Origin of the sequence: Methylorubrum populi, assembly GCF_002355515.1 — a bacterium.
GTDB classification, from domain to species: Bacteria; Pseudomonadota; Alphaproteobacteria; order Rhizobiales; family Beijerinckiaceae; genus Methylobacterium; species Methylobacterium populi_A.
In genome coordinates this window covers 1,737,926-1,793,306 of the sequence record NZ_AP014809.1, presented here as the reverse complement: position 1 = coordinate 1,793,306, position 55,381 = coordinate 1,737,926, and the positions used below count along the sequence as shown (strand labels likewise).

Annotated in this window: 53 protein-coding genes (2 of these 53 cut by a window edge); 16 read left to right on the top strand and 37 right to left on the bottom strand. The window is 71.3% G+C overall.

Annotated elements, in window-relative coordinates; all coding sequences use genetic code 11:
* From MPPM_RS08250 to MPPM_RS08230, 5 genes are all read left to right on the top strand, one after another.
* Nucleotides 1-621, top strand: partial view of an ABC transporter permease gene (locus tag MPPM_RS08250; protein WP_096484637.1) — the 3' portion only. The gene continues 321 nt to the left of window position 1, outside the view; the window shows 621 of its 942 coding nt (coding positions 322-942); its start codon lies off the left edge, out of view; the stop codon is at nucleotides 619-621.
* Between the two features lie 151 nt (nucleotides 622-772).
* Nucleotides 773-1,927: a BMP family ABC transporter substrate-binding protein gene (locus tag MPPM_RS08245; RefSeq protein ID WP_173807894.1), complete on the top strand. Its 1,155-nt coding sequence runs from the start codon at nucleotides 773-775 to the stop codon at nucleotides 1,925-1,927.
* Between the two features lie 143 nt (nucleotides 1,928-2,070).
* Nucleotides 2,071-3,219 carry an ABC transporter permease gene (locus MPPM_RS08240; RefSeq protein ID WP_096484635.1) on the top strand — a complete coding sequence of 383 codons (1,149 nt, stop codon included), beginning with the start codon at nucleotides 2,071-2,073 and terminating at the stop codon, nucleotides 3,217-3,219.
* A gap of 22 nt (nucleotides 3,220-3,241) precedes the next feature.
* Complete coding sequence (locus tag MPPM_RS08235) at nucleotides 3,242-4,162, top strand: ABC transporter permease (RefSeq protein WP_096484634.1); 921 nt, start codon at nucleotides 3,242-3,244, stop codon at nucleotides 4,160-4,162.
* 9 nt (nucleotides 4,163-4,171) lie between these two features.
* Nucleotides 4,172-5,200, top strand: a complete 1,029-nt coding sequence (locus MPPM_RS08230) for a formamidase (RefSeq protein ID WP_096484633.1) — start codon at nucleotides 4,172-4,174, stop codon at nucleotides 5,198-5,200.
* Between the two features lie 74 nt (nucleotides 5,201-5,274).
* On the opposite strand, the gene MPPM_RS28855 is transcribed toward MPPM_RS08230, so the two are convergent.
* Both MPPM_RS28855 and MPPM_RS08220 read right to left on the bottom strand, forming a co-directional pair.
* Nucleotides 5,275-5,607, bottom strand: coding sequence for a BrnA antitoxin family protein (locus MPPM_RS28855; protein ID WP_280176350.1), 333 nt, complete (start codon nucleotides 5,605-5,607; stop codon nucleotides 5,275-5,277).
* Entirely contained in the window at nucleotides 5,567-5,878 is a 312-nt protein-coding gene (locus tag MPPM_RS08220) for a BrnT family toxin (RefSeq protein WP_096484631.1), read from the bottom strand. The genes MPPM_RS28855 and MPPM_RS08220 overlap by 41 nt, the downstream gene beginning before the upstream one ends.
* A 51-nt stretch (nucleotides 5,879-5,929) precedes the next feature.
* Between MPPM_RS08220 and biuH the strand changes: the two genes are divergently transcribed.
* Nucleotides 5,930-6,649, top strand: a complete 720-nt coding sequence (biuH, locus tag MPPM_RS08215) for a biuret amidohydrolase (RefSeq protein ID WP_096484630.1) — start codon at nucleotides 5,930-5,932, stop codon at nucleotides 6,647-6,649.
* A gap of 6 nt (nucleotides 6,650-6,655) precedes the next feature.
* Nucleotides 6,656-8,197 (top strand): ABC transporter ATP-binding protein, encoded by a 1,542-nt coding sequence (locus MPPM_RS08210; RefSeq protein WP_096484629.1) that lies wholly within the window; start codon nucleotides 6,656-6,658, stop codon nucleotides 8,195-8,197.
* A gap of 819 nt (nucleotides 8,198-9,016) precedes the next feature.
* Here the strand turns inward: MPPM_RS08210 and MPPM_RS28850 are convergent.
* A complete protein-coding gene (locus MPPM_RS28850) occupies nucleotides 9,017-9,478 on the bottom strand; it encodes a nuclear transport factor 2 family protein (RefSeq protein WP_096484627.1) in 462 nt (153 codons plus the stop codon).
* Between the two features lie 407 nt (nucleotides 9,479-9,885).
* Here MPPM_RS28850 and MPPM_RS08190 point away from each other — a divergent pair, with 407 nt between their 5' ends.
* The gene (locus MPPM_RS08190) at nucleotides 9,886-10,959 is read left to right on the top strand and encodes a BMP family ABC transporter substrate-binding protein (RefSeq protein WP_096484626.1); all 1,074 of its coding nucleotides are present in this window, start codon (nucleotides 9,886-9,888) and stop codon (nucleotides 10,957-10,959) included.
* 77 nt (nucleotides 10,960-11,036) lie between these two features.
* Here MPPM_RS08190 and MPPM_RS08185 read toward each other — a convergent pair whose 3' ends face one another.
* The 12 genes from MPPM_RS08185 to MPPM_RS08125 all read right to left on the bottom strand — a co-directional run bounded on the left by MPPM_RS08185 (nucleotide 11,037) and on the right by MPPM_RS08125 (nucleotide 23,534).
* Complete coding sequence (locus MPPM_RS08185) at nucleotides 11,037-11,303, bottom strand: hypothetical protein (RefSeq protein ID WP_096484625.1); 267 nt, start codon at nucleotides 11,301-11,303, stop codon at nucleotides 11,037-11,039.
* Nucleotides 11,304-11,711: 408 nt separating this feature from the next.
* Entirely contained in the window at nucleotides 11,712-13,358 is a 1,647-nt protein-coding gene (locus MPPM_RS08175; protein ID WP_096484623.1) for a CocE/NonD family hydrolase, read from the bottom strand.
* Complete coding sequence (locus MPPM_RS08170; RefSeq protein ID WP_096484622.1) at nucleotides 13,348-14,166, bottom strand: creatininase family protein; 819 nt, start codon at nucleotides 14,164-14,166, stop codon at nucleotides 13,348-13,350. The genes MPPM_RS08175 and MPPM_RS08170 overlap by 11 nt, the downstream gene beginning before the upstream one ends.
* Nucleotides 14,166-15,737, bottom strand: a complete 1,572-nt coding sequence (locus MPPM_RS08165; protein WP_096484621.1) for a class I adenylate-forming enzyme family protein — start codon at nucleotides 15,735-15,737, stop codon at nucleotides 14,166-14,168. The genes MPPM_RS08170 and MPPM_RS08165 overlap by 1 nt, the downstream gene beginning before the upstream one ends.
* Nucleotides 15,738-15,787: 50 nt before the next feature.
* Nucleotides 15,788-16,375 carry an NAD(P)H-dependent oxidoreductase gene (locus MPPM_RS08160; RefSeq protein WP_096484620.1) on the bottom strand — a complete coding sequence of 196 codons (588 nt, stop codon included), beginning with the start codon at nucleotides 16,373-16,375 and terminating at the stop codon, nucleotides 15,788-15,790.
* Entirely contained in the window at nucleotides 16,372-17,757 is a 1,386-nt protein-coding gene (locus MPPM_RS08155) for an FAD-binding oxidoreductase (protein ID WP_096484619.1), read from the bottom strand. The genes MPPM_RS08160 and MPPM_RS08155 overlap by 4 nt, the downstream gene beginning before the upstream one ends.
* Before the next feature lies 1 nt (nucleotide 17,758).
* Nucleotides 17,759-18,730: an isopenicillin N synthase family dioxygenase gene (locus tag MPPM_RS08150; protein ID WP_096484618.1), complete on the bottom strand. Its 972-nt coding sequence runs from the start codon at nucleotides 18,728-18,730 to the stop codon at nucleotides 17,759-17,761.
* 12 nt (nucleotides 18,731-18,742) lie between these two features.
* Nucleotides 18,743-19,711 carry an ABC transporter substrate-binding protein gene (locus MPPM_RS08145; RefSeq protein WP_096484617.1) on the bottom strand — a complete coding sequence of 323 codons (969 nt, stop codon included), beginning with the start codon at nucleotides 19,709-19,711 and terminating at the stop codon, nucleotides 18,743-18,745.
* On the bottom strand, nucleotides 19,711-20,784 hold the full coding sequence (locus MPPM_RS08140) for an aromatic ring-hydroxylating dioxygenase subunit alpha (protein ID WP_096484616.1): 1,074 nt from the start codon (nucleotides 20,782-20,784) through the stop codon (nucleotides 19,711-19,713). Before MPPM_RS08140 ends, MPPM_RS08145 begins: the two co-directional genes overlap by 1 nt.
* A gap of 67 nt (nucleotides 20,785-20,851) precedes the next feature.
* On the bottom strand, nucleotides 20,852-21,646 hold the full coding sequence (locus tag MPPM_RS08135) for an ABC transporter permease (RefSeq protein WP_096484615.1): 795 nt from the start codon (nucleotides 21,644-21,646) through the stop codon (nucleotides 20,852-20,854).
* Nucleotides 21,643-22,542: an ABC transporter ATP-binding protein gene (locus MPPM_RS08130; protein ID WP_096484614.1), complete on the bottom strand. Its 900-nt coding sequence runs from the start codon at nucleotides 22,540-22,542 to the stop codon at nucleotides 21,643-21,645. The genes MPPM_RS08135 and MPPM_RS08130 overlap by 4 nt, the downstream gene beginning before the upstream one ends.
* A gap of 5 nt (nucleotides 22,543-22,547) precedes the next feature.
* Nucleotides 22,548-23,534, bottom strand: a complete 987-nt coding sequence (locus MPPM_RS08125; RefSeq protein ID WP_096484613.1) for an ABC transporter substrate-binding protein — start codon at nucleotides 23,532-23,534, stop codon at nucleotides 22,548-22,550.
* A 326-nt stretch (nucleotides 23,535-23,860) separates the two neighbouring features.
* On the opposite strand from MPPM_RS08125, the gene MPPM_RS08120 reads away from it, so the two are divergent.
* The 6 genes from MPPM_RS08120 to MPPM_RS27930 all read left to right on the top strand — a co-directional run bounded on the left by MPPM_RS08120 (nucleotide 23,861) and on the right by MPPM_RS27930 (nucleotide 28,975).
* A complete protein-coding gene (locus MPPM_RS08120; protein WP_017484999.1) occupies nucleotides 23,861-24,766 on the top strand; it encodes a LysR family transcriptional regulator in 906 nt (301 codons plus the stop codon).
* A gap of 85 nt (nucleotides 24,767-24,851) precedes the next feature.
* Nucleotides 24,852-26,225: a cytosine deaminase gene (locus tag MPPM_RS08115; RefSeq protein WP_096484612.1), complete on the top strand. Its 1,374-nt coding sequence runs from the start codon at nucleotides 24,852-24,854 to the stop codon at nucleotides 26,223-26,225.
* Between the two features lie 294 nt (nucleotides 26,226-26,519).
* A complete protein-coding gene (locus tag MPPM_RS08110) occupies nucleotides 26,520-26,768 on the top strand; it encodes a hypothetical protein (RefSeq protein ID WP_026105603.1) in 249 nt (82 codons plus the stop codon).
* 281 nt (nucleotides 26,769-27,049) lie between these two features.
* Nucleotides 27,050-27,289 (top strand): hypothetical protein, encoded by a 240-nt coding sequence (locus MPPM_RS08105; RefSeq protein ID WP_096487779.1) that lies wholly within the window; start codon nucleotides 27,050-27,052, stop codon nucleotides 27,287-27,289.
* 171 nt (nucleotides 27,290-27,460) lie between these two features.
* Complete coding sequence (locus tag MPPM_RS08100; RefSeq protein ID WP_096484611.1) at nucleotides 27,461-28,384, top strand: LysR family transcriptional regulator; 924 nt, start codon at nucleotides 27,461-27,463, stop codon at nucleotides 28,382-28,384.
* 135 nt (nucleotides 28,385-28,519) lie between these two features.
* Nucleotides 28,520-28,975, top strand: a complete 456-nt coding sequence (locus MPPM_RS27930; RefSeq protein WP_157914145.1) for a hypothetical protein — start codon at nucleotides 28,520-28,522, stop codon at nucleotides 28,973-28,975.
* A gap of 111 nt (nucleotides 28,976-29,086) precedes the next feature.
* Here MPPM_RS27930 and guaD read toward each other — a convergent pair whose 3' ends face one another.
* From guaD to MPPM_RS08015, 16 genes are all read right to left on the bottom strand, one after another.
* Entirely contained in the window at nucleotides 29,087-30,460 is a 1,374-nt protein-coding gene (gene guaD / locus MPPM_RS08090; protein ID WP_096484609.1) for a guanine deaminase, read from the bottom strand.
* The gene (locus MPPM_RS08085) at nucleotides 30,457-33,222 is read right to left on the bottom strand and encodes a molybdopterin-dependent oxidoreductase (protein ID WP_096484608.1); all 2,766 of its coding nucleotides are present in this window, start codon (nucleotides 33,220-33,222) and stop codon (nucleotides 30,457-30,459) included. Before MPPM_RS08085 ends, guaD begins: the two co-directional genes overlap by 4 nt.
* Nucleotides 33,219-34,034, bottom strand: a complete 816-nt coding sequence (locus MPPM_RS08080; RefSeq protein ID WP_096484607.1) for an FAD binding domain-containing protein — start codon at nucleotides 34,032-34,034, stop codon at nucleotides 33,219-33,221. Before MPPM_RS08080 ends, MPPM_RS08085 begins: the two co-directional genes overlap by 4 nt.
* 140 nt (nucleotides 34,035-34,174) lie before the next feature.
* On the bottom strand, nucleotides 34,175-35,164 hold the full coding sequence (locus MPPM_RS08075; RefSeq protein WP_244573514.1) for an ABC transporter substrate-binding protein: 990 nt from the start codon (nucleotides 35,162-35,164) through the stop codon (nucleotides 34,175-34,177).
* 102 nt (nucleotides 35,165-35,266) lie between these two features.
* Nucleotides 35,267-36,232, bottom strand: coding sequence for an ABC transporter permease (locus MPPM_RS08070; RefSeq protein ID WP_096484605.1), 966 nt, complete (start codon nucleotides 36,230-36,232; stop codon nucleotides 35,267-35,269).
* Nucleotides 36,229-37,146 (bottom strand): ABC transporter permease, encoded by a 918-nt coding sequence (locus MPPM_RS08065; protein ID WP_096484604.1) that lies wholly within the window; start codon nucleotides 37,144-37,146, stop codon nucleotides 36,229-36,231. The genes MPPM_RS08070 and MPPM_RS08065 overlap by 4 nt, the downstream gene beginning before the upstream one ends.
* Entirely contained in the window at nucleotides 37,136-37,990 is an 855-nt protein-coding gene (locus MPPM_RS08060; RefSeq protein ID WP_083920693.1) for an ABC transporter ATP-binding protein, read from the bottom strand. Before MPPM_RS08060 ends, MPPM_RS08065 begins: the two co-directional genes overlap by 11 nt.
* 237 nt (nucleotides 37,991-38,227) lie before the next feature.
* A complete protein-coding gene (rutF, locus tag MPPM_RS08055) occupies nucleotides 38,228-38,821 on the bottom strand; it encodes an NADH-dependent FMN reductase RutF (protein ID WP_096487778.1) in 594 nt (197 codons plus the stop codon).
* A gap of 46 nt (nucleotides 38,822-38,867) precedes the next feature.
* Nucleotides 38,868-39,650 carry a pyrimidine utilization protein D gene (rutD, locus tag MPPM_RS08050; RefSeq protein WP_096484603.1) on the bottom strand — a complete coding sequence of 261 codons (783 nt, stop codon included), beginning with the start codon at nucleotides 39,648-39,650 and terminating at the stop codon, nucleotides 38,868-38,870.
* A 4-nt stretch (nucleotides 39,651-39,654) separates the two neighbouring features.
* Nucleotides 39,655-40,047, bottom strand: a complete 393-nt coding sequence (gene rutC, locus MPPM_RS08045) for a pyrimidine utilization protein C (RefSeq protein WP_096484602.1) — start codon at nucleotides 40,045-40,047, stop codon at nucleotides 39,655-39,657.
* Between the two features lie 14 nt (nucleotides 40,048-40,061).
* Complete coding sequence (gene rutB, locus MPPM_RS08040; RefSeq protein ID WP_096484601.1) at nucleotides 40,062-40,808, bottom strand: pyrimidine utilization protein B; 747 nt, start codon at nucleotides 40,806-40,808, stop codon at nucleotides 40,062-40,064.
* A complete protein-coding gene (gene rutA, locus MPPM_RS08035) occupies nucleotides 40,808-41,902 on the bottom strand; it encodes a pyrimidine utilization protein A (RefSeq protein ID WP_096487777.1) in 1,095 nt (364 codons plus the stop codon). The genes rutB and rutA overlap by 1 nt, the downstream gene beginning before the upstream one ends.
* A 251-nt stretch (nucleotides 41,903-42,153) precedes the next feature.
* Entirely contained in the window at nucleotides 42,154-42,795 is a 642-nt protein-coding gene (rutR, locus tag MPPM_RS08030; RefSeq protein WP_096484600.1) for an HTH-type transcriptional regulator RutR, read from the bottom strand.
* 117 nt (nucleotides 42,796-42,912) lie between these two features.
* Nucleotides 42,913-43,410 carry an ureidoglycolate lyase gene (locus tag MPPM_RS08025; RefSeq protein WP_096484599.1) on the bottom strand — a complete coding sequence of 166 codons (498 nt, stop codon included), beginning with the start codon at nucleotides 43,408-43,410 and terminating at the stop codon, nucleotides 42,913-42,915.
* Complete coding sequence (locus MPPM_RS08020; protein ID WP_096484598.1) at nucleotides 43,407-44,246, bottom strand: bifunctional allantoicase/(S)-ureidoglycine aminohydrolase; 840 nt, start codon at nucleotides 44,244-44,246, stop codon at nucleotides 43,407-43,409. Before MPPM_RS08020 ends, MPPM_RS08025 begins: the two co-directional genes overlap by 4 nt.
* Before the next feature lie 38 nt (nucleotides 44,247-44,284).
* Entirely contained in the window at nucleotides 44,285-45,514 is a 1,230-nt protein-coding gene (locus MPPM_RS08015) for a urate hydroxylase PuuD (RefSeq protein ID WP_096484597.1), read from the bottom strand.
* Between the two features lie 135 nt (nucleotides 45,515-45,649).
* On the opposite strand from MPPM_RS08015, the gene MPPM_RS08010 reads away from it, so the two are divergent.
* On the top strand, nucleotides 45,650-46,582 hold the full coding sequence (locus tag MPPM_RS08010) for a LysR family transcriptional regulator (RefSeq protein WP_096484596.1): 933 nt from the start codon (nucleotides 45,650-45,652) through the stop codon (nucleotides 46,580-46,582).
* Nucleotides 46,583-46,610: 28 nt separating this feature from the next.
* On the opposite strand, the gene puuE is transcribed toward MPPM_RS08010, so the two are convergent.
* Complete coding sequence (gene puuE / locus MPPM_RS08005; protein ID WP_096484595.1) at nucleotides 46,611-48,023, bottom strand: allantoinase PuuE; 1,413 nt, start codon at nucleotides 48,021-48,023, stop codon at nucleotides 46,611-46,613.
* 248 nt (nucleotides 48,024-48,271) lie between these two features.
* On the opposite strand from puuE, the gene uraH reads away from it, so the two are divergent.
* On the top strand, nucleotides 48,272-48,670 hold the full coding sequence (gene uraH, locus MPPM_RS08000; RefSeq protein WP_017484975.1) for a hydroxyisourate hydrolase: 399 nt from the start codon (nucleotides 48,272-48,274) through the stop codon (nucleotides 48,668-48,670).
* Here the strand turns inward: uraH and MPPM_RS07995 are convergent.
* From MPPM_RS07995 to MPPM_RS07975, 5 genes are all read right to left on the bottom strand, one after another.
* Nucleotides 48,655-49,176 (bottom strand): (2Fe-2S)-binding protein, encoded by a 522-nt coding sequence (locus MPPM_RS07995; RefSeq protein ID WP_096484594.1) that lies wholly within the window; start codon nucleotides 49,174-49,176, stop codon nucleotides 48,655-48,657. The two genes, uraH and MPPM_RS07995, sit on opposite strands and share 16 nt — an antisense overlap.
* On the bottom strand, nucleotides 49,173-52,394 hold the full coding sequence (locus tag MPPM_RS07990) for a molybdopterin cofactor-binding domain-containing protein (RefSeq protein WP_096484593.1): 3,222 nt from the start codon (nucleotides 52,392-52,394) through the stop codon (nucleotides 49,173-49,175). The genes MPPM_RS07995 and MPPM_RS07990 overlap by 4 nt, the downstream gene beginning before the upstream one ends.
* Nucleotides 52,395-52,467: 73 nt before the next feature.
* Complete coding sequence (locus MPPM_RS07985; protein WP_026105594.1) at nucleotides 52,468-53,328, bottom strand: aromatic ring-hydroxylating oxygenase subunit alpha; 861 nt, start codon at nucleotides 53,326-53,328, stop codon at nucleotides 52,468-52,470.
* On the bottom strand, nucleotides 53,325-54,722 hold the full coding sequence (locus MPPM_RS07980) for an amidohydrolase family protein (RefSeq protein WP_244573513.1): 1,398 nt from the start codon (nucleotides 54,720-54,722) through the stop codon (nucleotides 53,325-53,327). The genes MPPM_RS07985 and MPPM_RS07980 overlap by 4 nt, the downstream gene beginning before the upstream one ends.
* A 7-nt stretch (nucleotides 54,723-54,729) precedes the next feature.
* A protein-coding gene (locus MPPM_RS07975; RefSeq protein WP_096484592.1) for a GMC family oxidoreductase crosses the window boundary here: on the bottom strand, nucleotides 54,730-55,381 show its 3' end. The gene runs 905 nt beyond the window's last position; the window shows 652 of its 1,557 coding nt (coding positions 906-1,557); its start codon lies beyond the right edge, outside the window; it ends in the stop codon at nucleotides 54,730-54,732.

The window sequence follows — 55,381 nt, the reverse complement described above, 5'->3', positions numbered from 1 at the left end:
GGGCTCTCCGGCCTCGTCGGCGCCGGCTATGTCGGGATGAAGCGCGATCCGGCGCCCCATCTCCACCTGCCCGGCCTCACCGACCTGCCCGGGATCGGCCGGCTGCTGTTCGGACACGACGCCTTCGTCTACGCGGCCCTGCTCCTCGTCGTGGGCGTGTGGTGGTTCCTGTGGCGCACCCGCGCCGGATTGATCCTGCGCGCCGTCGGCGACGATCACACCGCGACCCATGCCCTCGGGCTCAAGGTGCGCAAGGTCCGCTTCCTCGCCGTGCTGTTCGGCGGCGCCTGCGCGGGACTGGCCGGCGCCTACCTGTCGCTGGCCTACACGCCGTTCTGGGCGCCGGCGATGACCGCCGGACGGGGCTGGATCGCCCTGGCGCTCGTGGTCTTCGCCTCCTGGCAACCGCTGCGGGTGGCCGCGGGCGCGCTGCTCTTCGGCGGGGCGACCGTGCTCCAGCTTCACGCCCAGGCCGCGGGTCTCGGCCTGCCGGGCCAGCTGCTCTCGGCCCTCCCCTACCTCGCCACCATCCTGGCGCTCGTCCTGCTGTCGCTCGGCCGGCGGCGGGGCGGATCGCTGGCACCGGCGGCCCTCGGCCGCGTCTTCGCCCCGAGTCGTTGAGGATGGGGGCCTTCCGGGAGGGTTGGCGCGAAAGCATGCATCGGCAGATGGCATTTTAGGCGCCTTGTCGGCCGGGATCTGATTTTCCCTGCCGGATGGGGGCAGTTCCGGTGCCGAAACTTTGATCTTTTCTCGACCTGAAACAGGATCAATGCTGACAAAACTTGTGCCGCCGGCCCGGAAAGACGGATCACGCCTCGTGTCAGACCATTCTTTCTCCCGCAGACATCTGCTCGGCGGTGCGGCCGCCCTCTCCCTCGGGGTGCTGCCCTTCGGCCGCGCCCGGGCCGCCGGTCCGCTCACAGTCGGTTTCATCTATGTCGGGCCGAAGGATGATTACGGCTACAACCAAGCCCACGCTCAGGGCGCGGCCGCCCTCAAGGCGATCCCCGGCGTCCAGGTGGTCGAGGAGGAGAACGTCCGCGAGACCACCGACGTCCAGAAGACCATGGAGAGCATGATCAACCTGGACGGGGCGACCCTCGTCTTCCCGACCTCCTTCGGATACTTCGACCCGCACGTCCTCATCGAGGCGAAGAAGAACCCGAAGGTGCAGTTCCGCCATTGCGGCGGGCTCTGGACCGAGGCGAACCCGAAGAATGCCGGCTCCTATTTCGGCTACATCGCCCAGGGGCAGTACCTGAACGGCATCGTCGCCGCCCATGCCTCGAAGGCGAAGCGGCTCGGTTTCGTCGCGGCCAAGCCGATCCCGCAGGTTCTCAACAACATCAACGGGTTCCTGCTCGGTGCGCGCAGCGTCGATCCGTCGATCACCGTGCAGGTGATCTTCACCGGGGAGTGGTCGCTCGCCGTCAAGGAAGCGGAGGCGACCAACGCGCTGATCAACGGTGGCGCCGACGTGATCACCTGCCACGTCGACAGCCCCAAGGTCGTGGTGGAGACGGCGGCGCGCCGCGGCGCCTTCGTCTGCGGCTACCACGCCGACCAGTCGGCGCTCGCCAAGGACCAGTACCTGACCGGCGCGGAGTGGAACTGGGCCTCGATCTACAAGGGCTTCGTCGCCGACATGCAGGCGGGCAAGGCTCCGCCGAACTTCCTGCGCGGCGGGCTGCCGGACGGCTTCGTGAAGATGAGCCCCTACGGTCCCGCGGTCTCCGAGGAAGCCCGCAGGCAGGCCGATGCCGTCAAGGCCGAGATGATGAAGGGCGGCTTCGCCATCATCAAGGGCCCGCTCAAGGACAACAAGGGCAACGTGATCGCCGGTGCCGGCACGGCGCTGGCCGAGAACGCGAGCGAACTGGAGAAGACCAACTACCTCGTCGAGGGCGTGAAGGGCTCGGCCTGATACGGCAGCCCGAAGGCCGCCCAAGCAGGCTTGGCATGGCTTGTGCGGCCTCTCGGAGGAGGACCCGACCCAACGGACCCGATCCCTTGGACCCAATCCCTTGGACCCGACCCGCTGGACCCGCGCCCCTTGGACCCGCACCCATGGCCGCTGACACCACCGCCCCCGGCCTGCCGCTGGTCGAGAGCGATCCGGACCGCCCCCCGGCCTCGCTCCAGATCCGGGCGTGGCTCGCGCGCCGCACTGAGAGCGTCGCGATCCCGCTCGGGGCCGTGGCCGCGGGCTTCCTGATCTTCTCCCTCTTCCTGGTGGCCCTGGGGAAAAGCCCGCTCGCCTTTCTCGATCTCGTCTGGCGCGGCGGCTTCGGCTCGCCTTTCGCGCTTCAGAACAGCCTGCAGCGCGCCGCACCTCTCCTGTTCGCCGCGCTCTGCGTCGCGCTGCCGGCCCGCCTCGGCCTCGTGGTGATCGGCGGCGAAGGCGCGATCGTCCTGGGCGGCGTGGCCGCGGCGTCCGCGGCGCAGCCGCTCCAGGGCCTATCCCCGCTCCTCGCCGTGCCGCTGATGGCGCTCGCCGCCGTCGCGGCCGGGGCCGCCTGGATCGGCGCCGTCGGAGCGCTGCGCGCCTATCGCGGAGTCAACGAGACCATCGCCAGCCTGTTGATGTCCTACATCGCGCTCGCGCTCTCGAACCATCTGATCGAGGGCTGGCTTCGCGATCCGGCGAGCCTCAACAAGCCCTCCACCGCGCCGATCGGCGAGGCGTTCATGGTCGGCGCCCTGCCGGGCCTCGATGTCCATTGGGGCCTCGGCATCGGCGTGCTCGCCTGCCTCGCCGCCTACGCGCTGACCGAGCGGACGACGATCGGCTTCGCCGCCTGCATCGCCGGCGGCAACCTGCGGGCGGCGCAGATTCAGGGCCTGCCGGTCGGGCGCCTCGTCGTGAGCTTCACCGCGCTGGGCGGCGCCTGCGCCGCGCTCGCCGGCTTCTTCGAGGTCGCGGCGGTGCACGGCAACGCCAACGCCTCGCTCAATGCGGGCTTCGGCTATACCGGCATCCTCGTCGCCTTCCTCGCCCGCCACAATCCCCTGGCGATCCTGCCGGTCGCCTTCCTGCTCGGCGGCATCGAGGCCTCGAGCGGCCTGATCCAGAGGCGGATGCAATTGCCCGACGCGACGGTGCTCGTGCTCGAAGGGCTGCTCTTCCTCGTCGTTCTCGTCAGCGAGACGCTCTACGGGCGCTTCAAGCCCTTCAGCCCGCATCTCTGGGCCGAGAAGCGCGGGGTGGCCCCGTGAGAGCCGGTATCGAGGACGGGCGATGAGCGATGATCTCGGCCTGGGGACCGTGCTGCTCGCCGTGATCGGCGGGGCGATCCGCGTCTCGACGCCGTTCCTGTTCGTGAGCCTGGGCGAGACCATCACCGAGCGCTCGGGGCGGATCAATCTCGGGTTGGAGGGCACCCTCGTCTTCGGTGCGATGTCGGCCTACGCCACCGCCGTGATGACGGGCAGTCCCTGGGCGGGCGTGGCAGTCGCCGGGCTCGCCGGCGGCGCCTTCGGCGGGCTGCACGGCTTCATCTGCCGCTTCCCCCGGGTCAACGACGTGGCGATCGGCATCGCGCTGATGCTGTTCGGTTCGGGGCTGGCCTTCTTCCTCGGCAAGCCCTTCATCCAGCCCTCGGCCCCGCCGCTGCCGGCGATCCCCTTCGGCTTCTGGTCGGACCTGCCGCAGGTCCAGGCGGCGCTGCGGGTCAACGTGCTGTTCCTGGCCGGCGCCGCGCTGGCGCTGTTCCTGTGGTGGGCGTTCCGCAACACCAAGGCGGGCCTGATCGTGCGCGTGGTCGGCGACAGCGCGGAGGCGGCGCGCGCCATGGGCTACGACGTCGATCGCGTGCGGCTCCTCGCGACCGCCGTCGGCGGCGTGCTCGCCGGGATCGGCGGCGCCTATCTCTCGCTCTACTATCCCGGCTCGTGGAACGAGGGCATCTCGTCCGGACAGGGTCTGATGGCGGTGGCGCTGGTCATCTTTGCCCGCTGGAATCCGCTCGCCTGCTTCGGGGCGGCTCTGCTGTTCGGCGGCGCCGGGGCGCTCGGACCGGCCCTACAATCCGTCGGCATCTCCCAGGGCTACTACCTGTTCTACGCCGCGCCCTACGTCCTCACCCTGGCGCTCCTGATCGCCACCTCCTCGCCGGATCGGGCGCTGACCGGCGCGCCGGGCGAATTGTCCCTCAAGTAAGGAAGCCTCATGAACGGACTCGGTGGACTGAACAAATCCCCGAACGGCGTCGTCATCGGCCTCGTCCAGCTGCAACTGCCGACCATCGCCACGCGGGCCGATGTCACGGCCCAGGCCGAGCGCATCGTCGCGATGGTCGCCAAGGCGCGCGCCAACCTCGCGACGATGGATCTGGTCGTCTTCCCGGAATACGCGCTGCACGGCCTGTCGATGGACACCCGCCCGGAGATCCTGTGCACCCTCGACGGACCCGAGGTCGCGGCCTTCAAACAGGCCTGCCGCGACAACCGGATCTGGGGCTGCTTCTCGATCATGGAGGCCAACCCGAACGGCAACCCGTTCAATTCCGGCCTCATCATCGACGACCAGGGCGAACTGAAGCTCTATTACCGCAAGATGCATCCCTGGGTGCCGGTGGAGCCCTGGGAGCCCGGGGATCTCGGCATCCCGGTGATCGAGGGGCCGAAGGGGGCCAAGCTCGGCCTCATCATCTGCCACGACGGCATGTTCCCGGAGATGGCGCGCGAATGCGCCTACAAGGGCGCCGAGATCATGATCCGCACGGCCGGCTACACCGCGCCGATCCGCGAATCCTGGCGCTTCACCAATCAGTCGAACGCCTTCTGCAACCTGATGGTGACCGCCAACGTCTGCATGTGCGGGTCCGACGGCACCTTCGACTCGATGGGCGAGGGGATGATCGTCAACTTCGACGGCACGGTTCTCGCCCACGGCACCACCGGCCGCGTCGACGAGATCATCACCGCCGAGGTGCGGCCGGATCTCGTGCGCGAGGCGCGGGCGCATTGGGGCGTCGAGAACAACATCTACCAGCTCGGCCACCGCGGCTACACGGCGGTGAAGGGCGGCGCGGGCGACTGCCCCTACACCTACATGCACGACCTCGCCGCGGGCCGTTACCGCCTGCCGTGGGAGGACACGGTGAAGGTGACCGACGGCACCTCGTGCCGCTTCCCGGCGCCGACTCGCGTCTATGGCGAGGGCGAGCAACCGGCGGCGCGGGAGGCGGCGGAGTGAGGTGGGCCTCGAAGCACTCTGCGCCGAAGTGGATGCCGGTTCGGCGTCGGAGAGTGCGTCGAGACAGGAGTTTATTAGACCCGCTTCTTCAGCGCCGCGAGCATCTCGCGGCGCAGGATCGCGTTGATGCGCGTCTGGTATCCGCGGCCTTGGCCACGCAGCCAGGCCAGAACGTCAGAATCGATGCGGACCGTCGTCGAGGTCTTGTTCGGCCGGTAGTATCGTCCGCGCACGGCGTTGGCCCAGAATTCCTCCGTGAGGGGCGGGATATCGCTGCGATCGATCGCCGCGTCGGGCATGGCCGCGAGCGCTCCGAGTTCGGTCTTCTGCGCCTCGGTCAGGGACGGAAGCTTCGCCAGATCGACATCAAACCGAACGAGATTCCCGCTCGTAGCGTCGTCGCTCACTGCGGTCGGCACGTCGGGCCGAGATGATGCGGACGATCTCGATTTCCCTGCCATCCTCGTTCCTCTCGCAATGGGTGTGGACGACCAGCAGCACCGCGAAGTCACCCATGGAGCCGATGGCCTTCCAGCGCAGCTCTCCGCCCTCGACCCGGTCGGGCGCCGACAGGAGAAACGGATCGGCGAAGATGCGGAGAGCGGATTCGAAGCTGACGCCGTGCTTGCGCAGGTTCGAAGCGGCCTTGGCCGGATCCCATTCGAATCGGGTCGTCACGACAAAGTTGTTACGACAAATCCGTTCTGCAAGCCATCAGGAGAAGGCCGCATGAGCGTCATCCCCTTCCCCTCCGCCGGATCTCCCGAGGGCGGACGCTTCGTCGCCGCCGAGCCCTATCCCTGGCCCTATGACGGCTCGCTCGGTCCCGAGACCACGGCGCTCGTCATCATCGACATGCAGACCGACTTCTGCGGCAAGGGCGGCTACGTCGATGCGATGGGCTACGACCTCGCCCTGACCCGCGCGCCGATCGAGCCGATCGCGCAACTCCTCGCCGCCGCGCGGGCGGCCGGCTACCACGTGATCCACACCCGCGAGGGTCACCGGCCCGACCTCGCCGACCTTCCCGCCAACAAGCGCTGGCGCTCGCGCCGGATCGGGGCGGGGATCGGCGATCCCGGGCCCTGCGGACGCGTGCTGGTGCGCGGCGAGCCGGGCTGGGAGATCATCCCGGAACTGGCGCCGCTTCCGGACGAGCCGGTGATCGACAAGCCGGGCAAGGGCTCGTTCTGCGCCACCGATCTCGAACTCATCCTGACGACGCGGGGCATCCGCAACCTGATCCTGACCGGTATCACCACGGATGTCTGCGTCCACACCACGATGCGCGAGGCCAACGACCGCGGCTTCGAATGCGTGATCGTCTCCGACGGCACCGCCGCCACCGACCGTGGCAACCACGAGGCGGCGCTGAAGATGGTGACGATGCAGGGCGGCGTGTTCGGCGCGGTCGCCTCGTCCGAGGCGATCCTCGCGGCGATGGGCTAGGTCGTGATGTCGGCCCCCGCTCCCTCCGGCGCCCTCGCCGTCGAGACCGTCGGCATGACGAAGCGCTTCGGCGGCTTCACCGCCCTCGACGATGTCTCGATGAAGATCGAGGCCGGCGGCTTCCACGCCCTGCTCGGCGAGAACGGGGCGGGCAAGTCGACCTTCGTCAAATGCGTGATGGGCTTCTACCCGCCGAGCGCCGGCTCGGTCCTGATCAACGGGCGCGAGGCGGAGATCACCGGGCCGAAGGGCGCGCAGGCGCGCGGCCTCGGCATGGTCTACCAGCATTTCACCCTGGTGCCCTCGCTGACCGGCGCCGAGAACCTCGTCATCGGCCGGGCCGACGCGCCCGCGATCCTCGATTGGACGGCCGAGCGCGCGGCGCTCGCCGACTTCATGGCGCGGATGCCGTTCCGGCTGAACCTCGACCGGCCGGTGGCGGAACTCGCGGCGGGCGAGAAGCAGAAGCTCGAGATCGTCAAGCAGCTCTACCTCAAGGCCCGCTTCCTGATCCTCGACGAGCCCACCTCGGTGCTGACGCCGACGGAGGCCGAGGAGGTGCTGGGCCTGTTGCGGGGCATGGCGGATGCGGGCGCGCTCACGGTGCTGATGATCAGCCACAAGTTCCGCGAGGTCGAGGCCTTCGCCCGCAGCCTCAGCGTCCTGCGCCGCGGCCGGCTTGTCGGCGGCGGCGCGGTCGGCGCGCTGTCGCGGGACGACATGGCGGCGATGATGGTGGGCGAGCGCACCACGCGCACGATCGCCGCGCGGATCGGCGAGCCCGACCGGGCGCGCGAGATCCTGCGGGTGGAGGGCCTGACCGCCACCGACGTCTCCGGCCTGCGGCGGATCGATGTCGCGGATCTGCGCGTGCGCGCCCACGAGATCGTCGGCATCGCCGGCGTCTCCGGCAACGGGCAGAAGGAGTTGGCCGACGTGCTCGGCGGCCAGATCCGCGCGACGGGCGGGCGCGTCGCGATCCAGGGCGAGCCCTACGGCGGCACCCGAGCGGAGAGCCGCCGGCACCGGGTGCGCTTCATCCCGGAGGAACCCCTGCGCAACGCCTGCGCGCCGCGGATGTCGGTGGCCGAGAACCTCGCCTTCCGCGCCTTCGACCGGCGCGGCGACGATCCCGACGGTCCGCCGACCCTCTGGCTCGACCGGCGCGCCATGACCCGGCGGGCGAAGGACCTGATCGCCCGCTTCAAGGTGAAGACCGCCTCCTCGGAGGCGCCGATCGCCACGCTCTCGGGCGGCAACGTGCAGCGCGCTGTGCTGGCGCGCGAACTCACCGACCCGGTCGATCTCCTGATCGTCGTCAATCCCTGTTTCGGCCTCGATTTCGCGGCGGTCGCCGAGATCCGTTCCCGCATCGTGGCGGCGCGCAACGCCGGCGCCGCCGTCCTGCTGATCAGCGAGGATCTCGACGAGATCCTGGAACTGTCGGACAGGATCTGCGTGATGTCGGACGGGCGCCTCGTCTACGAGACGCCGGCCGCGGCGGCGGAGGCCGGAGTGATCGGCCGCCACATGGCCGGGCATCACTAGGTTAGGGGGCTTATCCTGACATCCAGGGTTCAGGAGTTTCCGGTCGCGGGCAAACTCGCTCAACGGCTCTGCGAGATCGATTGATGCGTATTTTCGACATCTTCGGCCGTAAGCGCCGCAAGGAAGAGCGTCGCCGCCGTGAGGCAGCGGCCGGCAAGCCGTGCTCGTCGGCTGGCGGCGATGGCGGCTACAACCCGGCGCTCTACGACTCCTCCGCCGTGAACGACAGCGGACCCTCCCACTCGCCCCATTCTTGCGGCTCAGCTCCGTTGCCTTACGCGGGCGGCAGTTTGTTCTGCTCTGGCGGGGACAGTGGTGGCGGAGGCGGCGGGGACTGACCCTGCTCCTGAACCCTGGAGGACCCTGCCCCAAACCTAGACGGGAGGCCGATCCGCATCATCGCAAGATCCTAGAGCGCATTCCGATGAAGTGGTCACCGGTTCGTCGAGAGAAGGCGCGCCAAAACAATGAGCGAGAGACGCCGGCCTGATGCAATCAGGTCGGATACGGCTCTAGGTCATGGTCCGTCTCGCCACCCTCTCCCCATGTCTTGGCACCTTGGACACCCGCACAGAGTGCCCAGCGCCGAAGCAGGCAGATCCCGGACTGCTGATACCTGAGTGACCTGACCGACCGGCTTTGGACGGGCGGATCGAGAGATCAGTGTGTCCGATGCCCCTCATTCTGCTGGGAACCGGCCGGCCGCCGCTGTGCGCCAGTCGGCGGTCCGAAGCGCATGAAATCGAGTGAGGCCGCGGACATCCAGTTTGGAACGGAGCGTGGCGCTCGCACCGGCGTTCCGGGGCGAGGCGAGCAGACTCAGTTCCAGGTGTGCAGCACGGTGCGCCAGCGATCGCCTTGGCGCTCCAGGACGTTGACCCAATTGCCGCCGTAGCTCTGCGTGTCGCCGCCGTCGGTCGGTCCGTTCAACTGCCACCGGCCAGTGAGGATCAGGGTGTCACCCTTTGTGGTGGCATCCTGCACCGTGATCTTGTGATCCTTGAAGCCCTTCGCCCTTAGGTCTGCGAAGAAGCTGGCGATCGCCTGCGCTCCCCGAATCGGCGTGCCGCCGTTCGGATCGTAGCTGCCGGCCCGCTGCCAGATGCGCACGAACACCTCCTGCAGTGCATCACCCCGATCCTGCACGATACGCAGGATGATCCCGAGAAGTTTCGGGGCGGTCGCGGTATAGAGCGCGCGCAAAGCCGTGCGGTCGCCCTCGGCGACAGACCTAATCAGCCGCGCGAGATCTGCGTCGTCAGACGCCTTCACGATCGGCACAGCTCCCCCCTTTCCCCGAACGATCCCGCTGATCCTACGGACTCGGGCGTCTCAACCGGCCAAGCCTTTCCCCATGCGGCATAGCTTGGCCTGAAGGGTTACGTGTGGGGTGTCCCTCGATCTCTGCGGCAGCACAGCGGTTCGTAGCACGCGATCATCGGTTCGACGAACGCTCGATCTACGCTGCGATGCAATGCGTCGCGATCGCTCGTCAGAAAGCCCGCTCACCACCCGTCGCAGCCCTTTGCAGGCTCAAGCTGATCAGGGTCGTATCCTGAAGCCGGCTCAGCGCTCCCTGCTCCCGCGGCCCGACCTGGCCCTGGTCTTGCTCTGAAAGTCTCCAGGGCGTCCATGCGCGGCGCCGGCAAGTCGCGGCGGGCAACGTCGCCGAAAAGGGGCAGACAGTCATGATGGGCAGCATCGTCACGCGCGTGGCCGGAGCACTTCTGTGCGCGGCCGTCGCGGCGAGCCCGGCACGGGCGGTGGACAAGCTCAAGGTCGGCTTCGTCTATGTCGGTCCGGTCGCCGATTACGGCTATTCCTACCAGCACGACCTCAGCCGCAAGGCGCTGGCCGAGGCGCTGCCCGACAAGGTCGAGACGACCTTCCTCGAGAACGTGCCCGAGGCCGACAGCGAGCGCTCGATCGAGAAGCTCGCCCGCTCGGGGGCGGGCCTGATCTTCACCACCTCCTTCGGCTTCATGGAGCCGACCCTGAAGGCCGCCAAGAAGTTCCCCAAGGTGAAGTTCGCCCACGCCACCGGCTACAAGCGGGCCGACAACGTCTCGACCTACTCGGCCCGCTTCTACGAGGGGCGCTACATCTGCGGGAAGATCGCCGGCAAGCTGTCGAAGTCGGGCACCGTCGGCTACATCGCCTCTTTCCCGATCCCGGAAGTCGTGAGCGGCATCAACGCCTTCATGCTCGGCGCGCAGTCGGTCAACCCGGACATCAAGGTCAAGATCGTCTGGGTGAACACGTGGTTCGACCCCGGCAAGGAGGCGGAGGCGGCCAAGGCGCTCCTGGCGCAAGGGGCCGACATCCTGACCCAGCACACCGATTCCGCCGCGCCGCTGCAGGAGGCGGAGAAGGCCGGCAAGCTCGCCTTCGGCCAGTCCTCCGACCAGTACCGCTTCGCCCCCAAGGCGCAGCTGACCTCGATCGTCGACGACTGGAACGGCTACGTGATCCAGGAGGCCAAGGCCGTCCTCGACGGCACGTGGAAGAGCGGGGACAGCTGGGGCGGCATCAAGGACGGCATGGTCGTGCTGGCGCCCTTCACCAACATGCCCGACGACGTGAAGGCGCTGGCCGAGGAGACCAAGAAGGGGATCGTCGAGGGCCGGATCCACCCGTTCCAGGGGCCGGTGCTCAAGCAGGACGGCTCGGTCGCGGTGAAGGAGGGGGAGCACGCCCCCGACCCGATGATCCTCGGCATGAACTGGTACGTGAAGGGGATCGACGATCGGCTGACGCAGTAGAGGCGGACGCCGGGTCCCGGGAAAAAGGAGGCGCCGCCGGAGCGATCCGGCGGCGCCTCTTCTCGTTGCGAGGCCGGTCAGGGACGCGGCGGCGGGAGACGGCGCTCCTCGGCCGGGGGCGGGGCGGTCTCCACCGGCACGCCGGTGCCGGGCGGTGCCGGGATGGCCTCGCCCGAGCGGATCGCCTCCCGCTCGTTCAGGATGGCGGCGGCTCCTTCCGTGCCGCCCGGCGCGGTCGCGCCCGGGCTGCCGGCCGGAGCGCCGGTCGATCCTTGGGCGAAGGCGCCGGCGTGCAGACCGGTGAGGATAGACAGGGCGAGTGTGGCGGTCGTGAAGGTACGCATGGGACGGGCTTTCCGGTTGCGGAGGGATTGCGAGGTGTCGTCGGTCGCTAGGGACCCCGGGAAGCGGCTCACCGATGTCGCTTCCGGTGGGAGCGGGCGGCTTTTCCGCGCCGTCCGCCCGGGGCGGTGATGCGCGATTGACCGGCCGGCGGCGTTACCGTGCCCTGCGCACGGGCGCCCGGCGCCGTGACGACGCCGCTGCCGAGACAGAAGGCGGCGGCGAACCAAGCGAGGAGAGGGAGGCTGAGGCCGAGACCGGCCCGTGTCACGCGCATTCTGGAGGCTCCCGCGGGGCCGTGATGGCCACGTTTGCGCCGTCGGCGGCAGCAAAGGCCGTGCCGTCGGCGAAGCCGGAGCCGCATCCGCTCGACGAACCGGCATCGTCGGCACGCACTCCGATCGGCCGTCTCACGCGAGGACCGGCAGAAGCAGCCGCGACGGCCGCTCGGCCCCGTGGCGGAGGGCGAGCAGGATCACCTGCGCCTGCATCGCCGCGGCCGCCTCCGGGCGGCTTCCGGTCCCCGGATTGACGGCGAAGGCCGGCCAGGCGGCGGCCTGGAGCGACAGCCGCAGGCGCTGTCCGGGCCGCAGCGTGCAGCACACGCCGCGCATGGCGATGCGCCGGGGACCGGGCGCGCCGGCATCGGCGACCCGCAGATGGCCGGCGGTCAGGGTGAGGGCGCGTCCGTCCGGCTCCACGAGGGAGAGCGTGGCGTGGAGGTCGTAGCTCGCCGCCGCGGTCTCGACGTAGACCTCGGCCGCCACGCGGCCGGCGAGGTGCAGGGGCGCGGCGATCACCGGGCCGTCATAGACCGCGACGTCGCTGCGGTCGTCGAGGGCGGCACGGTCCTGGTAGCCCGGCGGCGTCCCCCAGGGCCCGCCGACGATCGGCGCGGGGCGCCACGGATCATGCACGAGGCGGTCCTCGCCGGCCGCCCCCGGCGCCGCCGCGAGTCGTCCGCCTGCCGCGGTGGCAGCAAGCCCGTCGGAGGCGAGATAGAGCGCCGTCGGTTCGGGCTCGGGCCAGGCGGAGAAGCTGGCCCAGCCGCGGCTGCCCACATCGAACAGCCGGACCGGCGGACCCGGATCCTCGCGCCCGAGCAGCACGTGATCGAGGAAGGCGACGGTCGCAGCATCGACCGGCGTGACGGCTTCCGGTCCGAGATCGAGGCTGCCGACGCGGCGCCCCCAGGGGGCGTGCGTCCAAGGACCGATCAGGAGGCGCTGTGGCGCCGGCCCGGCGCGGAAGGCTTGGTAGGCCCGAAGCGTGCCGTCGAGCAGAAAATCCTGCCAGCCGCCGACATGCAGGCCGGGCACGGCGAGGTCGCTCCCCGCGAGGAGGCGGGCCGGCGCGATCGCGTCCCAATAGGCGGGATCGTCGCCGAGCCAGTCGATGTAGTGATGGTCGGCGGCGTGTCGCGCGAGCACTTCGGGCTGGGCCGCGACCGGTCCGCTCCAGGGCGCGCCGCGGGCCGCCCCGCCGAGCGCCGCGAAGGCGGCCGCGTCGCCCCGGAGCCGGGCGCGTTCGGCGCCCATCTGGCAGGCCCAGCCGATATTGCCGGCGAGCCCGAAGGCACCGCCGGTGAAGGCCCAGTCGTCGCGGATGTCCCATCCGCCCATCGCCGGCACGATCGCATCGGGCCGCTTCGTGCCCGCGCGGCGCGCACCCGCGAGCGCCAGGAACTGCGTCACCGCCTGATAGCTGAAGCCGTAGGTCGCGACGCGGCCGTCCGATCCCGGTAGATCCGCGGCCCAGGCCAGGGTCGCCGCGCCGTCCGCGGCCTCGTGCTCGAACAGGCGAAAATCGCCGCCGCTGCCGCCGCGCCCGCGCACGTCCTGAACCACGACGAGGTAGCCGCGGGCGGCGTACCAAGCCGGATGGGCCAGGGTCAGGGTCGAGGCGATGGCGCGGCCGTAGGGCTGGCGCATCAGCAGGACGGGATGGCGACCGGGTTCGGCGGGGCGCCAGAGGTCGGCCACGAGCTCGATCCCATCGGGAAGCGTTAGCGTCGCGGTCTCGGGCTCGGCGACCCGCCGCAGGGCGTCAGCGGGCATCGAAGGCCGTCCCGGGGCTCAGCCGTTCGAGCGGGAAGTTCGCGATCTCGCGCACCAGCCGCACCACCCCCGCGGCGGCGCGCTCCACCAGTTCGGCCCCGCGCCGGGCATCCGCCGCCGCGGCGTTGCCGCTGACGCCGGCGGGGTGAAGGTCCTGCGCCATCCAGCCGAAGCCGACCCGGCCCTCGGGCGTCAGCAACCCGCCGGCCCGCTCCATCTCGACCGAGAGCGGCACGAAGTCGTCCGCCCGCTCCATCCGCACGAGGTCGGGGTGGAGCGCCAGCATCGCGCTGGTCTCGATCGCCCCGCCATGGATGCCGTGGCGGCGCTCGGCCTCCGAGAAGAGATCGTCCATCGGCATCACCCCGCCCCAACCGCAGCCGACCGCGAGCATGCCGAGCCGCACCCGCAATTCGCGGGTCACGATCTCCATCACCTGCGGCTGCCCGCCATGGCTGTTGAGGATGAGGAGGCGGCGGCCCCCGGCGCGGTGCACGCCCTCGGCGGTCTCGATCCAGAGCCGCGCCAGGGTTTCGTGGGAGAGGCTGAGCGTGCCGGGGAAGGCATGATGCTCGTTCGACTTGCCGATCGGCAGCATCGGCAGGACCAGCGCCGGCAGGTCGTCGGGCATCAGGGCCACGGCACGGGCGAGGATGCCGGCATTGATCGCGGCATCGACCCGCACCGGCAGGTGCGGCCCGTGCTGCTCGACCGCCGCCACGGGCAGGACCGCGACGAGTTGCGTCCAGTCGAGGCGCGAAAAGTCTTCCGTGGTCAGGTCCCACCACCAGCGTGAGGCGGGGCGCATCACACCGCCACCACGCTCTTCGCGGCACTTTCGGCGGCACTTCCGGCGGCGGTCCGGGCGAGGTCGGAGCGGGCGAGATCCGCCTTGGCGATCTTGCCGGTCGGGGTCATCGGCATGTCCGGCACGACCACGAGCACGAGGGGGTCGAGGTCGTAGGCGACCCGGCCGGTGATCGCGGCCTTCAGCGCCGCCGCGTCGAGCGCGGCGCCGGGCTGGCCTTGCGCGAAGGCGACCGGCCGCTGACCGAGGGCCGGATCGGCGACGCCGACCAGCGCCGCCTGGGCCACGCCGGGCTGCGCCGCCAGCGCCTCCTCGACGTCGCGCGGGTACCACAGGCGCCCGGACACCTCGACGAGCTCCGCCCGGCGGCTGCGCAGGGTCACGCAGCCCTCCGCGTCGAGAAGCCCGAGATCGCCGGTGCGCAGGTAGCCGCCGCGGGTCGCGGCTTCCGTCTTGTCCGGCTTGCCCCAGTAGCCGGCCATGAAGCCGCCGGTGAGCGCGATCTCGCCGATCTCGCCCGGCGGCAGCACCCGGTCGTCGGGACCGAGGATGAACACCTCCTTGTCGGGCAACGGCGGCCCGACGCGCCCGAGCCGCGCATCGTCCGGCTCCGGTTCCGGGTAGCCGAGGCCGACGAAGCCGCCGAGTTCGCTCTGGCCGTAGCTCTCGACCAGCGGCAGGCCGAGTTCGTCGCGCCACGCCGCCTTGAGCGTCGGCGGCACCGGACCGCCGCCGGAGAGGCCGAGGCGCAGGGCCGGCGGCGGGGCGCCGCGGCGGCGGGATTCCTGCAGCACGTCGTCGAGGATCGGCGGGTTGGCCACGAGGCTCGTCGCCCTGCGGGCACTGAGCGCGTCGTAGCCGCCCTCCCGGGTCCAGAAGCGCATCACGTTGATCGCCGCGCCGACGGCGAGCGGCGGCAGCAGGTTGGCGACGAGCTGGTAGGAGCTGGAGAGCGCGGAGGGGCCGAAGGAGACGTCGCCCGGTCGCAGCCGCAGGCGCTCGCCGATGCAGCGGGCGGCGCGGACGGTGGGCTCGTGGCGCAGGCAGGCGCCCTTCGGCTTGCCCGTCGTGCCAGAGGTGTAGGACAGGTGGGCGATGGCGGTCTCGTCGCCGGGATCGGGCGGGGCGGGCAAGGCTGCCGCCAGCATCTCCGGCAGGGAGAGGGCGCCGTCCTGCGCCCCATCCATGCACAGGCGGGCGCGGACCGTTCCGACCGCCGCGCAGGCCGCGGCCACCTGCGCCTCCATGTCGTGGGTGTAGACCACTGCGCTCGGCGTGTGGTCGGCGAAATAATCGGTCAGTTCGTCGGCAAACTTCACGTTCACTAGCGCGGCAATGGCGCCGATCCGCCATGCTCCCAGCATCGCCACGATGTAGTCGAGCCCGTTATGGGCGAAGATCGTGACACGATCCCCCTTTCCCACGCCGAGATCGTGCAAGGCGCCGGCCATGCGGTCCATGGCATCGACTGCCCCGGCATAGGTCAGGCCGCGATCGCGATCGACCCAGTGGAAGGCGGGCCGCCCGGGATGGCGCTCGGCGCCGAGGGTGAGGAGACGATGCATCAGCATGGCGGGGCTCCGGTCGTGGCGTTGTTCTCGGGATGCGGGGATCGACGGCCTCAGAGCCGCTCCATCCGCCCGCGCACCCGCTCGATGAAGGCGCGGCGGCGTGCCTCGGAGGCGACGTTCAGGTGGTAGAGCGCGAGGTACTCGGCGCGGGCCCGGCGCGCGGCGAACCAGCGGAGGTAGCGCGTCACCATCCGCCGGGGCGGATCCTGCATCGCCAGCGCCATCCAGCGCGGACGGCCGTAGGTGACGACGCCGACGATCCGCTCCAGCGTGTCGAGGGTCGGCCGGACGTGCCGCGGGTCCGAGAGGTCGAAGGCGACGCCCGGCATCATCAGCCGGTCGATGAAGCCCTTGAGCATGGCGGGCGGGCCGAAGCACCAGGTCGGGAACTGCACCACCAGCACCTGCGCCGCGCGCAGCCGGGCGACGTAATCCTCGAGTCCGCGCTGGTTCACCGTGACGTCGTGATAGTGACGCCGCCCCTCCGCTGTGAGGACCGGGTTGAAGCCCTCGGCGTAGAGGTCGAGCAGGTCGACCGTGTGCCCGGCCCGAGTCAGGCCGTCGAGGGCGGCCGTGCGGATCGCTCCGTGAAAGCTCTCCGGCAGCGGGTGGCAGTAAAGGTAAAGAATGCGTTTCACGTGAAACACGCCGCTCGGGTTACGGCGGCGGGGGTGAAGGTCCGCATCTTGCCCGGGTTCATCAGGCCCATCGGGTCGGTGAGCCGCTTGAAGCCGAGCTGATCGGTCTCCGCCCGTTTGTGCCGGGTGCCGTCCTCCAGGGTGTAGACGTGGGGGTTGGCGATCGAGACGCCGCGCGCCTCGTGGGCCTCGATGATGTGGTTCAGCCGGTCCGCGTCGGTGAACTTCAACAGCGGAATGCCGGCATAGGTGAGCCGGCCGGCGAACTCGATGAGTTCGAGATGCGGCACGATCTCGTCGGGAAACAGAGCCGCCATCTCGGCGACGCTCTGCATCAGGCCATCGGCGGAGTGGAGGCTCTGGAGGTAGGTCCAGCTCCGGTCAGTCTTGAGCACCTGCAGCGTGGTGTGGTTCCAGCTGTACTCGTAGAGCGGCGTGTGGCCGGGCGAATCGTCGAGCGGCGTCTCCAGGGTGATGGTGCCGCCCTCCCGCGCCACCCGTGCCCGGAAGGCCGGCAGGCTCGCCTCCGCCACCATCGCGATCAGGATCGCCTGCCCCGGCGGACAAGACCCGCGCAGCGCGGTGAACCATTGCGGCAGCGGCCAGGCGATCGGCGTGACGAGCTTCTTGGTGATCGCCGGATCGCGGCCGACCGCCAGCCCGACCTCGGCCGCCGTCAGGAAATCGTCGAAGGCGACGATGACATCGATCCAGGGATGGACGGGAGCCAGCGGCATCTCCAGCGCCGTGACGATGCCGGTGGTGCCGTAGGCGTGGGCCACGCCGTTGACCGCGTCACCGGTGAGTTCCAGCACCCGCGGCTCCGGCTCCAGAGTCACCACCCGGGCGGCGCGGATATTGCCGCGCTCGCGCAGCTGTCCGTAATTCACGGAGCCGATCCCGCCCGAGCCGCCCGCGACGAAGCCGCCGATGCTCGCCGTGCGCTTGGTCGAGGGATGCATGCGGATCTCCTCGCCGCCCTCGGCGAGGAGCGTATCGAGGCGGTTCATGCGCAGGCCGGGGCCGGTCCGCACCGCGCCGTCGCGCTGCCACTCGACCCGGTCGAGGCCGGACACGTCGAGCACCACGCCGCCGTGCAGCGGCACCGCCTGGCCGTAATTGCCGGTGCCGCCGCCGCGCACGGTGAGCGGCACCCCGTGCCGCGCGCAGGCCGAGGCGACGGCGATCACTTCGGCCTCGCTCGCGGCCTCGGCGACGAGATCGCCGGACAGGCCCTTCAGCGCGGCGTCGAGGACGGGGGAGTACCAGAAGAAGTCGCGCGAGCGCTTGCGCACCCGTGCCGGCTCCTCGATCAGGGCGACGCGGCCGGAGAGATCCGCCTTGAGGGAGGCCAGCGCGTCGGGGGAGGGGCGGCCCACCATCTCAGGCCCGCGCCGTCAGGTCCATCGAAGCGCGCAGCTTCGACAGGATGTACTCGCCCGCCTTGACCGGTTCGTAGCGCGGCGGGTTGGCCGCATCGCAGCAGCTCGGCAGGCAGGCGACCTCGGAGAGTTCGTTCGGCGCGGTGAAGGCGACCATGGACAGCCGCGCGGACGAGCCGGTCAGCCCGCGGTCGGGGTTCGAGACCCGGTGCAGGGTCGAGCGCCAGCGCTCGTTGGTCCAGCGGGCCAGGAGATCGCCGACATTGATGACGAAGGAATCCGGCACGACACCGGCCTCGAACCAGTTGCCGTCGCGGTCGGCGACCTGGAGGCCGCCCGGCGCCGCGTCCTGACGCAGGATCGTCAGGCCGCCGTAATCGTGGTGCGCGCCGTAGCGGAGCTGCCCCGGCATCGGCGGCTCGGCCTGATCGGGATAGTGGACGAAGCGCAAGGTCAGCGCCGGATCGGCGAACCAGGGCGCGAAGTAGTCCTGCGGCAGGTCGAGGGCGAGCGCTGATAGCTCCGTGAGCTGCCCGGTGAGCCGCAGGATCGCATCGCGCCACGCCTCGACGAGGCCGCGCAGCTCCGGCGGCTCGGCGGGCCAGATGTTCGGCCGCGCCGATTGGGCCGCGCGGTGGGGCGCGCTGAAGACCAGCGCCTCGCACAGGTCGGGCGGCGTCTCGCCCTGGAGGGTCCGCGCCACGCTCTCGATGCCGACCGGCAGGTAGCCCCGGCCCTTGGTCTTCTCCGGCGCGGCGTCCCGGCTCTTCACCGCGAAGGGCTGCGCGAAGTAGCGCTTCATCACGTCGTAGACGTCGTTGGCCAGACGCTCGGGGATGCCGTGGCCGACGACGACCGCGAAGCCCGTCGTCTCGAAGGCGTGGCCGAAGGCGCGCCCGACACCCGCCCGCGCGGCGGCGGCGCCGTGGATGAAGGGCGCGATGTCAACGATCGGGAGATCCGCCTGCCGCATGGATGCGCTCCGTCAGGGTTGGGCGAGAAAGTCCAGGGTGTAGGCCTGGCGCACGTCGAGCGAGGCCGGGTAGAGGCCGGCCTGGGTCATGACCTCGAAGAACGAGCGCCAGCGCGCATCCGTCATGGCACCGAGGCCGAACCGGGCCGCGTCGCCGCCATCGACGAGGCCGCGCCGCTTCATCTGATCCATCTTGAAGCGGAACAGTTCTTCGCCGCCGGTCGGCACCAGGGCGAGCACCGCCCGCATCGCCGGCTCGTAACCGCCGGCCATGCAGGCCTCCCAGCCCTTCCGGCTCGCCTCGACGAAGGCCCGGACGACCTTCGGCTTGGCGGCGATGAAGGCGTCGGTGGCGAAGATCGAGGTGGCGTAGTTGTCGTAGCCGTAATCGGCGAGCAGGATCGAGACCGGCGGCTCGGGCAGCGCCTTGCCGAGCAGGGCCGCGTCCTCGGTGATGTAGCCCTGCTGCACCGCTTGGCTGTCGGCGAGGAAGGGGGCCGCGGAATAGGCGAATGGCCTGAGCTGGTCGTCGGTGAAGCCGTAGCGCGCCCTCAAGAACTGCCAGAACTCGTTGCGCGAGAAGCCGCCGACCATGATCGGCCGGCCCTTCAGGTCCTCCAGCCGGGCGACACCCTGGCCGGCATGGGCCACCAGCGTCTGCGGGTCCTTCTGGAAGAAGGCCGCCACGGTGCGCGCCTTGATACCCTTGGCGACGAGGTTGAGCGTGGTGAAGCTCGAGCCCATGCCCATGTCGAGTTCGCCCGAGGCGACGAGGAGCGGCATGTTGACGTTGGGGTTGCCGGGCCTCAGCTCCACGTCGAGCCCGGCTCGCTCGTAGAGGCCCGCCGCCTTGGCCTGGAAGAACCCGCAATGCTCGGCCTCCGGCACCCAGTTGAGGCCGAAGGAAACCTTGTCGAGGGCGAATGCCGGCGAGGCCGTGAGGGCGGCCAGCGCCACGAGGAGGGCGGCGAGCCGGACCATCACGCGACCCTCTCGTGCGGCATCAGCGTCGGCGCCACCGGCACCGAGACCGCCGGCACCGCCTCCGAGACCTCCTCCTCGCCGTGCGCGTGCAGGGCGGCCAGCAGGCGGCGGCGCATGATCATGCCGGGGCGGTCGGAGGGCATGTGGCTCTCGACCTTGCGGCTCATGTCGACGGTCGCGTCCGGTTCGGTCGATTCGAGGATGTCGCGGTCCTCCTCGACGATCACCGCGTCCCAGGCGATCAGCGCCTCCGTCGAGCAATCCTCCTCGCGGTCGTTGCGGTAGAGGATCTGCGCGAGCCGGATCGTGCCGTCATCGATCGGGGTCGCCGAGTTGAAGATGATGTGCCGCAGCCCCGACGGATATTCGATGTCGAGCCGGCGGCAGAACGGCATGAACCACTTGTTGCGCATGTGGCGCCGGGTGGTCGGCTCGGTGGTGCCGGTGATGCGGTGGGCCATCGGCGGGTTGGCGATGGTGATGATCGTCTCCGCCTCGAACCCGTAGTCGGTCTCGGTGATCTCGTACTTTTCCGGGATCGGCTGGCTGATCTGCCCGAACGTGTTCTGATGCACGAAGGCGAAGTGCGCGTTGTCGAAGGAATTTTCCATCAGCCGCAGGGGCGAGGTCTTCCACACGTCGTGGAACTGCTGGATGCGCCGGTAGCCGGGCATCGTGTCCTCGGGAATCTCGGGGATCGGCGCGTAGGGCTCCTCCAGGCAGACCCAGGCGTAGCCGTACCTCGCGGTGCAGTGGTAGCTCTTCACCGCGAGCCGCGGCACGACCTGCTCCGGGCTGAATTGCGGGATGCGGGCGAGGGCGCCGTGCCGGTCATAGGCCCAGCCGTGATAGCCGCACACGATCAGGCCGTCCTCGCACCAGCCCTTGGAGAGCTGAGCGGTGCGGTGGCAGCAGCGGTCCATCATCGCCGCGGGCTCGCCCGCGCCGTCGAGGAACAGCACGATCCGCTCGCCCATCAGGGTGAAGGGCTTGGGACCATCGGCAAGGTCGGACAGGCGCAGCGTCGCGTACCAGTAGTGGCGCCACAGCTTCTGTCGGGTCGTCAGCATGGAAACTCTCCGTGGTGATGCCCGGCGTGAAGCCCTCCGGCATGGTTTCAAGGGATGCGGGGGTGGGTCAGACGCGCTCCGGATCGCCCCAGGAGCCGAGCGCGAGGCGGCTCAGGCCGCTCATGGCGAGGAACAGCAGGATGCCGGCGGCGGTGATCAGCGAGAGGGCGGCGAACATCCGCGGGATGTCGAGCTGGAAGCCGGCCTGGAGGATCTCGTAGGCCAGCCCCGCGCTGCGCCCCCCGGTGCCGGCGACGAACTCCGCCACCACCGCGCCGATCAGGGCCAGCCCCGAGGAGATGCGCAGGCCCGCGAAGAAGTAGCCCAGCGCGCTCGGGATGCGCAGGCGCAGGAGCGTCTGCATCCGGCTCGCGCGGTAGACCCGCATCAGGTTGGCGAGCCCCGGATCGACGCTGCGCAGGCCCACCGTGGTGTTCGAGATCATGGGGAAGATCGCGATGATGGTGGCGCAGATGACGAGTGCGACCTGCGTGTCGCGCACGAGAATGATGATGAGCGGGGCCACCGCCACCACGGGCGTCACCTGCAGCATCACCGCGTAGGGGAAGAAGCCGCGCTCGATGAAACGGCTCTGCACGAACAGGAAGGCGACGAGCGTGCCGAGCACGGTCGAGAGCGCAAAGGCGATCAGCGTCACCCGCATCGTGCTCCACAGCGCCCGCAGCAGGTCGGGCCCGTTCTGGACGAGCGAGGCGGCGATCACGGAAGGCGCCGGAAACAGGTATTCGGGAATGGCGAAGCCGCGGCAGGCGGCCTCCCACAGGCTCAGCACGACGATCCCGACGAGAAGCGGCGGCAGCGCCGCCTGGACCCGGGGGTCCCGGATCAGCGGCCGCTTCATGCCCCGGCCTCCGCGCTGGCGGGATCGCTCGCCAGCGACGCCTCGGTCAGCAGCGCCGAGAGGCGCTGGCAAAATTCGGCGAAGCGCGGAGAGCGCCGGAACGCGTCGCCGCGGGGATGCGGCTCGTCGATCGTCAGTTCGGCGAAGATGCGCCCCGGACGCGCCGCCATCACGACGATGCGGGTGGAGAGGAACACCGCCTCGTAGATCGAGTGGGTGACGAACAGCACGGTGAGCGAGCGCCGCCACCACAGATCCACGAGGTCGGCGTCGAGCTTGTTGCGGGTGAACTCGTCGAGCGCGCCGAACGGCTCGTCCATCAGCAGGAGGTTCGGCTCGGTGACGAGGCCGCGGGCGATGGCCGCACGCATGCGCATGCCGCCGGAGAGCTGGCGCGGATAGCTCCGGCCCTTCTCGCCGAGCCCGACCCCTTCGAGCGCGGCCTGGACCCGGGGGGCGGACTCGGCCCTCCTCACGCCGGCCAGATCGAGGGGAAGGCGCACGTTGCTCGCGATGCGCAGCCACGGCATCAGCGTGGCGTCCTGAAACACCACCGACATGCGCCGGCCCTCCGCACCGACACCGTCGAAGCCGCCGCGCCACCACAGCAGGCGCCCGTCGCTGGGTTCGTTGAGGTTGGCCACGAGGGAGAGCAGGGTGCTCTTGCCGCAGCCCGAGGGGCCGATCAGCGACAGGAACTCACCCTCGCGCACCGTCAGGTCGACGGGGGCGAGCCCGCGGGTGCCGTCCGCGAACACCTTCTCGGCCGAGAGGATCTCGATGGCCGGCGCCGCGTTGGCGGCGGGCCGCGTGGTCATCACCCGTTCCGGTGCCGGGGAGGCCGCCTCGGCCTGCGCCGCCCGCGGATAGGCCGTGTGTGCGAGAGCCGCCATCATGCGGCTCACTCGGCCTTTGCCGAAAGGACGGGCATGAAGTCGAGGGTGAAGGCCCGCTTCCAGTCCGTGGAGGCTTTGAGCAGCCCGGCCTCCACGAGGTAGTCGTAGGACGCCTTCCAGCGCGCCTCCGTCATGGTCCCGATGGCGACGTTCTCCTCGCCGCCGAGCACCTTGAGCGCCTTCATCCGCTCGATACCGAAGGCGATCTGGCTGTCGCTCATCTTCGGGTTGGCCGCCTTGATCAGGGCGTTGGCGGGACCCGGATTTTCCATGTAGCTCTTCCAGCCCTCCATGGAGGCGGCCACGAACTTGCGCATCGCGTCGGGCTTGCTCTCGGCGAGCTTTCGGGTCGTCACGATCGTGGTGCCGTAGGGCGGGTAGCCGTCCTTTGCGAAGAGATGGAAGTTGACGGACACGCCCTTCTCCTGCGCCTGGAACGGCTCCGAGGAGGGGTAGGCCTGCTGCACCACGTTCCTGTCGGCGAAGAAGGGCTGCAGGTTGAAGGTGTAGGCCCGCACCTGGGCGTCCGAGAGGGCGTATTTCTTCTTCAGCCAGGGCCACCACGCCGTCATGCCGGCCGAGGAGACGAGGATCGTTTTGTCCTTGACGCCTGCCAGCGAGGTCACGTCGTCGTGGGTCATCATCCCCTGCAGGTCGTACTGGAACGACGCCGCCACGGTGACCGCGGGCAGGCCCTTCTCGACCGCCTGAAGCACCTGGATGTCGTAGCCCATGATCGCGTCGGCCTCGCCCGCGAGCAGGAGCTGCAGGCCGTTGACTTGGGGTCCGCCCATGCGGATCTCGACGTCGAGGCCGGCCTTCTCGTAGAGGCCGGTGGCCTTGGCCTGGTAGAAGCCGCCGTGCTCGGCCTGGGCGTACCAGCTCGTCAGGAAGACGATCTTGTCCGCCGCCCGCGCCGGCCCGGCCATCGCCAGCGCCAGGGTGATCGCCAGAAGGGTGGAGGCCCCGGCCTCGAACCTGAACGAGCGCATCGGTGATGGTCCCCCGCCGCGTTGCCCGGGACGGTTTCCTCGACGCAGATGCTGTGCCGCGTCGGACCTGTCCGGACTGCCCGACACCAGGGAAGCGGAAGCAGTGCTGCAGGAAAAGCATCGTTTTCCGCGCGCAGCGCTCGCAGAATTCGCACGCTGCCGCATGGCTGTGCGCTTGGTGAAGCGTTCGGCGCCGACGCGTCCCGGCCTGCCCGGAGGTGGTCCGCGCGCGATCGGACAAGGCGAGTTGGCAAGCTCCCTGCAGAACACCGCCGACGCGTTGCGCCGAGGGAGCGCGACGGCACGCGGGCGGAGGCCGCACCCCCATGCTGCATCATCGCCTGCTGGGATACCTCGACGAGGTGGCCCGCAGCGGCTCGATCCGCCGGGCGGCCACGCGCCTCAACGTCGCCTCGAGCGCCGTCAACCGTCAGATCCTCTCGCTCGAGGAGGAGATGGGAACGCCGCTGTTCGAGCGGCTGCCGCGCGGCCTGCGCCTCACCGCGGCGGGCGAGGTGCTGGTGCGGCACGTGCGCGACACGCTGAACGGCCACGAGCGCATGCTGGCGCAGGTCGCCTCGCTCAAGGGGCTGACCCGCGGCGAGGTGACGGTGGCGACCATGGCGAGCATCGCCGCCGGGGTGCTGCCGGGGGTGATCCGCACCTTCCGCGAGACCCATCCCCGCATCGTCGTCAAGGTTCTGGTCCTGCCGGTCGATCAGATCGCCGCCGCCCTGCTCGCGGGCGAGGCCGACCTCGCCCTGGCCTACCGGCTCCCGCCCGATCCGCGCATGCGCTGCATCGCCGAGTTCGAACACCGGCTCGGGGCGGTGATGGCGCCCGACCATCCCCTCAACGGCCGCTACCAGGTGCGCATGGCCGATTGCCTCGCCTATCCCCTCGTCGTCGCCGACCGCTCGATGACCCTGCGCGACGTGCTCGAACTCCTCGTGCCCGAGGGCACGAGCTTCACGCCGGTGGTCGAGACGAACTCGATCGAGCTGATGAAGCGCCTCGCCCAGACGGCCCCGCACATCACCTTCGTCAACCTCTCGGATGTCGGAGAGGAGATCCGCCGCGGCGTGCTGGCCTTCACGCCGATCTCGGATGCCAGCGCGATCATCCAGCGGGCCTCGCTGATGCAGCGCGCCCGCTCCGCGCTCGACGGGCCCGCCCACCTCCTCGCGGCCCGGATCCAGGCCGAGTTCGAGCGCCAGAGCGTTCCGGACTGACGCCCCGGTCCGGATTCCACGACACTCCCCTGCCTGCCGCCCCGCCGACCGGACTTTGCTCCGATCTCCCTCGAAGGGTTGAACCATGTCCGAGCCGTCGTTCCTGCCCGAGGCCCGCGCCTATCGCCTGCGCAACGCGCGCGTGCCCGCCGCCTTCCTGACGGGCGGCGTACCGGCCGGCGCGATCCTCGACGCGGACGGCTGCGCGCTCATCGACATCGTGGTCGCGGACGGCGCCTTCGCCGGTCTCATGCCGGCGGGCGAATCGCCCGAGGCCCTGCCGGCCGCCGATCTGGCCGGACGGCAGGTCTGGCCGCGCCTCGTCGACGCGCACACCCATCTCGACAAAGGCCACACCGTCGCCCGCACGCCCAATCCGGACGGCGACTTCCCCGGCGCCCGCGACGCCACGACGGCGGACCGCACCCGTTACTGGGACGCGGAGGATCTGCGCCGCCGCATGGACTTCGGCCTCGCCTGCGCCTTCGCCCACGGCACGGGCGCGATCCGCACCCATCTCGACAGCCAGGAGAGCGGCGGCGAGGAGGGTGCGCCGCGCGACCAGGCCGTGACGAGCTGGGCGGTGTTCCGGGAGATGCGGGCGGCCTGGGCCGGGCGGATCGCGCTCCAGGCCGTGGGCCTGACCCCGATCGATGCCTACGCCACCGATTACGGGCGCTGTCTCGCCGACCTGATCGCGGATTCCGATGGTCTGATCGGCGGCGTGACCCGGCCGACCGGCGGCCTGCACGGCGGGGCGCTGGCCGAGATCGACGCCCTGCTCGACCGCCTGTTCGGCCTCGCCCGGGAGCGCGGTCTCGACGTGGATCTCCATGTCGACGAGACCGGCGATCCCGCGGCGTCCTCCCTCGATGCCGTCGCCCGCGCCACCCTGCGCCACGGCTACGAGGGCCGCGTCACCTGCGGGCATTGCTGCAGCCTCGCATTGCAGCCGGAGGCGCAGGCTTCGGCCACGATCGCGCGGGTCGCGCAGGCGGGGATCCGCGTCGTGACGCTGCCGACCGTCAACATGTACCTTCAGGACCGGCGGCGGGGGCGCACCCCGCGCTGGCGCGGCGTCGCCCCGGTCCAGGAACTGATGGCGGCCGGCGTGCCCGTGATGGTCGCGGGCGACAATTGCCGCGACGCGTTCTACGCCTACGGCGACCACGACATGCTCGACACGGTCCGTGCGGCGGTGCGCATCCTCCATCTCGATCATCCGCTGGCCGGGGCGCCCGCGCTCGCCGGGCCGGTGCCCGGGGCGATGATGGGGCTTCCCCATGCCGGCACCCTCCGCGAGGGCGGGCCCGCCGACCTCATCCTCCTGCCCGCCCGCAGCCTCAACGAGGTCGTCGCGCGGCCGCATGCCGGTCGAATCGTCGTGGTCGCGGGCCGGCCCATCACGGCGCCGCTGCCGCCCTACGAGAGCCTGACCGGCGAGGCCGCGCCCTGGTAGGCGGGCGCGGGACGGCGGGATGGGTGCGGAACGGCACTCACCGCGAAAGAGTCGTGCCAGAACGCCCACCCTGTCGAAAAATTCTGCAAATACGCACTAACGCTCAGTGAAGATTGATGTTTTCTGGTTTCGGGTTCGAAAGACCCCGATCCCTCGCCTCGGCTGTGCCGTATCTATGTGCACAGGTCCCGAGCAATTCGTGTTGTTTTACAGGGCATTGATGCTCAGTTTGTGGGACATGCGGCGTCGCTGGGTCTGATCGCGGCGCCGAAGCAAGTCTCGGAGATTGACGACATGATCGCACGCATCGCCGCAGGCGCGATCCTCGGCCTCGCCCTCACCACCGCCGCCTCGGCTCAGAGCTACAACGCGCCGGCCGGAATTCCCGCCGTCACCGCCCCGGGCGGCCTCGTCGGCATTGCCGGTCCGGGCAACGTCGAGCGCTACCTCGATCGTGACGGCCGCCACGGCACCGTTTCCGTCGATGGCGTCTACACCACCGGCTCGACCGCCCGGGGGGCGCGCACCGTTCACGGACGCTGACGCATCCCGAGGGTCCGACGACCTTCGTCCCGACGCTTCGAAGGGCCGGCCGCGCAGCGACGCAGCCGGCCCTTTTTCATGGGCCACCATGCCCATCTCGATCCGCCCGGACACCGTTTCCATGGGAGGCTCATTCCATGGGAGGCTCACCTCAAGCTTTTCGATTTCATCGAACAGTTCGTTCGATCTTATTCCAGTTTTCGGAAAGCTCAGGCAGGTCCATCTTCGCTCCATCAGATGACGACGAACCGGCCGTCACCGCCCCACCGATGGAGTATCCCATGACCCGCATCCTCACCGCTTCCGTCCTCGCCCTCTCCCTCGCCGCCGGCGTGACCGGCCCGGCCTCGGCCCAGAGCTACAACGCGCCGGCCGGCATCCCCACGGTCACCGCCCCGGGCGGCCTCAACGATGCCGGCGCCGTGCAGCGCTCCACCGTTCGCGACACCCGCCTCGGCACCCTGCCGGCGGATACCGACCTGACCACCGGCTCGGTGCGGCGGCCCCATCACGCGCGCTGACCGCCGCCCGGTCTCCGCGAGGCCCCGGCACCGGCGATCCCGAAATCCGCACGCATCCCGAAGCCGGCCCTCGCGAGGGGGCCGGCTTCGGCCGTTTCCGGCCGCGGCGTCGCGCTTGCTTGTCGGAGCTTTCGCCGCGGCGGCGGGACGCCGGGTTCGGGAGCAGAGCGCATGCAGGGACCGGGGACGCCGACACTCGACCAACTCCGGGTGTTCCTCACCGTGGTCGAGACCGGCAGCTTCGCCGCGGCCGGGCGCCGGCTGAACCGCGCGACCTCGGTCATCAGCTACACGATCGCCAATCTGGAGCTTCAGCTCGGCCTGCCCCTGTTCGACCGCGAGACAACGCGCCGGCCCCAGCTCACCGAGGGCGGCCGGGCCGTGCTGGCGGAGGCCCGCACCGTCGCCCACGGCATCGATACCCTGCGGGCCAAGGTGAGCGGCCTGCTCGGCGGCCTCGAAGCCGAACTCGGCTTCGTGTCGAGCGTGCTGATGCCCGGCGCCCGGCTCGTCGACGCCCTCACCGCGTTCCAGGCGGCCTTCCCGACCGTGTCCCTGCGCCTCAACGTCGAGGCGCTCGGGGCGGCCCAGCAATTCGTCACCGATGGCCGGGCCGATCTCGGGATCACCGTGGAATTGTGGACCCGCGACAGCGAGCCGCTCGAACTGATCGCCGTCGGCGAGGTCGAGATGCTGCCCGTGGCCGCACCGAACCATCCCCTTGCCGGGGCGGACGGCCTGGTGCCGGGGGCGGCGCGCGAGCATGTCCAGCTCGTCATCACCGACCGCTCGCCGCTGTCGCAGGACCAGGAATTCGGCGTGGTCGCCAGCCGCACGTGGCGGCTGTCGGATCTGAGCACCAAGCACACCCTGCTGCTCGCCGGGATCGGCTGGGGCAGCATGCCCGCGCACATGGTCGAAGCGGACATCGCCGCCGGCCGCCTCGTCGAGCTGAGCCTGCCCGAGTTCCGGCGCCGCCGGCTGCCGCTCACGATGATCTACCGCACCGACCATCCCCCGGGACCGGCCGGACGCTGGCTGATCCGCCGCTTCGTCGAGCAGGCGGAGCGCGAGGCAGCGATGCGGGCGGCCTGACAAAGGTCAAGCCGAGGAGCCCTGCCGTCGATCGTCGTCCTACAAGGCGGGCGTGGTTTCGACTCGGCTCAGAAACCGTTCGATATCCTCGCTCAACGGCGACGTTCCGTCCGTCAAAGCCGAGCGGTAGAAATCGTGGTGCTGCCCGGCATAGCTCTTCGATTCCAGGGGAACATGCCGATTCCATTCCTGATCCGGCCGATAGGGGTCATCCTCGCCCCAGAGGACGAAGGTCGGGATGGCAAGAGGCGCCACCTCGCATCGCAGCCTCGTCGAGGAGACACAGACGAGGGCGCGAAGGCGCAATCCTCGCGCGATCGCTTGCCAGAGAGCGGTTCCTCCTGCGCTGAAGCCGACGCCGCAGAGGCCGGCGTGCCCGGCCCTGGCAAGGGCTCGTGCGGCAAGACCCATCCCGTCCCCCTTGAACAGATGTGCGTGGAGGGCCTCGCCGGACAGCTCGGGCTGGCCCGAGAGATCGGCGAGGCGATGATGCACGATCGGCCTTCGAGCCAGCGATCCGAGATCGTGGCGGGCGTGCGGGAAGCCGTGGATGTCGGAAACGATCAGCAGTCCGGACACGGCAACTCCTGATCGATCCGCTGACGACATGCGGCGACGGTCGTCGGGGAACGCCCCTCACCGATGGCATCCTGGCCCTGAGGCGGTCTCGGAGCCCGCCCTATCGGCCGATCTCGGTGCAACTCAGGCGCCCGCGCCCACGGCGCCTTCCGTCTCCGGATAGACCAGCGGATCGCCCGCGCGCCGGTCGTCGTAGACGGCCTCACCCGCGACCCAGGTCGCGCGCACCGTGCGGTGGTCGCCGAGCGTCATCAGCACGAACAGCAGCTCCTCGATGCTGGAGCAGGTGCCGGTGCGGAAGCCCAGGAGCGGCGTTGCCGCGAGGTCGAGGACGCAGAGATCCGCGTCGTGCCCCGGCGCGATCCGCCCGATCCGATCCTCCAGCCGCAGCGCCTCGGCGCCGCCCAGCGTCGCGAGCCAGAACGCTCGCACGGCGTCGAGCTTGGTCCCGCGCAAAGCCGCGACCTTGTAGGATTCGCCCAGCGTCTTCAGCAGCGACAGGGTCGTGCCGGCGCCGACATCGGTGCCGAGCCCGACCCGCACCGGACGGCGCGGATCGAGGGCGTCGAACAGCCGGAACAGGCCGCTGCCGAGGAAGCCGTTCGAGGTCGGGCAATGGGCGATTGCCGCGCCGCTGGCGTGGCAGGTGCAGAAATCCTCCTCCGACACGTGGATCGCGTGGCCGAGCACCGTGCGCGGGCCGACGAGGCCGGACTGCACGTAGACGTCGAGATAGCTCGCCCGGTCGGGGAACAGTTCACGCACCCAGGCGATCTCGTCGGTGTTCTCGCACAGATGGGTCTGGAGGAAGAGCGCGTCGTGCTCCCGCATCAGGGCGCCGGCGGCATCGAGCTGTCCTTGCGTGCAGGAGGGGGCGAAGCGCGGGGTGACGCAGTAATGCTGGCGCCCGCGCCCGTGCCAGCGTTCGATCAGGGCCCGGCTCTCGTCGTAGCCGCGCTGCGCCGTATCGAGGAGACCGGCCGGGGCGTTGCGGTCCATCAGGACCTTGCCGGCGATCATCCGGGTGTTGAAGCGGGCGGATTCGGCGAAGAACGCCTCGACCGAGCCGGGATGGACGGTGCAGTAGACCACCGCCGTGGTGGTGCCCGCGCCCAGGATCTCGCGGAAGAACAGTTTGGCCACCCGCTCGGCATGGGCCTGATCGGCGAATTGCAGCTCCGCGGGGAAGGTGTACTTCTCGAGCCAGGCCAGCAGCTGCTCGCCGTAGGAGGCGATCATCTGCAGCTGCGGGTAATGGACGTGGGTGTCGATCAGGCCGGGCAGGATCAGGGCGTTCTCGTAGGCCGTGACCGGGACGCCCGCCGGAATCCGGTCCGACAGCTCCGAAAAGTCGCCGAAGGCGGTGATGTGCCCGTCCTCGATCAGGATCAGGGCGTCGGCCACGTGCTGGAGGCAGCCCTCGGACAGGAAGGGGTTGCCGGTCAGGCTCGCCGCCTGCCCGCGGATCGCCCGCATCCGGACTGGAGCCGCCGTCATGCCTCCGCCGTCTCCGTCGCGGCCATGACGCTCCGGAAAATCCGGTCGGGGGCGAACGGCGTCGCGGTCAGCCGCACGCCGGTGGCGTCGCGGATCGCGTTGGCCAGGGCGGCGGCGACGGGGTTGTAGGGCGCCTCGCTCATCGATTTCGCCCCCAGCGGCCCGACCGTGTCGTGGGTCTCGGCGAACAGGACCTCGGTCACCGGCACGTCGGCCATCGCCGGGATGTGGTAGTTGCGCAAGGTCCGCGTGACGACCGCGCCCGTCTCATCGAAGCGGTAATCCTCGTAGAGGGCCGCGCCGAGCGCCTGCGCCACCCCGCCCTCGATCTGCCCGCGGCACTGCATCGGGTTGATGACCCGGCCGGCATCCGCCGCCTGGACGCTTCTGAGGATGCGGATCTCGCCGGTCCGCGGATGCACGGCCACGCGAAAGGCCTGGACGTTGAAGGCGACCGAGCGCGGCGTCCCGTCGGCCTCGCCCGCGGCCTCGAAGACGGCCCCTTGCGCGAGGGTGGTCAGGGCGACGAGGCCGGTGGGGGTCTCGACGCCGTCCCGGGTCAGGCGGCATTCGGCGGGGGCGGCACCGGCCCGCTCGGCGGCGGCCGCGCGGAGACTGTCCGCGAGGGCCGAGGCCGCGCGGAAATTCGCCTGTCCGGCGACCACGGTGCCCGTGCTGCCGTAGGCGCCGGTATCGTGCCGGACGGCGTCGGTGTCGGCCTGGATCAGGCGGATGCGCTCGGGCGCGGTGCCGAGCACCTCGGCGGCGATCTGCCCGTGCACGGTGCTGGTGCCGTTGCCGAACTCGGCGGTGCCGACCGCGAGGGCGTAGGTCCCGTCCGGTTCCAGGCGGATGCGGGCATGGGCGACGTGGCCGCGCGGCGGGATCGTGTCGATCATGGCCATCGCCATGCCCTCGCCGACGCGCCATTCCGGCCCCGGCGGGGCCTCGCCGCCGCCGTCCGCCAGCGCGGCCTGGGCGAGGTCGAGGCACTGGTCGAGCCCGTAGGAGCCGTAGATCACGTCGTGCGGCTCCAGGCTCGTCGAGACCATCGGGTCGCCGGGCCGCACCGCGTTGAGCCGGCGCATCGCGAACGGGTCGATCCCGAGATCGCGGGCCAGTTCGTCCAGCGCCGATTCCACGGCGAAGATCGTCTGGCTCAGACCGTAGCCGCGAAAAGCCCCGGCCGGCAGGGTGTGGGTGTAGACGGAATAGCCCTCCACCCGCTTGTTCGGGCAGGCATAGGCGGCGATGCTCTCGTTGCAGCCGTGGTGCAGCACACCGCCGGCATGGTTGCCGTAGGCGCCGGTGTTCGAGAGCACTCTCAGCGCGAGTGCGGTGAGGCGCCCGTCGGCCCGCGCGCCGACCTTGACCCTCACCCGCATCGGATGCCGCGTCGTCGCCGCGCAAAAGTTCTCCTCGCGGCTCATCTCGTAGGACACGGGCCGGCCGGTCCGCAGCACGGCGAGCGCCACGAGATCCTCGGTCAGCATCTCCTGCTTTCCGCCGAAGCCGCCGCCGACCCGGCCGCAGAGCACGCGCACCCGGTCCCGGTCGAGATCGAACAGGCGGCACAGGGCATCGCGGGTCAGGAAGGGCACCTGGGTCGAGGAGCGCAGGGTCAGCCGGCCCTCCGCGTCGAGCCAGCCGAGGGCGCCGTGCGTCTCCAGATGCACGTGCTGCACCCGCTGCGAGACGTACTCCGCCTCGTGGATCCGGTCGGCTTCTCGGAAGCCCGCCTCGACATCGCCGATCGTCCCGTGCGCCTCGGCGGCGAGGTTCGGGTGGGCCAGGAGCGGCGGCGCATCCTCGCCGGGCCGCGGCGGGTCGCGGTCGGCGGGATCGTGGACGAGGGGCGCGTCCGGCTGCAGGGCCGCCTCCGGATCGAACACCGCGGGCCGCACCTCGTACTCCACCCGCAACGCCCGCACGCCCGCGGCCGCCGCCGCGGCGCTCTCGGCGACCACCGCCGCGACCCGCTGCCCGTGGAAGCGGATCACGGAATCGAGCACCGCCGTGTCGGCGGCGGCGTCCAGGGGGTTCTCATGCCGCCCGGTCGAGAAGCGGTGGCGCGGCGCGTCCTCGTGCGTGAGCACCGCGACGACGCCGGGCACCGCCAGCGCCGCGGCCCGGTCGATGCGCCGGACACGGGCATGGGCGTGGGGTGCGCGCAGCACCTTCAGGTGCAGCAGCCCCGGCACGGCGGTGTCGAAGGTGTAGGCGGCCCGGCCGGCGACGACGTCGCGGCTCGCCGGGGCCGGCAGGCTGCGGCCGACCGGGCCGCCCTCCGCCCTCGCGGACAGGTCGGCATGGGCGATCCCGGCCACGGCGTCGCGGATCGCCCGGTAGCCGGTGCAGCGGCAGAGGTTGCCCTTGAGCGCCGTGCCGAGATCCTGCCGCTGGCCCTGGTCGAGGGCGGCCGCCGTCATGATCATGCCCGGCGTGCAGAAGCCGCACTGGAAGCCCTGCGCGTCGCAGAACGCGCCCTGCATCGGGTGAAGGTGCTCGGGCGCCCCGTCGCCCGGCGCGCAGGGGCCGGCGAGCCCTTCGATCGTGGTCACGCCGCGCCCCTCCGCCTGGAAGGCGGGCAGGAGGCAGGAATGGACCGGCTCGCCGTCGAGATGGACGGTGCAGGCGCCGCAATCGCCGGCATCGCACCCCTTCTTGACCCCGAACCAGCCGAGATCCCGCAGCAGCGTGCGCAGGCACTGGCCGGGGCGCGGGGCGGCCTCCTGGACTTGCCCGTTGACGGTGAGCCTCATCGGGCGAGTTCCTCCCGGATCTCCTCGGCGAGCAGCCCGGTGACGTGCCGGCGCCAGTCCGGCGCGCCGTGGACGTCGTCGTACCAGCCGTCCTCGGGGATCGCCGCCGCGATCGCGCCCCGCAGGGTGTCCCTCGTCGGAGCGGCGTCGAAGCGGAGCTGGACCGGGCGCGGGATCGACGCCGTCACGGTCAGCGCGAAGGCACCCGCCCGGTCGAGCGTCCCGATCACCAGCGCTCCGGAGCGACCCTCGGGGGAGAGGGCGATGCGGCGGAAGGCGGTGCGCCGCCGCAGCGCGGAGGCCGGGAGATCGATGCAGCGCAGGATCTCGCCGGGGGCGAGCGCCGTGCGCTGCGGCCCGAGGACGAACGCCGTGACGGGCAGGCGCCGCTCGCCGCCACCGGGCCGATGCAGAATACAGGTGCCGTCGAGGGCCGCGGTCAGCGCGATCATCGGACCGGCGGGCAGGGCGGTGCAGAGGTTGCCGCCGACGCTCGCCCGGTTCCAGATCTTGAACGAGCCGAGCAGCGCCCGGCAGCATTGCCCGACGAGCGGTGCCGCGATCCAGTCCCGCGGCAGGGCGAGCCGGTCGAGTTCGGCGATGGTGCCGGTCGCCGACAGGCGAAGGCCCGCCTCGGAGATCTCGGCCGCCTTCCAGCCGAGGGCAGACAGGTCGATCAGCCGGGCGAGCGCCGGCTGCGGCTCGGAAAACAGCCAGGTCCCGCCCGCGAGCCAGGCATCGCCCTCGCGCCAGGCGGGCAGTTCGTCGAGGCGCGCCGGTCTCAGGACGGCGGTGATCGTGTCGAGATCCATCGGAGGCCGGCTCGCAAGTTCCTATCCAACGGCAGGCGCCGGAGCCTACACGGTTTCGAGGTGAAGATTTCAGGGTGCGCGGCATTCCCCTCTTCCCGCATCCGGGAAGAGGGGATCCGGTGTGGACCGCGACGTCAAACCTACTGCCCCTCGGCCGCCGTCACCGCATGCGTCCAAGCCCCCTCGGGCTTGCGGGTGATGACCGGCTGGTCGGTGCCGCCGGCGAGCAGGATCGCGACCGTGCGGTCGTAATCGGCGGGATCGAGCCGTCCGCCGGACGTGTCGAGCAGCTTGGCGATCTCGCGCATCATCCGCTTCTGGTGCGTCTCGGTCTGGGCGCCGCTGGCATCGTTCTCCAGCACGATCTCGGCCGCCTCGTCCGGATGCGCGGCGGCATAGGCCCAACCCTTCTCGGAGGCGGCCACGAACTTCGCCAGCCGGGCGACGAAGGCCTTGTCCTTCAGCTTCGCTTCCAGGGCGTAGAGCCCGTCCTCGAGCGCGGCGACGCCCTGATCCTCGTAGCGGAAGACGACGAGCTGCTCCGGCTTGAAGCCGGCATCAATCACCTGCCAGTACTCGTTGTAGCTCATGGTCGAGACGCAGTCGGCTTGGCGCTGGATCAACGGGTCGACATTGAAGCCCTGCTTCAGCACCGTCACGCCGCCGGGCGAGCCGTCGGTCCTGAGGCCGAGCTTGGCCATCCAGGCCAGGAACGGGTACTCATTGCCGGAATACCAGACACCGAGCATCCGGCCCTTCAGGTCGGCGGGCGTCCTGATGCCGGTGTCGGCCCGGCAGGTCAGCATCAGGCCCGATTTCTTGAAGGGCTGCGCGATGTTGACGAGGGGCACGCCCTTCTCGCGCGAAGCCAGCGCCGAGGGCATCCAATCGACGACGACGTCGGCGCCGCCGCCGGCGATGACCTGGGGCGGGGCCACGTCGGGCCCGCCCGGCTTGATCGTGACGTCGAGCCCGGCCTCCTTGTAGTAGCCCTTGGCCTGCGCGACGTAGTAGCCGGCAAACTGTGCCTGCGGCACCCATTTGAGCTGGAGCGTCACCTTTTCTGCCGCCCGGGCGCCGCCCGCAGCGAGCCCGAGCAGCGCCGCCCCCGCGCAGAGGAGCGCTCTCATCGTTTTCCCCGCCATCTCAGCCTCCTTCAGCCTGTCCCCTGCGGGACTTCCCCTTTCGGCCTTCAGCCGTGGTTTTTCGAACGGATGCGGGCGGACCCCGCGTCAGCCGGTCCGCACCGACGGGTGCCAGCCGGTCGCGGCGCGCTCGGCCAGGGCGATGAGGCCGTAGAAGGCGGAGCCCGCCAGCGCCGCCAGCGCGATCTCGGCCCAGACCATGTCGAGGGAGAGCCGCGCCGCCTCGATCGAGATGCGGAAGCCCATGCCGACGATCGGCGTGCCGAAGAACTCGGCCACGATCGCGCCGATCAGCGCGAGGGTCGCGTTGACCTTCAGGGCGGTGAACAGGAAGGGCAGGGCCATGGGTAGGCGCAGGCTCAGCAGCGTGCGCCAATAGCCCGCCGCGTAGGTGCGCATCAGGTCGCGCTCGATCGAACCCGTGGCGGCGAGGCCGGCACCGGCCTGCACCAGCATCGGGAAGAAAGTCATCACGGCGACGACCGCAGCCTTCGACGGCCAGTCGAAGCCGAACCACATCACCATGATCGGGGCGATGCCGACGATCGGCAGCGCGGAGGCGACGTTCGCCACGGGTAGGAGGCCGCGCCCGAGGACGGGCAGCCGGTCGGCCAGGATCGCGACGCCGAGACCCGAGAGGCAGCCGATGAGGTAGCCGGGCAGGGCCGATTTCAGGCAGGTCTGGACAAAATCCGCTCCGAGGACGGGGAGCGCGGTGGCGAAGCGCGCGACGACCGCCGAGGGCGGCGGCATCAGCACGGTGGGCACGCCCGCCCCCACGACGACGACCTCCCACAGCACCAGCACGAGGGCGCCGAACAGCAGCGGCACGGCGAGCCGCACGAGGCGGCGGCCCGTGGCCGTGCCCGGCTCCAAGGCGGCGAGGTCGCGCGCGGCCAGCGTGGCGGCGAGCCAGGCCAGGATGGCGGCGAGCCAGAAGCCCGGCCCCGCCGTACCGGCCAGGCCGGGCCGGTGGGCGGCGATGGCGAGCGCCGTTCCACCGATCAGCGCGGCGGGGGTGAGCAGGCCGATCCGTGCGGCGCGATGCGTCATCGGGCGCTCCTTGGGGCACTTGCCGCGGGCCGGGCGCCGAGGGCGCGGGCGGTGGCGGCTTCCGCGAGGCCGATCCCCTGGACGAGGATCGCCGAGAGCGCCGCCGCCGCGAACAGGGCCGCCCAGATCTGGATCGTCTGGCCGTAATAGGAGCCGGCAAGCAGCCGCGCCCCGAGCCCGGCCTGGGCCCCGGTCGGCAGCTCGGCGACGATGGTGCCGACGAGGCTTGCCGCCACCGCGATCTTCAGGCTCGCGAACAGGTAGGGCAGGGCGGCCGGCCAGCGCAGCCGCGCCAGGATCTGCCCGCGCGAGGCCGAGTAGGTCCGCATCAGGTCGCGCTGGATCCGGTCGGGGGCGTTCAGCCCCTTCACCATGCCGACCGTGACGGGGAAGAAGCAGAGATAGGCCGCGATCACCGCCTTCGGCAGCAGGCCGGTCAGGCCGGCCGCGCCGAGCGCCACGATGATGATCGGCGCCACCGCCAGGATCGGCACGGTCTGCGAGGCGACGATCCAGGGCATCAGGCTCGCCTCGACGCTGCGCAGGTGCACGATGGCGATCGCCAGCGCGATGCCGAGCAGCGAGCCGATGGCGAAGCCCGCCAGCGTCGCCGAGAGGGTGACCCAGGCGTGGGTGAGAAGGCTGCGCTTCGAGCCGAGCGGCATGCCGACGATGCTGCGCCACAGCTCCGAGACCACCTGATGCGGTGCCGGCACGACGGGCCGCTCCTGCACCATCGTTGCCGCGGCGATGCCCCTGGCGTCGGGCGCCGCGCCGGCCCGCGCCAAGGCGTCCGCGGCGCCGTTCCAGTTGCCGAGCAGGGCGGCGAGATACCAGCCTGCGAGAAGCGCCAGCACGACGCCGGCCACCGGCAGCGCCCGGCCACGCGAAAAGGACATCGCCTCACGCGTCATAGGCGTGACCCGCGCGCAGGCCCTCGCGCACCCGCTGGCCGAGGCGCAGGAACTCGGGCGTCTCGCGGATCTCCAGCGGACGCTCCCGCCCGAGCGCGGTGCAATCGACGATGTCGACGATCCGGCCGGGGCGCGGCGACATCACCACCACGCGGGTCGAGAGGTAGACCGCCTCGGGGATCGAGTGGGTGACGAACAGGACCGTCTTGGCGGTCTTGCGCCATAGTTCGAGCAGTTGCGCGTTGAGGTGATCACGGACGATCTCGTCCAGCGCCCCGAAGGGCTCGTCCATCAGCAGCAGCTTCGGATCGAAGCAGAGGGCGCGGGCGATCGAGGCGCGTTGCTGCATGCCGCCGGAGAGCTGCCAGGGGAACTTGTTGGCGAAGCCGGAGAGCTGCACGAGGTCGAGGTAGCGGGCCACCCGCTCCCGCCGCTCGGCGCGCGGCAGGCCGAAGATCTCGAGCGGCAGCGCGACGTTGCGCGCGATGGTCCGCCACGGATAGAGCGCGGGCGCCTGGAACACGAAGCCGTAGTCGCGCCGCAGCCGCGCCGCCTCGGCGCCGACGCCGTTGACCGTCAGTTCGCCGCCAGTCGGCCGTTCGAGGTCGGCGACGCAGCGCAGCAGCGTGGTCTTGCCGCAACCGGACGGGCCGATGAAGGAGACGAATTCGCCCGGCGCCACCGCGAGATCGACGTCGGAGAGGGCGTGAACCGGCCCGTCGGCGGTGGGGTAGGTCAGCGACAGACCGCGTGCCGCGATGACGGGTGCCGCCGGCACCGGGCGCGGCGCCGCGGGCTCGAACTCGGGCGGCTGTTTGAGGGCGAGGGCGCCGGCACGCGACATGGCAGGGCTTCGTTCCGTGGGTTTCGGGTCGGCGCTCGGTCGGTCGTCCGGGAGCCGGGGGCGGCCCGGGGAGGAGAGGAAGGCAGGCCCGCCGCCGGACATCTTCGCTCCACCGGATCGAGCATTTTCCGTGCCGTCCGCGCCCGCCGCGAAGGCTGGTCCGAACGGCGAAGGCATCCGGCCGGCGATGCGCAGGGTGCGGGTGGCGACCGACGCCGGGCGCGGGCCGGTCACCGCTCAGGCGCTCCGGAGAGCCCGCGCCGGCCCCTCGGCGGACCGGACTCCGACGGCGCGAACGGCGCGGGCCGGGGCGGATCCGCTCCGCGGCGCGGAGGAAAGCGTGCGGAAGCGGCGCTCGCTGTAGAGCAGCGCGTCGGCCTGGCCCGGCGCGGCGAGGGCCTCGACCACACAGTAGAGCACGTCGTGGCTGCCGACGGCGTGGCGCCCGACGATGCGGCAGTCGAAGCTGACGAGAGCGTCGGCCAGCGCGGGCGCGCCGCTGCGCAGCCGCCGCCACGTGCCCGCCGCGAAGCGCTCGTCCATGGGCGTGCGGCCCCCGAACAGGCCCGCCACCGCCTCGTGTCCCTCGCCGAGGGTGTTCACGCACAGCGTCCCGTTATGGGTGAGGGCGGCGTAGGCGGAGGAGGCGCGGTTGACGCAGACCAGCAGCGTCGGCGGCGCGTCGCTGACGCTGCACACGGCCGAGGCGGTGAAGCCGGCCCGCCCGCCCGGCCCGTCGGTGGTGATCAGATGCACCGCGCTCGCGAGCCGGGACATCGCCTCGCGGTAGGCGCTCGCATCGACGGGGACGGCGCTCTCGGGCTCAGTCATGGCGGGCTCGGTCATGGCGGCGGCCTTGTCATGAGGGTGGGGCGCTTCAGGGACTTGCGAGGAAGTCGAGGAGCGTGCGGTTGAAGGCATCGGGGCGGGTGACGCTGTGGGCGTGGCCGCCCTCGGGTGCGAGGTCGAGGCGGGCGTTCGGGAGCCCGGCCGCGAGGACGTCCGAGGCGGTGAAGGGCACGAGCACGTCGTCGCGCGCGGCCATGACCAGGGTCTCGTGCGGAACCCGCGCGAGCGCGGCCGTCGCGTCGAACGCCTCCAGCGCGGATATGCGCGCCAGCACCGTCTCGGCGCCGGGGAAATGCGCCAGCGCCTGCGCCTCGTCGGCCGCGACCCGCGCGGCGTTCGCGGAGAGCCAGGGCGCCGGGTAGAGGAAGATCGCCTGGGCACGGACGAAGGCCTCGGGTCCGGCTCGGGTCAGCAGCGCCTTGCGGGCGGAAAAGCAGCGGCGCGTCGCCGGGTCCATCGCCGCCCAGCCGTTGATCACCACGATCCGCCCGACCCGTTCGGGATGGGTGAGGGCGAGTTGCAGGGCGATGAGGCCGCCGAGCGCGTGGCCGACGATGTCGGCCGTGCCGATGTCGAGGTGGTCGAGCAGGTCGAGAACGTCGCGGGCCATGGCCGCGATGTCGTGGCCCGGTTCGAGCGGGCCGGGGGAGCGCCCGGTGCCGCGGTGATCGTAGGTGACGACCCGGAAGCGTTCGGCCAGCACCGGCACCTGCGGTGCGAAGTAATGGGCCGAGCCGCCGAGCCCGGGCGAGAGCAGCACGGTGCGCCCGCCGGCCGGCCCGTGCAGCGCGTGATGGACGGGCGCGGCCATCGGCTCAGGCCGGCCGGCCGATATGGGCGACCGAGGCGATCTCGACGAGCGCCGCCGGCTTCACCAGCCCGCACTGGATGCAGTAGCGCGCCGGCTTCTCGCCGGGGAAGTACTCGGCATAGACGGCGTTGATGGCGCCGTAATCAGCCCAGTCCTTGAGGAAGATGTGGTTGAAGGTGACGTCGTCCATCGAACCGCCGGCGGCCTCGACGACGCCCTTGATCGTCTCCAGCACGTGCCGGGTCTGCGCACCGGCATCGCCCTCGTGGACGACGTTGTTGTCCGCGTCGAAGGCGAGCGTGCCGGAGACGTAGAGCACGCCATCGGCGAGGGTTCCCGGCACGTAGGGCGCGAGCGGCTTGCCGGTGCCGGGCGGGATCACGACGGTCTTGGGCATGGGGCAGTCTCCGGTCAGGCGGGGATGCGGCGGGCCTCGTCGGAGTGAAGCGCGGCCTCGAAGGCGGCGACGTCCGACACCCAGCCGAAGAAGGTCTCGATGTTGAGGAGCGCGCCCTCCTGCAGGGCGGGCGGGCCGGCCTGATGGGTGGCGTCGGCGAGCACGATTCCGAAATACTCGCGGTGGTAGCCGTCCCGCAGGGTCGATTCCACGCAGACATTCGTGGCGATGCCGGTGAAGACCAGGGTGCGGATGCCGCGGGCCCGCAGCATGCTGTCCAGCGGCGTGTTGTAGAAGCCGCTGTAGCGCGGCTTGGCCAGGACGATGTCGCCGGGCTCCGGCCTCAGCGCATCGACCAGCGCGTAGTCCCAGGTGCCCTTGGCGAGCAGCCGCTGGTTCATCTCCGGCCGGCGGCGCATGGTCTTGAGCGCGTTCGACTTGTGCCAGTTCGGCGAGCCCGGCCCCCCGGCCTCGACGTAGTCCGGGTCCCAGCCGTTCTGGAACCAGATCACAAGGAGGCCCGCCGCGCGGGCCGCCGCCACGGCCCGGGCGATCCGCTTGATCACCGGTCCGGTCTGCGAGACGTCGAAGCCGGCGAGATCGAGATAGCCGCCCTTGGTCGCGTAGGCGTTCTGCATGTCGACGACGATCAGCGCGGTGGTGTCCGCGTCGAAGGCGATCGGCTCGGGGCGCGCCGGCAGCGTGACCGCGCCGCGGCGGCCGGACGAGTCGCGGTAGCCCGCGGGGGCCTCGGCCTCCATCACGCCACCTCCGCCAGCGTTTCCCCCGCGACGTGCCGGCGCGAGCGCATCAGCGGCTGGATCCGCGTGCCGAAATCGTCGAGGCCCTTCAGGAAGTCGTCGAAGACCAGCAGGACGCCGCCGGTGCCCGGCACCGTCACCACCTCGTCGAGCAGGGCGGCGACGGTGGCGTGGGAGCCGACCAGGGTGCCCATGTTGATGTTCACCGCCGAGGTTGGGTCAGCCATCTGGCGGATGTTGGTGTCGGCGCCGGACTTGGTGTCGGCCGCGCCCTGGAGGCCGAGCCACGCGATCGCCGCCTCGTCGGCGCCGGCCTTGTAGTGCTCCCACTTGGCGCGGGCGGCCTCGTCGGTCTCGTCGCTGATGACCATGAACAGGACGTAGGAGGACACGTCGCGGCCGGTCTTCGCCTTGGCCTCCTCCAGGCGCTCCACGGTCGGGGCGAAGGCCGTCGGCGTGTTGATCCCCTTGCCGAAGCAGAAATTGTAGTCGGCATGGGTCGCGGTGAAGGCCATGCCGGCGGCGCTCTGGCCGGCGCAGATGATCTTCATCTCCGCCTGCGGGCGCGGGCTCAGGCGGCAATCCTCCATCTGGAAGAATTCGCCCTTGAGGTCGCTGCTTCCGGTCTCCCACAGATCGCGCAGCACCTGCGCGTATTCGGAAAGATACTCGTAGCGGCGCCCGAAATACTCGTCGCCGGGCCACAGTCCCATCTGGGAGTATTCCGGCCGCTGCCAGCCGGTGACGAGATTGATGCCGAAGCGGCCGTTCGAGATCGAGTCGATGGTGGAGGCCATGCGCGCGACGATCGCCGGTGGCAGGCAAAGGGTCGGCGCCGTGGCGTAGAGCTTGATCCGGCTCGTGACCGCCGCGAGCCCGGCCATCAGCGTGAAGGATTCGAGGTTGTGGTCCCAGAACTCGGTCTTGCCGCCGAAGCCGCGCAGCTTGATCATCGAGAGCGCGAAGTCGAGACCGTACTTCTCCGCCTTGAGGGTGATCTGCTTGTTGAGCTCGAAACTCGGAAGGTACTGCGGCGCGTTCTCCGACAGGAGCCAGCCGTTGTTTCCGATCGGGATGAAGACACCGACATTCATGGCCTGATCTTCGGCCTGGGTCATGACAAACCCCCGCTCGCTCGTTCGGCCGGAACTTGGAAGAGCCGGCGACAACTGGACGGTAGCAAGTCAGACCATTTGGTCAAACTTTGAGAGCCGATATTTGACCGTTTGCACAAACTCTCCGCGCGATGCCCGCGGGGCGGGCCGACTCTGCTCACGGCCGATGCGGTTTCGCTCGGTTCGCTTCGGGTCTCGGCGCGGGGGCGGCGCGAATCAGGCCAGTCCGATCAGGCCAGTCCGAGGCTCGCCAGGATCAGCCTCTGGGTGCTCTCCACCGTCTGCTCGAAGAAGGCCTTGTCGCTAAGGTCGCGCCCGGTGATGGCCTCCACCTGCACCGCGAAGTCGGCGTAGTGCTGGGTCACCGCCCAGATCGCGAAGACGAGGTGGCGAGGATCGTGCGGGGCGATGCGCCCGTCCGCGATCCAGCCGCGCAGCACCGCGGCCTTGGCCTCGACCAGGGCCCGCAGGGGCCCTTCGATTTCGGCGCGCAGCAGCGGCGCGCCCTGGACGATCTCGAGGCAGAACAGCCGCGAGGCCCGCGGCGCGTCCCGGGACAGGGTGATCTTCGAGCGGATGTAGCGCCGGAGCGCCTCGGCCGGCTCGGATTCCGCGTCGAGCGCGTGGAGCGGGTCGAGCCAGACATCGAGCACGCGCCGCAGCACGGCGACGTAGAGGTCTTCCTTGGTGCGGAAGTAATAGAGCAGGTTCGTCTTCGAGAGCCCGGCGCGCAGGGCGATCTGGTCGAGGCTGGCGCCGTGCAGGCCGACGGTCGAGAAGACCTCCAGCCCGGCATCGAGCACGGCTTCCCGGCGCAGGGCGCCGTCGCGCCGCTGCCGGCGCGCAGGGGCCCCGATCCCGCTTCCGACCACGCCCGCGCCTCCCGATCCCTCGCCGCTCCTCGCGCGGCTCCCGGATCACCTATCCGATCCCGCGCGCGCCACCAATCGCCGGCGCCGCGACCGGCCCTGCCGGACGATCGAAGACCGTCACGCGAACGAAATGATCCAGGGCTCGCCGAAGCGATGCTCCTCCAGGTTCACCCCGGGGCCGTCCCGGTCGATCACCCAGAAATCCTGCGGCCGGTCGAGCGGCGTCAGAACGCCGTGCCAGGTGCCGGGCGCGTAGCAGACGCCCTGGCCGGGAGCGGTGAGAAAGGCCCGCGGCCGTCCGGGCGTGCCGCCCTCGTCCGGGCAGACGACGACGAGGAAGGGCGCGGCGTCGAGGGGAATGAAGGCCTGGGCGCCGAGCGGGTGGCGCTCGACGAGGCTCAAGCGGAGCGGCAGCGTGTAGGGATCGGCCTCGACGGCGCCGATCACCACCCGTCCGCCCACGCCCGCGACGGCCACCTGCGCGAGGTCGTGGAAGCGGCGAGCCTTGCCGGCGTTCATCGGCCGCGGGGCGACGCCCGCCCTGTCGATGAGCGTGCCGAACGGCGCGAAGGCTGCCTGAGTCAGCGGCTCGACGGGGATCTGCCGGTCGCTCACCGGGACGCCCCGAACGGCGCGAGCGCCGCGTGGCGGTTCACGTCCTTGTAGAGCAGGTAGCGGAAGGGGCCGGGGCCGCCGGCGTAGCAGGCCTGCGGGCAGAAGGCGCGCAGCCACAGGAAGTCGCCGGCCTCGACCTCGACCCAGTCGCGGTTGAGCCGGTAGACCGCCTTCCCCTCCAGCACGAATAGGCCGTGCTCCATCACATGCGTCTCCTCGAACGGGATGACCCCTCCGGGCCGAAGTGTGACGATGTTGACGTGCATGTCGTGGCGCAGGTCGTCGGGCGGGACGAAGCGGGTGGTGGCCCAGGCGCCGTCCGTGTCGGGCATCGCCGCCGGGGCGATCTCGGATTCGTGGGTGACGAGGGCCGGCGGGCAGGCGATGCCCTCGACGCGCTGGTAGGCCTTGCGGATCCAGTGGAAGCGCGCTGGCTCGTCTCCCTCGCCGCGCAGGCTCCAGGCCGCCTCCGGCGGCAGGTAGACGTAGCTTCCGGGGCGCAGGGCATGCGCCTGTCCGTCGAGGACGAGGCGGAGGCGGCCGCCGACCACGAACAGCACGCCCTCGGCGCGGGGGTCGGGCTCCGGCCGCTCGCTGCCGCCGCCGGGCGCGACCTCCATCAGGTACTGCGCGAAGGTCTCGGAGAAGCCCGACAGGGGCCGCGACAGCATCCAGGCCCGCGTCCCCTCCCAGAACGGCAGCACGCTCGTGACGATGTCGCGCATCACCCCCTTCGGAATGACGGCGTAGGCCTCTGTGAACACGGCCCGGCCCGTCATCAGCGCCGTCTGGGGCGGCAGCCCGCCGCAGGGCGGATTGTAGGGGGAAGCGGTCATTGCGAGGGTTTCCGGTGTCACGGGGTCGGACGGAGATCTCAGTGCGCGGCGTCCGCCAGCCAGGCCGCGATCACGCCGCGCTCCGCGTCGGTCATCTCGGTCACGTTGTTGGGCGGCATGTTGTGCGTCAGCACGACCTGCCGCCGGATCGCCTCGGCCTGACGGCCAATGGCCTCGGCGGTGTCGAGACGAACGCCCTTCGGCGCGACGCCGATCCCGTCCCAGATCGGTTCGGCCGCGTGGCACATGGCGCAGCGCCCGGCGACGAGTTCGACGACGTGGTCCGGCGGCGCGGCGCCCCCGTGACCGGCCGAGGCCAGGGCGGCGACCGGCAGGCCCAGCACCGCGCGGCCCCCGGCACTTCCGGCGACCGCGAGGACGAAGGCGGCGGCCAGCCCGGCCGAGGCCGCGGCCCAGGCCCACCACGGCGAGCGGGCGTGGTCGGCATGGCGCACGTTGTAGAAGAAGCGGATCACCGCACCCGAGGCGGTGACGAGCGCGACGATGAGCGGGATCGCCGCCTTCGACGCGAACAGCATCGGGTAGTGGTTGGCGATCATCATCAGCACGACCGGCAGGGTCAGGTAGTTGTTCTGCGCCGAGCGCTGCTTGGCTTGCTTGCCGAGGCTCGGATCCGGCCGCTCCCCCTTCATGAGCGCGGCGACGACCTTGCGCTGGTTCGGGATGATGATGAAGAAGACGTTGCCGGCCATCCACGTCGCCATCAGGGCGCCGGTATGGATCAGGGCGCCGCGGCCGCTGAACACCTGCGAGAAGCCGAAGGCGGCGAGCGTGATGGCCAGCAGGCCGATCGCCGCGAGGCCCGTCTCGCTCGCCCCGAGCCTTGAGCGGCAGATGCGGTCGTAGACCACCCAGCCGAGCGCCAGCGCCCCGACGCCGAGCGCCGCCGCGACCGGGGCCGACAGGTCCATCACCGCCGGGTCGACGAGGTAGAGCCGCGACTGCGCGTAGTAGATCCAGGCCAGCAGCACGAAGCCCGACAGCCACGTCGTATAGGCCTGCCATTTGTGCCAGGTGAGGTCCGGGGAGAGGTGCTCCGGCGCGACGAAATACTTGCGCATCTCGTAGAAGCCGCCGCCATGCACCTGCCAGGCCGCGGCGCCTTCGCCGGCCGGGATGTCCGGCGTCCGCTTCAGCGAGGCGTCGAGATGCATGAAGAAGAACGACGAGCCGATCCAGGCCATCGCAGCAACGATGTGGAGCCAGCGCAGCAGCATGCTCCCCCATTCCCAGACGAAGCTCTCCACCGCCTCTTCCTCTCCTGTCCGGCCGCGATCCTACCGCTGCGGGCGGGCTTGTATGCCCATCAAATTCCTTGCCAGTTTTCGAAAATTTCGCGAGATCGAAGATCGTTTCGGCGACCGTGCGGGGTGCGGAGGGGGATGCTGTCGCTGGAGAGTATCCGCATCTTCATGCGCGCGGCGGAGACCGGCAGCTTCTCGGCCGCCGGCCGCGCGCTGCGCCTGTCGCCCTCAGTGATCAGCTACCGCATCCAGACGCTGGAGGAGCATCTCGGCTGCCTGCTGCTCACCCGCACGACGCGGCGGATGAACCTGACGGAGGCCGGCCGCGTCTTCTACGACCGCTGCCTCGACATCGCCGCCTCCGTGGAGCGGGCGGAGAAGAGCGTCGAGACCCAGGGCGCCGCGCCGCGCGGGACGCTGAAGGTCACCGCCCCCCTGGCCCTGGGCCGGCGCGTTGTGGCGCCGCTGATCCCCGCCTTCCGCGAGCGCCATCCGGAGACGGATGTCCACCTCCGGCTCTCCGATCACCTGCTCGACCTCGTGCAGGAGGCGGTCGACGTGGCGGTCCGGCTGGCGCAGATGCGCGACTCGACCTTCACCCTGCGCAAGGTCGCCGAGATCGAGCGGATCCTGTGCGCCTCACCGGACTATCTCGCCGAGCATCCCGCCCCCGGGAGCCCGGCCGAGCTCATCGATCATTCCTGCCTGCTGCTGCGGTTTCCCGGCTCCGAGCAATTCCGCTGGAGCTTGCGCGACGGCGACGAGGTCGTGACGCTGCCCGTGTCCGGGCGCATCGACGCGGATGACGGCGACGTGCTGACCGAATGGGCGATTCAGGGGCTGGGCATCGTCCTCAAGCCCGTCTTCGAGGTGGCGCCCTATCTCGCCGACGGCCGCCTCGTGCCGGTCCTGCCGCGGACGCCGCCGCTCCCGGTGACCCTCGGCGTGGTCTATCCGTCGCGAAAGATGCTGCCCAACCGTGCCAAGACCTTCGTCGAGATGACGACCGAGGCCCTGCGCGCCCATGTCGGCGCCGGGCTCGACTTGATCGGCCGGCGCCTGGCGCGTTAGGGGCGAGCGCCGGGAGGCCCGCGCGGGATCAACCCGCCGACGGCAGGCGGTCCTTCAGCCGCAGCCACGCGATCCGCTCGATCTGGCGCAGCGCCTCCTGGAATTCCTGCTCGGGATCATTGCGCAGCCGCGCCTCGAACGCCGCCAGGATCGCCTCGCGGCCGCTGCCCTTGATCGCCATGACGAAGGGCAGGTCGAAGCGCGCGCGATAGGCCGCGTTCAGCCGCTCGAACCGCGCCAGTTCCTCGGCCGAGAGCGCGCCGAGGCCGGCGCTGCCCTGCTCGGCGGTGGAGGCCTGCGTCAGCTGCCCGGCCTGGGCGAGCCGTCCGGCGAGTTCGGGATGGGCGCGGATGAGGGCGCGCTGGCGCTCGGCGGGCAGGCCGCGCAGGGCGCCGACGAGGGCGGCATGGAGCCCCTCCGCGCTGTCCTCGCGGGCGGTGAGGCCAGCCTGCCACGCCCGGAGCGCGATCTCCGGCGTGTCCTCGAAGATGTCGCCGAAGCGGGTGAGGAACTGCGCCGCGCTCATGCTGCTCGGGCGTAAGGCTTCGGCCGGGTGCCGCGCCGCCCAGTGCCGGGCGATGTCGATGCGGCGCGCCAGCCAGACGCCGTCATGGGCGGCGACGTGGTCGAGGAAGCGCGCGAGCGCGGCGATGCGGCCGGGCCGGCCGACCAGCCGGCAGTGGAGCCCCACCGACATCATCTTCGGCGCCGTGGCGCCCTCCGCGTAGAGCGCGTCGAAGCTGTCGCGCAGGTAGGCGAAGAAGTGCTCGCCGGTGTTGAAGCCCTGCGCTGTGGCGAAGCGCATGTCGTTGGCATCGAGGGTGTAGGGCACCACGAGGCCGGTTCCGGCCCGGCCGTACAGCCAGTAGGGCAGGTCGTCGGCGTAGGAATCGGCGAGATAGGCGAAGCCCCGTTCCAGGCCGAGTTCCAGCGTGTTGACGGAGGAGCGGCCGGTGTACCAGCCGAGGGGGCGCTCGCCGGTCACCTCCTCGTGCAGGCGGATCGCCGCATCCATCTGCGCCGCCTCCTCCGCGCGCGGCATGTCGCGGTAATCGATCCATTTGAGGCCGTGGCTCGCGATCTCCCAGGCCGCCTCCCGCATCGCGGCGACGGCGTCGGGGTTGCGCGCGAGCGCGGTGGCGACGCCGAACACGGTGACCGGCACGGCGCGCTGCGTGAACAGGCGCCACAGCCGCCAGAAGCCGGCGCGGGCGCCGTACTCGTAGAGCGATTCCATGTTCATGTGGCGCTGGCCCGGCCAGGGTGCGGCGCCGACGATTTCGGACAGGAACGCCTCGGAGGCCGCATCCCCGTGCAGGATGCAGTTCTCGCCCCCCTCCTCGTAATTGAGCACGATCTGCACGGCGATCCGGGCGCCGCCGGGCCAGTCCGCCTGCGGAACGTCGCGGCCGTATCCGATCAAGTCGCGGGAGGTGTGCATCGATGACCCCGGGTCTGCCGCGCAGGCGCGCGGATCGTTTCGGCTCGTTTCGGCCCATCGCGAAGGCGCCACGATAGCGCTGCGCCGTTCCGCGATCTGTCGGACTTTTCGAAAGCTGCTCCCGAAAATCCTGGCGAAAATCCGGGTTGGTGCGCGGGACCCGATCTGCAAGGGTTGCGCGGCCGGCGAAGCGCGACCTTAGGGCCGCTGCTGTCGCCCGGCGGCTCCCCAGGAGGAACCCGCATCCCATGGCCGTCGCAACACCCGCCGCACCGCCGGATGCCAAGCGGCTCACGACCCACGTGCTCGATACCTCCACCGGACGCCCGGCGGCGGGTCTGACCCTTCATCTCCTGCGCATCGAGGGCGAAACCCGCACGCGTCTCAAGACGGTCGCGACCAATGCCGACGGCCGCTGCGACGCGCCCCTCCTCTCGGGACGCGCGATGGAGCCCGGCACCTACGAGATCGCCTTCGAGGTCGGCGCCTACTTCGCCGCCGGCGGCAGCGCCGATGGCGCTCCCTCCTTTCTCGACATCGTGCCCGTGCGCTTCCGGATCGCGCCGGAGGGCCGGGACGCCCCCGCTCATCTCCACGTGCCGCTCCTGATCTCCCCCTACGGCTACAGCACCTATCGCGGCAGCTGAGACCCGGACGGGCCCGGCTCCGCCCCGGTGGCCCCGCGCGCGGCGCGCAGCCGGTCCCGCGCGGCCAGCGCCCCGCGCAGGATCGAGGCATATCCCGTGCAGCGGCAGAGATTGCCGGTCAGCGCCGCCCGGATCTCCGCCTCGCCGGCCTCCGGCGCGCGGTTCAGCAGGGCGGCCAGCGCGAGGACGAAGCCCGGGGCGCAGTAGCCGCACTGGAAGGCGTTCTCGTCGATGAGGGCCGCGCGCACGATCGCCACCGCCGGGCCCGCCTCGGGATGGTCCGCGGTCAGGATCTCGGTCCCCTCCAGGCGATAGGCCATGACGAGGCAGGCGTTGATGGGCCGCCCGTCCATCAGGACCGTGCAGGCGCCGCAGCGCCCGATCCGGCATCCGGGCTTCGCCGCGGTGAGCCCGTGATCCTCGCGCAGGATGTCGAGGAGGCTGCGGGCGGCATCGCCGGGGAGGACGCCGTCGCGCCCGTTCAGGCGGAAGCGCGGCGCGCTCACGCCGCCGCTCCGTCGCAGAGCGCCCGCAGGAGGGTCTCGGGCGAGAACGGCGCGGCGCCGGGCCAGTGGCCGACGGCGTCGGCCACCGCCGCCGCGATGGCCGGGGTCACCGCGCCGATGCCGAGTTCGCCGATTCCGCGCGGGCCGTAGGGATCGTCCGGATCGAGATCCTCCAGGGCGAGGACGCGGCTGCGCTCCGGCGCGTCGGCGATGGTGGGCATCAGGTAGCCGTCGAGGTTCGAGACCGCGTAGCGTCCGGCCTCCATTCGCGCATCCTCGGTGAGGGAGAAGCCGAGCCCCTGCACGCCCCCGCCCTCGATCTGGCCGAGATAGGCGGCGGCATCGAGCACCGGGCCGGCGGCGGTGTGCTGATGGAGGTCGAGTACGCGAACTTCCCCCGTCACGCGGTCCACGGCGACGCGGGCCAGGGTCGCGCCGAAGGCGAAGAGGTAGCGGGCATTGCCCGCCACGTAGTCGGCCTTGGGAAAGTCGAAGGCGGCGCGGGAGCGCGGCAGGGCCTCGGGCGGAAGGCCGGCGGCGAGTTCGGCGAAGCCGAGGAGCGGGCGCCCGCTGTTCGAGCGCGCCTCGCGGATGCCGCCGGGGCCGAGGGCCAGATCGGCCGATCCCGAGCCGTCCGGCGCCTCGCCCTGCGGCCGCCTGCCGAGGCGCTGCGCCGCCGCGTCGAGCAGGGCGCGGGCGAAGGCGGGCGCGGCGCGCCGGGCCCCCTCCCAGACCACGAAGGTGCCGCGCGACGCCGTGGTGGAGCCGGAATCCGGAGTGCGCCCGGTATCGCCGATCACCGGACGGATCTCGGCGCGGTCCACCCCGAGGCGCGCGGCGACGGCGCTGCGGATCGCCGCCTGGAGCCCCTGGCCGATCTCGTCGAGGCCGTAGAGCGCCTCGATCGCACCGTCGGCCGCGAGCCGCAGCTCGACGGCGGCGCGATCCTCCGGCAGCGAGCCGAGGCCGTTGCCCTGATAGTTGAGCGCCAGTCCAACGCCGACCGCCGCCGGCTCCGACTCTTGTCCTTGTCCTTGTCCTTGCCCGGCCGACCAGAGCGGGCTCGCCGCGGCGGCGTCGAGCATCTCGGCGAGGCGCTCGCTCGGTCCCACCGTCTGGCCGAAGAAGCCGGGACTGCCCGGCGCCCGCAGGTTGCGGCGGCGGAGCGTGACGGGATCGCAGCCCACGGCCTGCGCGAGGCGTCCCATCTGGCACTCGATCGCGTAGGTCATCTCGTTGGCGCCGAAGCCGCGGAACGCGCCGCAGGTGCCGTTGTTGGTCGCCACGAGCCGCGCGACCCCCGCGACGTTCGGGACGATGTAGGGGCCGCAGCAATGCTCCAGCGCCGTCTCGATCACCGCGGGGCTCAGGGAGGCGTAGGCGCCGCCATCCGCGGTCAGCTCCACGGAGACGGCGAGCAGGCGGCCCTCGGCATCGCAGCCGGTGCGCATGCGGATCCGCATCGGGTTGCGCTTGATCCCCGCCGCCACCGATTCCGACCGGCCGAGATGGAGGCGCACCGCCCGCCCGGTCTTCACCGCGAGCAGCGCGAGGGCCGGCTGCACGGTCAACTCGTCCTTGCCGCCGAAGGCGCCGCCGGTGGGACTGGTGACGACCCGGACCCGCGCTTCCGGCCAGCCGAGGATGCGGGCGATCTGCAGCCGGTCGCGGGCGCCGTGCTGGCCGCCGACGCGGATCGTGAGCGAGCCGTCGGCTTCCATCATCGCCCAGCCGCCCTCGGTCTCGAGGAAGCCGTGCATCTGCCGCGGCGTCACGTAGGTGTCCTCGACCACGTGGGCGCAGGCCGCGAAGGCCGACTCAATGTCTCCCCGCGCGACACGGACCTCGCGGCGCAGATTGCCCTCCGGATGGAGCGGCGGCGCGCCGGGGGCGAGCGCCGCCTCCGGGCTGTCGAGGACCGGCAGCGGCGCGTAGGCGACGCGGATCAGGGCGAGGGCGGCCTCGGCGGTGGCCTCGTCCACGGCGGCCACCGCCGCCACCGCGTCGCCGACATAGCGCACGCGCTCGCCGCAGAGGGCGGGCTGATCCTGCACCATGATCCCGTAGGCGTTGAGTCCCGGCACGTCGCGGTGGGTCACCACGGCGGCGACCCCCGGCAGGACCTCCGCCTCCGCGGTGTCGATCGAGAGGATGCGGGCATGCGGCCGGCCGGCGCGCAGGATGCGGCCGACGAGCATCCCCGGCGCCCGCGCATCGGTGAGATAGGCGAGCCGGCCGTGAACCTTGTCGGCGATGTCCGGCCGCCGGTGCCATCCCGCCGGATCGGCCGCGCGCGAGACCACACGCTCGCCGGCCGGGGCACCGGTGCCGACGGGCCGGTAACGAGGAAGCGCTCCGGAGCGGCCTTCCGCGCCAGGAAGCATGCCGGCCCCGCCGAGGCCGGCGACGAGGGCGTTGGCCGCCGCCAGACGCCGGTAGCGGGCACTGCGCAGGCTGTCGTCCGGCGCGTCGATCTCGGCCAAGAGCGCGGCGTGGAGGCCGGCCCAGTCGACGGCGGCCGGCGGGCGGCCGGCGAGGAGAGCCTCGGATCGGGGCAGACGCTGCGGGCGCACCGGCCCCCCCCCGGCCGCGAGGCGGGCCGCGCCGATGACGCCGTGATCGAGGGAGAGCAGGCCCGCAACGCCGATGACGCTCGGGCTGAAGGCCGCCCGCAGGCCCACCTTCCGCAGCGTCGTGGGCGCCCCCTCCGGCTGCGGCGGGAGCGTGACGGCGAGGAGGAGGCTCGCCGACTCCGCGGCCCGCCCGAGCCAGTCGGCGAGCGCCACCCGCTCCCGGCCCGCCGCCGTCAGGATCTCCAGGGCCGCGTCGAGGGCGAGCAGGGCGGGCAGGCAGCAGCCCGTCCGCCCCGCCACGTTGCCGCCGAGGCTCGCCAGGCTGCGCACCGCCGGGGCGGCGACGGTCCGCACCGCCCGGCCGAGGAGCGGGGCGAGCCGCGCGACGGTCGCGTCCGCCTCGATCTCCGCGAGCGGAGTGGCGGCGCCGATCCGAAGATTGCCGCCCACGGCCTCGACGCCGCGCAGTTCCGGCAAGCCGGAAAGGTCGACGAGAAGGTCCGGACGCTCCGCCCCCGCCGCCCAGTCGAGCTGGAGCGCGGTGGCGCCGGCGGCGAGCCGGGCCTCCCCGCCGTGCCGCGACAGGGCGGCGAGCGCCTCGCCGGCCTCGCGCGGCCGCAGGACGCGCAGGGCCCGCCCGCTCATGCCCGAACCTTTCCGGCCGGTCCCCATCCCCCGGCGCGTCCGGTGCGCCAGGGGCGGGCTTCAGCGGGGCGCCTCATCCGTGCCCCACCGTGCCGAAGCGCAGCCCCTTCTCCTTGAGCCAGCGCCGGTAGACCACGGAGGACTTGTCGGCCCGCGTCGGGATCTCGTGACGGGGCTCCAGCGGCAGCCTCAGGGGGCGCTGGTTCTCGACGATGATGCGGTCCTGCAGGAAGATCACCTGCTCGAAGTTCAGCAGCGCCGTGTGGGTCGAGCAGGAATCCACGAGGTACATCACGGGCTGGGCCCGGCACAGCTCCTCCTCCATCGGCTGAATGAACAGGGCGATGGCGTCGAGGCGGTCGGGAGCGCTCGGGCAGACCCGGTAGAGCATCACCACGAAGGGCGAGGGCACGCGGTAGGTCAGGCGGACGAAATCGCCCTCCGTCTCGGTCGCGGCGATGCGGGGCTGGAAGAAGCTGCAATTCGTCGCCCAGACCTCGTCGACGTCGCGGCGGATCTCGGAGGCGTAGGCCGGCACCTCGGTGTTCGGCTCGGCGCCGAGGATGTCGGTGTGGACGAAGGGGAAATGGGCCATGTCGAGGAAGTTCTCGACCACGCGCGGGCCGGAGGTGCGCATCTTCACCCAGCCGCAGGGGACGTGGCGGCGGTCCGCCTCGTCGGCTTCGGTGATCGCGACCACGTCGCGGTTCGGGTGCCCGAGGGTGGTCCAGAGGCAGCCGTAGCGCTCGCGCACCGGAAGCGGCGGCCCGAACCCATCGGCCAGGCGCTCGCGCACCCGCGGCGACCCGTCCGGCAGCCGGTCGCAGACGATGTCCTGGCCGAGGAGGCGCGTGACGACGGGGGCCGCGGTCACGGCCGTCGCGGTCTCGACGGCGTACCATTCGTCGAGGGCCACCCGGTCGTCGGTCTTCATCGGCCGGGCCCGGTCCACTGGACGGAGCCGGTCTCGTTCTCGGCGAGCCACGCCGCGCGGCGCTCGAACAGGCCCGGCGCGAGGCCGCGGACATGGTCGATCAGGGCGCGCAGGTCGGCGGTCTTGAGGCGGCCGTCCTCGACGACCACGACGCCGTCGACCATGGTCACGTCGACATCCGAGCCCCGCACCGCGTGGACGAGGTTGTGCTGGAGGTTGAACCAGGGGCCGTCGCCGAAGAGCGGCGTCATCCGCGGCGTGTCGGTGCGGATCGCGATCAGGTCGGCGCGCTTGCCCGGTTCGAGGGAGCCGATCTCACGGTCGAGTCCGAGCGCCTTCGCGCCCAGGATCGTTCCCATCCGCAGCGCCTCCCAGGAATCGAGGGCCGCCGCGTCGAGGGTCTTGAGCTTGCCGAGCAGCGAGGCGGCCTTCATCTCCTCGAACACGTCGAGGTTGTTGTTCTCCTTCTCGCCGTCGGTGCCGAGACCGACCGCGACGCCGGCCTTCAGCATCGCCTCGACCGGCGCGATGCCGCTCGCCAGCTTCATGTTGCTGACGGGGTTGTGCGCCACCGCGACGCCGCGGGCGGCGATCAGCTCGATCTCGGCGGCGTCGAGCCAGACCGCGTGGGCGATGAGCGCGTGCGGCGTCTCGAAGAAGCCGAGCCGGTCGAGGGCGAACATCGCCCGGCAGCCGTAGCGCTGCTCGAACTCGGCGACCTCGACTTCGGCCTCGCTGCAATGGGTGTGGAAGCCGGTGCGGTGGCGCTGGGCCATCTCGATGGCGCGCCGCTGCCCAGCCTCGTCGGCGTAGAACAGGTGCTCCAGCCCGACCCAGACGCTGATGCGCCCGTTCGCGCTGCCGTGCCGGCTCTCGATCAGCCTCTCGTTGTCGTCGAGGCGGTCGAAATAGTCGTAGTCGGGATGCTCGCCGACATAGGGCACGCAGACGAGGCGGTTGCCCAGGGTCTCGGCGGCCCGCGCGCTGCCCTCCATGAAGCGCCACATGTCGAGCATCGTCGTGCTGCCGGAGAGAAGCCCCTCGGCGTAGCAGAGCCAGGAGGCGGCCTCCGCCTCCTCGGGGCGCAGCAGCCGGTGCATCGGGTTGATGTGCAGCCGCAGCCAGTCCCAGACCGGGAGATGCTCGGCGGTGCCGCGCAGGAAGCCCGAATGCATGTGCGCGTTGACGAGGCCCGGCATCAGCAGCCGGTCGGGCAGACGCACGACGGCCGCGCCCGGATTCGCGGCGGCGATCGCCTCGCGGGGGCCGACCGCGCCGATCCGGCTCCCCTGGATCAGGACGGCGCCGTCGGTGAGGACGCGGTTGTCCGGGTCCATCGTCACGACGAGGTCGGCGGCGAGGATCCGGTCTTGGCTGATGGGCTCTTGGCTCATGTCGGGCTCATCCTGCGGCATTCCGGATCAGGTCGGCGGCGCGCTCGGCGATCATCACCACGGCGGCCTGCGTGTTGCCGGTCGGGATCGTCGGGATCACCGAGGCGTCGGCGATACGCAGGCCGGCCACGCCATGCAGGTTCAGGGCCGGATCGACCACGGCGGCCGGGCCCGTGCCCATCGCGCAGGTGCCGCAGGTGTGGAAGAAGGTGGAGCAGGCCCGGGCCACGAAGGCGTCCGCCTCGGATCGGCCGAGTCTTCGGGCCGGGGTCAGCGGCACGGCGCCGAGGTCGCGGAAGGCGGCCGTGTCGGCGAGGTCGAGGATCGTGTCGACGGCGCCGGCCAGCGCCGCGCGGTCGGCGGGCTCGGCCAGGAAATTCGGCCGCAGCGTGATCGGGCCGTCCGGCTCGGCGCTCTCCAGGCGCAGGCTGCCGACACTGGTCGAGCCCATCAGCCCCGGCGAGACGGCGAAGACCGGACCGGACAGGTCGGCGGTTGCGGCGATCTCGGGGCCGGCATGGGGCCCCTGGACCACGAAGGCGTGGAGGTCCGGCGCGCGCAGGCCCGGCCGGCTGCGCCAGTTGAGCTGCGCCCCGCCGCCGTTGTCGCGCACCGGCCCCAGCGGCGCGCGGGCGGAGAAGTTGATCCCCATCAGCAGG

What these genes read in the sequence shown, in the direction of transcription:
- MPPM_RS08245 (WP_173807894.1), top strand. Translation starts at nt 773, where the DNA reads ATGCTGACAAAACTTGTGCCGCCGGCCCGGAAAGACGGATCACGCCTC.
- MPPM_RS08240 (WP_096484635.1), top strand. Translation starts at nt 2,071, where the DNA reads ATGGCCGCTGACACCACCGCCCCCGGCCTGCCGCTGGTCGAGAGCGAT.
- MPPM_RS08235 (WP_096484634.1), top strand. Translation starts at nt 3,242, where the DNA reads ATGAGCGATGATCTCGGCCTGGGGACCGTGCTGCTCGCCGTGATCGGC.
- MPPM_RS08230 (WP_096484633.1), top strand. Translation starts at nt 4,172, where the DNA reads ATGAACGGACTCGGTGGACTGAACAAATCCCCGAACGGCGTCGTCATC.
- biuH (WP_096484630.1), top strand. Translation starts at nt 5,930, where the DNA reads ATGAGCGTCATCCCCTTCCCCTCCGCCGGATCTCCCGAGGGCGGACGC.
- MPPM_RS08210 (WP_096484629.1), top strand. Translation starts at nt 6,656, where the DNA reads ATGTCGGCCCCCGCTCCCTCCGGCGCCCTCGCCGTCGAGACCGTCGGC.
- MPPM_RS08190 (WP_096484626.1), top strand. Translation starts at nt 9,886, where the DNA reads ATGATGGGCAGCATCGTCACGCGCGTGGCCGGAGCACTTCTGTGCGCG.
- MPPM_RS08185 (WP_096484625.1), bottom strand. Translation starts at nt 11,303, where the DNA reads ATGCGTACCTTCACGACCGCCACACTCGCCCTGTCTATCCTCACCGGT.
- MPPM_RS08175 (WP_096484623.1), bottom strand. Translation starts at nt 13,358, where the DNA reads ATGCCCGCTGACGCCCTGCGGCGGGTCGCCGAGCCCGAGACCGCGACG.
- MPPM_RS08170 (WP_096484622.1), bottom strand. Translation starts at nt 14,166, where the DNA reads ATGCGCCCCGCCTCACGCTGGTGGTGGGACCTGACCACGGAAGACTTT.
- MPPM_RS08165 (WP_096484621.1), bottom strand. Translation starts at nt 15,737, where the DNA reads ATGCTGATGCATCGTCTCCTCACCCTCGGCGCCGAGCGCCATCCCGGG.
- MPPM_RS08155 (WP_096484619.1), bottom strand. Translation starts at nt 17,757, where the DNA reads ATGGTGGGCCGCCCCTCCCCCGACGCGCTGGCCTCCCTCAAGGCGGAT.
- MPPM_RS08150 (WP_096484618.1), bottom strand. Translation starts at nt 18,730, where the DNA reads ATGCGGCAGGCGGATCTCCCGATCGTTGACATCGCGCCCTTCATCCAC.
- MPPM_RS08145 (WP_096484617.1), bottom strand. Translation starts at nt 19,711, where the DNA reads ATGGTCCGGCTCGCCGCCCTCCTCGTGGCGCTGGCCGCCCTCACGGCC.
- MPPM_RS08140 (WP_096484616.1), bottom strand. Translation starts at nt 20,784, where the DNA reads ATGCTGACGACCCGACAGAAGCTGTGGCGCCACTACTGGTACGCGACG.
- MPPM_RS08135 (WP_096484615.1), bottom strand. Translation starts at nt 21,646, where the DNA reads ATGAAGCGGCCGCTGATCCGGGACCCCCGGGTCCAGGCGGCGCTGCCG.
- MPPM_RS08130 (WP_096484614.1), bottom strand. Translation starts at nt 22,542, where the DNA reads ATGATGGCGGCTCTCGCACACACGGCCTATCCGCGGGCGGCGCAGGCC.
- MPPM_RS08125 (WP_096484613.1), bottom strand. Translation starts at nt 23,534, where the DNA reads ATGCGCTCGTTCAGGTTCGAGGCCGGGGCCTCCACCCTTCTGGCGATC.
- MPPM_RS08120 (WP_017484999.1), top strand. Translation starts at nt 23,861, where the DNA reads ATGCTGCATCATCGCCTGCTGGGATACCTCGACGAGGTGGCCCGCAGC.
- MPPM_RS08115 (WP_096484612.1), top strand. Translation starts at nt 24,852, where the DNA reads ATGTCCGAGCCGTCGTTCCTGCCCGAGGCCCGCGCCTATCGCCTGCGC.
- MPPM_RS08110 (WP_026105603.1), top strand. Translation starts at nt 26,520, where the DNA reads ATGATCGCACGCATCGCCGCAGGCGCGATCCTCGGCCTCGCCCTCACC.
- MPPM_RS08105 (WP_096487779.1), top strand. Translation starts at nt 27,050, where the DNA reads ATGACCCGCATCCTCACCGCTTCCGTCCTCGCCCTCTCCCTCGCCGCC.
- MPPM_RS08100 (WP_096484611.1), top strand. Translation starts at nt 27,461, where the DNA reads ATGCAGGGACCGGGGACGCCGACACTCGACCAACTCCGGGTGTTCCTC.
- guaD (WP_096484609.1), bottom strand. Translation starts at nt 30,460, where the DNA reads ATGACGGCGGCTCCAGTCCGGATGCGGGCGATCCGCGGGCAGGCGGCG.
- MPPM_RS08085 (WP_096484608.1), bottom strand. Translation starts at nt 33,222, where the DNA reads ATGAGGCTCACCGTCAACGGGCAAGTCCAGGAGGCCGCCCCGCGCCCC.
- MPPM_RS08080 (WP_096484607.1), bottom strand. Translation starts at nt 34,034, where the DNA reads ATGGATCTCGACACGATCACCGCCGTCCTGAGACCGGCGCGCCTCGAC.
- MPPM_RS08075 (WP_244573514.1), bottom strand. Translation starts at nt 35,164, where the DNA reads ATGAGAGCGCTCCTCTGCGCGGGGGCGGCGCTGCTCGGGCTCGCTGCG.
- MPPM_RS08070 (WP_096484605.1), bottom strand. Translation starts at nt 36,232, where the DNA reads ATGACGCATCGCGCCGCACGGATCGGCCTGCTCACCCCCGCCGCGCTG.
- MPPM_RS08065 (WP_096484604.1), bottom strand. Translation starts at nt 37,146, where the DNA reads ATGACGCGTGAGGCGATGTCCTTTTCGCGTGGCCGGGCGCTGCCGGTG.
- MPPM_RS08060 (WP_083920693.1), bottom strand. Translation starts at nt 37,990, where the DNA reads ATGTCGCGTGCCGGCGCCCTCGCCCTCAAACAGCCGCCCGAGTTCGAG.
- rutF (WP_096487778.1), bottom strand. Translation starts at nt 38,821, where the DNA reads ATGACTGAGCCCGAGAGCGCCGTCCCCGTCGATGCGAGCGCCTACCGC.
- rutD (WP_096484603.1), bottom strand. Translation starts at nt 39,650, where the DNA reads ATGGCCGCGCCCGTCCATCACGCGCTGCACGGGCCGGCCGGCGGGCGC.
- rutC (WP_096484602.1), bottom strand. Translation starts at nt 40,047, where the DNA reads ATGCCCAAGACCGTCGTGATCCCGCCCGGCACCGGCAAGCCGCTCGCG.
- rutB (WP_096484601.1), bottom strand. Translation starts at nt 40,808, where the DNA reads ATGGAGGCCGAGGCCCCCGCGGGCTACCGCGACTCGTCCGGCCGCCGC.
- rutA (WP_096487777.1), bottom strand. Translation starts at nt 41,902, where the DNA reads ATGAATGTCGGTGTCTTCATCCCGATCGGAAACAACGGCTGGCTCCTG.
- MPPM_RS08020 (WP_096484598.1), bottom strand. Translation starts at nt 44,246, where the DNA reads ATGACCGCTTCCCCCTACAATCCGCCCTGCGGCGGGCTGCCGCCCCAG.
- MPPM_RS08010 (WP_096484596.1), top strand. Translation starts at nt 45,650, where the DNA reads ATGCTGTCGCTGGAGAGTATCCGCATCTTCATGCGCGCGGCGGAGACC.
- puuE (WP_096484595.1), bottom strand. Translation starts at nt 48,023, where the DNA reads ATGCACACCTCCCGCGACTTGATCGGATACGGCCGCGACGTTCCGCAG.
- uraH (WP_017484975.1), top strand. Translation starts at nt 48,272, where the DNA reads ATGGCCGTCGCAACACCCGCCGCACCGCCGGATGCCAAGCGGCTCACG.
- MPPM_RS07990 (WP_096484593.1), bottom strand. Translation starts at nt 52,394, where the DNA reads ATGAGCGGGCGGGCCCTGCGCGTCCTGCGGCCGCGCGAGGCCGGCGAG.
- MPPM_RS07985 (WP_026105594.1), bottom strand. Translation starts at nt 53,328, where the DNA reads ATGAAGACCGACGACCGGGTGGCCCTCGACGAATGGTACGCCGTCGAG.
- MPPM_RS07980 (WP_244573513.1), bottom strand. Translation starts at nt 54,722, where the DNA reads ATGAGCCAAGAGCCCATCAGCCAAGACCGGATCCTCGCCGCCGACCTC.